Source organism: Rhodococcus sp. NPDC003382 (assembly GCF_053589135.1).
This window is the reverse complement of record NZ_JBSFRH010000008.1, coordinates 57,672-113,438: the sequence shown is the minus strand read 5'-3', so window position 1 is coordinate 113,438 and position 55,767 is coordinate 57,672. Positions and strand designations below refer to the sequence as shown.

Below are 55,767 nucleotides of genomic sequence, written 5' to 3'. Positions count from 1 at the left end.
CTGACGAGGTGCCGTCACCGGGTGTATCTGGACGCGGCGTTTCCCGAGGACTTGGCGGCGGCACCGGAGAACCCCGGAGCGAAACAGCGGCACGAGGCTGCCGCGGCGCATCGCGAATCGATCCGCAGGCAGCTGTTCGACGCCCAGCCCGGCTGGGTGCAGATCGCTGCCGACGGGCCCGCGTCCCGTCGGGCCGAGGACACGATCCGGGCGTGCCGAGCCGGCGTCGACCGGATCTGGGGTGCGGTGCTGCCCGCCGAGCCCGAAACAGGGCGGCGGGGCCGATCCGAGATCCTGCTGCGCGACACCGTGCGCGGCGGCTACATCCCGGTGATCGTCGTCAACCACAAGGTCACCGATCCGGGTCGGGGCGCGACCACGACCGGACTGTTCGCGTGGGAACCCGCGGTCGACGAGACCCGCAAGGTGCGCAGCCAGCTGCGCGACCAGATGCGGCTCGCGCAGCTGTACCGGATGCTCGAACGGCACGGGCTCGCCAGCCCGGCGCGGGTGGCGGGGGCGATCGGCTACGGCGGGGACTGCATCCTCGTGCACGACCTGTCCGAGGTGCTCGCCGACTACGACGAGCGGTTCGCGGACCGCATCGCGATCGCGCGTGGGGAGGTCGCGACCGAGCCGGCGCAGATCGGGGAGTGCCGGACCTGCCCGTGGTGGTCGCGGTGCCGGGAACAGCTGGTGCAGGCGCACGACGTGTCGCTGGTCGCGCCCGGCCAGCGCGCGACGGTGCTGCGGGAACTCGGTGTGCACACCGTCGACGAGTTGGCCCACTGGGACGGCGAGGAACCCGAGGTGTGGCCGCAGGGGTCGTTCGCGGACACCATCGTGACTGCAAAGGCGTGGCTGGTGGGTGCGCCCCTGGTGCGGCGATACGGGCACGTGCACGTGCACCGCGCCGACATCGAGGTCGACGTCGACATGGAGAGCTACCACGAGTTCGGTGCCTACCTGTGGGGGACGCTGCTGAACGTCGACGGTGAGTCGGCGTACCTGCCGTTCGCGACCTGGGATCCGGTGCCCACCGACGATGAGGCCCGCTCCTTCGGAGAGTTCTGGACGTGGCTCTCCGATCAACGCAAGGTCGCCGAGCGTCGTGGGAAAACGTTTGCCGCATACTGCTATTCGAGAACGGCCGAGGACAAGTGGCTGCTGGCGTCGGCGCGCCGGTTCTACGGGCGGCCCGGTGTGCCGAGTGAGGCGGAGGTCCGCGCGTTCATCGACTCGCCGCAGTGGGTCGACGTGTTCCAGGCCGTGACCGATCAGTTCGTGTGCCCGAACGGTAAGGGACTCAAGAAGATTGCGCCGCTGGCCGGACATCGGTGGCGCGACGAGGAAGCCGGTGGCGAGGCGTCGATGAGCTGGTATCGCGAGGCCGTCGGCTACGAGGGTCCGCCCGACCCGTCCCAGCGGCAGCGGCTGCTCGAGTACAACGAGGACGACGTCATCGCGACGAAGATCCTGCGTGAGTGGATGACCGACCGTGCAGTGCAAGAGATCCCGCACATCGACGACCTCTGAAGCCGCCGCGAGGCATGTGTCCGCCGAACGAATCAATTCCGCAGTGCGTGTGGTGGATTGTCGTCACATCGGGATAGATTGCTGTTCATGTGATTCGAGGTCGGTGCCGGGTGATCGACCGAAGTGGTTCCGGCGCTGAATTTTCTTATCCGACTGTGGATTCGGCCTGCAACAACGGAGGAAGAATATGCTGCGCACATCGTTGATCTCTGCCGCCCTTGTCGGCATCGCCGTCTTTGCGCCTGTTCATGTCGCGGTCGCGGCGCCGGTGACGCCTTCCCCGGTCGCGCCGGCGGCTGGTCCGTTGCCCTATCAGGCAACCACGATTTCCGGCCCGTGCTATCGCGACCCGGTAGCAATTCTGTGCCTGCTGTCCACGGGTTCGGCTTGGGTCGGCAGATAGGGCGTTGCGGCGCGCGCCGGACCAATCCTCCTGTCGCGGTGTTCCGGGCCTTCGGGCGGTTTCCTTCCCGCTGTACCCGGGTTCGTACCTGATGCCGTAGTAGTCTTCGGCAGACGCGCCGGGCCCGTCGTTCCTCTACGAAAGACTCGTCATGCTGCGTAAATCTCTACTTGTCGTCGCCCTCACCGCCGCTGTCGGTTTCGTGCCGACCGCCGCTGCGGCCGCGGCTCCCGCGCCCACGCCGGTCTCATCTGCCGTCGAATCGCTGCGTCATCCTGTGTATGCGTCGCCGGGGTGCGCGCCGGGTGCCGGTGGAACGGGATCGAGTAGCACGGCCGCATTCGCGCTATCGCTCCTGTGCGAGTTCGTTGTTCGGCTCGGAACGGGATCTGCCGATGCCCCCGGCGCATCGGTCGCGCCGACGGCGCAGGCCGCATACCGGCTCACCGCTGGTTACGGCGTCACCGATCCCGGTTCGCCGAGCCTGCTCGGTGTGCTGGCGACGGCGTCATCGATGCCGTTCACCGGCTCGACCAACATCACCGCACACCCGGGGCTTCCCAACGGCGGTGTCGGCGAATAGATGGTCCGGGTAACGGCGTCCGTCATCGGTGATGTGATCCTGCGTGAGTGGATGACCGACCGTGCAGTGCAAGAGATCCCGCACAGCGACGATCTCTGACCCTCACGACCGAGCGGCGGCTGCGAGGCGGATCATGGCGTCGACCACCGGCCGTCCGAACATGGGCGGGTCGTTGTGCCCGACCCCCGGCAGGACGACCTGTTCGACGAGGTGCGGCACCGCGTCGGCGACGCGCTCGCTCTGCGCGGGCGGGACGATCGTGTCCGCGGTGCCGTACACGACGGTGACGGGCACGCCGAGCCGGGCGACGGTCGCGGCGACCGGGAACCGGTCCCACAGCAGCATTGTCGGAAGAAGGGGGTAGTGGTGCCGCGCGACCGACGGCAGGTCGACGAACGGCGAGCGCAGCAGCAGACCCGCCGGTGGATACGCCGCGGCGAGTCCGGTCGCAACCCCGGTGCCGAGGCTTTCCCCGAGATACAGGAGCCGGTCGGGCGGAACGTTCTCGATCTCGACGAGATGGTTCCGTGCCGCCCGCGCGTCGAGTGCGAGGCCGTCCTCGGTGGGCCGGCCCGGATTGCCGCCGTAGCCGCGGTAGTCGACCAGCAGCGTCGCGAATCCCGCCAGGGACAGGGCTGCGGCGAGTGGCGCCCGGTCGAGTCGATTGCCGCCGTTCCCGGGAGCGAGCAGCACGGTGAAACCGGCGCCCGGGCCGGTGGGCTCGGCTGCCGGGACGAGCCAGGCGCCCAGTTCGAGACCGTCGTCCGTGGTGAGGCGGACGTCCCGGGCGCCCGGCAGCACCTCGGCTGCCGGGGGAGGCGTGGACGTGTCCGGCAGATAGATCAACCGCCGCTGACCGACCAACAGTGCGACGCCCGCCACTGCGATCACCGCGACGACGATCACGAGCACCCGCGCTGCTGTTCCGAGTGTCACGACTACGAGTGTGCCCCTTCCTCCGAACGAATCAACCTCGCCGTCGTGCGCCGTTTCGCCTGGCGAATGATCTTGCTCGGTGCATAGATTGGAGGCCGAACCGCATCGGGAAGGATGTCAGATGCTCCGCATAATTGTCACTGCCACTGTATTTTTCGCAGCCGCGACGGTGACCGTGGTTGGGGCAGCGGGTGTTTCGCGTGCCGGGTCACGCGTCGTGGACGCGTTGTCCTCCCGGTGGGATACCTACTCGCTGTACCCGGGCTCGTACCTCCTGCCCAGCTAGCTCCGGTGTGCCTTTGTGGCGGTTGGGGGCGCCACAAAGGCACACGGGCGGCGGAGCCGCCTAGCGCGGGGCCATGCGCAGCGCACCGTCCATGCGGATGGTCTCGCCGTTGAGGTAGTCGTGCTCGACGATCATCTGCACCAGCTGGGCGTACTCGGCGGGCTGGGCCAGGCGCGACGGGAACGGCACACCGGCCTCGAGGCCCTTGCGGTACTCCTCGGTGACACCGGCCAGCATCGGGGTGTCGACGATGCCGGGGGCGATCGTGTCGACGCGGATGCCGTACTGCGCGAGGTCGCGGGCGGCGGGGACGGTCATGCCGTGCACGCCACCCTTGGATGCGGAGTACGCGATCTGCCCGATCTGGCCCTCGAAGGCGGCGACGGACGCTGTGTTGACGATGACGCCGCGCTGCCCGGCGTCGTCGACCGGATCGGTCTTGGCGATGGCATCCGCGGTCAGGCGCATCACGTTGAACGTGCCCAGCAGGTTCACGGTGATGACCGTGCGGAACAGCTCGAGATCGTGCGGGCCGTTCTTCGACAGGATGCGGCCCGCCCAGCCGACACCCGCACAGTTGACGACGATGCGCAGCGGCACACCCGACTCGACGACCTTGTCGACCGCGGCCTGAACCTCATCGGCGCTGGTGACGTCCGTGGCGAGCATCGTGACGCCCTCGGGAGCCTTGCTGCCGACCCGCTCGATGGACTGGGCGAGATCGAGACCGAAGACGGTCGCGCCGGCGTCGGTGAGTCGCTTCGCGGTGGCTGCGCCGAGCCCGGACGCCGCACCGGTGACCAGTGCTGCGGTTCCCTGAATTTCCACTGCAGTACTCCTGTTCCGGCGGCCCCGTCGGCGCGCCTCGTCTGTGGTCGAACCCTAGCGCGGTGATCACCGACTCGAGGCGACCACAGACCCGAGAGTTCCTGCAGTTACGCGACGCCCTCGGCGACGGTGGTGTCGACCCGACCGAGCGCGCGACTGCGGCCACGCACCAGCAGCGCCGCACCGAGCCCGGCCGCGACGAGACACGCGACGGCGCCGAGCAGCAGTCCGGCGCGGCCGCCGAACTCTTCGCACACCCATCCGGCGAGCGGCCCGCCGATCGCGGTGGAACCGAGGAACGCCACGGACCACAGCGCCATGACCCGGCCACGCATCGTCGGGGCCGACGCGAGCTGCAACGAACTGTTCGTGGTCGCGGTGAACGATGCGCTCAGTGCACCGACCAGGACCATTGCGGCGATCATGAGCCCCAGGTTCGGTGCGGCCGCGGCGGCGGCCATGGCGACACCGAACGCGAGTGCGGTCACCACCAGGGGTTTGACGCCGGTGCGTCCCCACGTGGCGATCACGAGCCCGCCGACGACGGAACCGGCGCCCATCGCGGCGGTGAGGAAGCCGTAGCCACCGGCCCCGGCGGTGAGCACGTGTTCCGCGACGACGGGCAGCACGACCTGGAACTCGAACGCCAGGCAGCCGACGAGCGCCATCATGAGCAGCGGCACCGCGAGATCCGGGCTGCGCCGCACGTACGCCAGGCCCTCCCGTAGCTGACCGCGGGCGCGACCGGCCTGCGGGGACGGGTTGAGCTGCGAGACGTCGAGCCGCAGCAGCGACGCCACCACCGCGACGAAACTGGCCGCGTTGAGCAGGAAGCAGACACCGAGGCCGCCGGCGGCGATGACCAGGCCGGCCACGGCCGGTCCGATCATGCGCGAGCACGACGCCAGCACGGACTGCAGGCTCACGGCGTTGCGCAGGTCGTCGGGCCCGACCATCTCGAGCATGAACGACTGGCGGGCCGGGTTCTCGAAACACTGGTTGAGGCCGAGCAGCGTGGCGAGCACCCACACGTGCCACAGCCGGACGGTGCCGGTGACGGTGAGCAGGCCCAGGACCAGCGCCTGCAGCCCCATCATCGTCTGGAGCCCGATCATCAGCTTGCGCTTGTCCACCCGGTCTGCGACGACGCCGCCGTACGGGCCGAGCAGCAGCATCGGCACGGTCTGCAGCGCCAGGACGACGCCGATCGCGGTGCCGGAACCGGTCAGCTCCAGCACCAGCCAGGACTGGGCGACGGTCTGCATCCAGGTGCCCACGAGGGAGACGGCCTGGCCGGAGATGTAGCGGCGGAAATTCGCGCCGCGCATTGCTGCGAACGTCTGTCCGCGCAGGTCGGAGAGGGCTGTCACGGGCGGCACCCCGCGGAGACGGCCATGCTCTCGGCGAGGGCTTCGAGGGCAGGAAGCGCGCGGCGGATCGCGTCGGTGTGCTCGTCCGACAACCCGGCCAGGTTCTCGGCGAACAGAGCGGTCCGCACCTCGCGCAGGTGCAGGAAGCGCTCCCGCCCGGCCTCGGTGATGCCGGCCCTGATCACGCGTTTGTCGCCGGGGTCGGGGGAACGGGTGAGCAGGCCCGCGTCCTCGAGCTTGCCGAGCATCCGCGACAGCATGGTCGGGTTGATGCCCTCGATCTCGGCGAGTTCGCGAACCCCGATCTCACCGTGTCGCGCGACCGTGGACAGCAGCGAGAACTGGCTGCGGGTCAGGCCGTCCTCGCCGGACGACCGGCGGTCGACGCGGCGGGCGATCTTGCCGAACGTGAGGCGCAGCCGTGCGATCTCGTCGTCCTCGAAACGTGTGCTTGCGGAACTCACCGTCGCCTCCCGTATTAATTGCCTATCGGCAAGCATACTCCTGCGGGCAAGCCGGAACCGCCCGTTTCCAGCGGACGGTCCAGGGGAAGGGAGGGGTGCTACTACTCGACGGGCACGCGCGGCGCCTCCACCGCGCGACGGCGGACCGCGACGGCGCGGACGCCGGCGGCAACGACGGCGAGTGCGAGCGTCGCGCCACCGGCGACGAATCCGGCCGGGGTCTCGGGGGCCAGGCCCTCACCGAGCATCCAGGCGCCGAAGGCGAAGAACAACGCCGCGGCACCGAACTTGATTGCGTTCTCCGGCAGGTGCTTGCCGAGCAGCGCGCCGACGACCACGGCGAGTGCGTCGGCCGCGACCATGCCGATGGTCGATCCGATCCACACTCCGGCCCAGTTGTTGTCGGCGGCCAGCGTGATGGTGGCCAGCATGGTCTTGTCGCCGAGTTCGGCCAGGAAGAAGGCGGAGGTGACGGCCAGGAACGCGGACCGGGTCACGCGCGCGGCCTTGCTCTGCTCCTCCTCGTCGAGGGAATCGCCGCGCAGGGTCCACAGGCCGAAGAACACGAAGGCGACACCGCCGACGATCGCGAGGGCGGTGGACGGGATCGCGACCCCGAGATAGTGGCCGACGGCGACCGAGACGAGGTGCACGGCGGTGGTGGCGGCGAGGATGCCGGACAGGACGACCCACCAGCGATAGCGCAGCGCGAAGGTCATCGCCATGAGTTGGGACTTGTCGCCGAGTTCGGCGACGAAGATGACTGCGAAACTCAGGGCGATTGCGGTGATCATCGGGTTCGTTTCCTCCTGTCCGAATGGAGGAAACGGGCTTCCTCCGGACGCCGACGCGGGGTGCGTCGACGACCGAAGGTCTCGCCCACCGGAATCGAGGGATCCGGTTCACCCGGCCGGGCCGGAACCCCGAAGGGCCGTGCCAGTGTGTCGACCGAGCGATTGGGGGCTACTCCCCTTCGCTTCGGCAACGATAGCGTGTCGGCAACGAAATCGCAAAGGGCACACTAAGTTTGGCGACCCGAACTCGAGGATGTGGGCGACGGTCACGCCGCGAGCAGCATGGCCAGAATCGCGGTGTCGGGGTCGCTGTTGGGATCCACGCCGACCCTGCTGACCAGCGACGTCACCGTGCCGTCGGCCTCGGCCTCCACCCACGCGGCCCGGTGCTCGAGCCCCAAGTGCGGCAGACCCGGCAGCAGGACGCACCCCGACGCGACGCCCACGTTCTCGGGCAGCGACGGTGTCGTCTCCGACGGCGGGTGCAGCATGATCAGTGCCGGCGGTTGATGCTCCGCGAACCGTCCCGGTTCGACGGCCTCCTCGCCGAGCACCGGCCCCTCGGCGACCACCAGCCCGACCGTGCCCGGCGCCGGATCGTCCGGAAGTTCCTCGCGTACCCCGAAGACGGTGGATGTGGGCAGCAGGCCCGGGAGCGAGGCCACCCGTACCGTCATCGCCAGCAGCTGGGTCCACTCGCGGGTGGTCTCGGGCCAGCGTCCCGAGACGACGAAACCGCGCAGGGATCCGGCGGCCTGGAAGGCGGCGAGTTCGATTCTTTCGTGTCCGTTCATCCCGCAACCTCCCCATGTCGAAGTTGTGTCGGCGCGCAGCGCCACCGCTACACCTCGTTGGGTATATGAGAAGAATGACCGGATCCCGGCTGGCACACAAGGGGGACGGAGTGCCAGGGCCGCGGCCCGCGGACACGAAAGAGGGACGCCGGATCTCCGGCGTCCCTCTTTGCGCAGCGTGTGCGGGGTGACTAGACGATCAGACCGGCGGTCTGGGTGCGGGCGCGCTCGAAGCGGGCCTGCACGTCCGCCCAGTTGACGATGTTCCAGAAGGCCTTGACGTAGTCGGCCTTGACGTTCTGGTACTGCAGGTAGAAGGCGTGCTCCCACATGTCGAGCATGAGCAGCGGAACCAGGCCGATGGAGATGTTGCCCTGCTGATCGTAGAGCTGCACGATCTGCAGGCGCTGACCGATGGAATCCCAGGCCAGGATGGACCAGCCGGAGCCCTGGATGGAGTTCGCGTTGGCCGAGAAGTGATCGCGGAACTTGTCGAACGAACCGAAAGCGTCGTCGATGGCGGCGGCGAGCTCACCCTCCGGCTTGTCGCCACCCTCAGGCGAGAGGTTCTGCCAGAACACCGAGTGGTTGGTGTGGCCACCGAGGTGGAACGCGAGGTCCTTCTCGAGCTTGGTGGCCTGCGCGGCCATCGTGCCGTTGTCGCGGGCCTCGGCCAGCTTCTCCAGGGCCGTGTTGGCGCCGGCGACGTAGGTCGCGTGGTGCTTGCTGTGGTGCAGCTCCATGATCTTGGCGGAGATGTGCGGTTCGAGGGCCGCGTAGTCGTAGGGCAGTTCCGGAAGCGTGTACTCAGCCACGAAGGGTCCCTTCATCTGCGGGCCTGTTGGGCCCGTTCATGTTTTCGATACTTCTGGGTTTCCACCCAAACTCATAAGTACACCCTGCGCAACACTGGCCTGCACGCGGTTCCGGCATATCCGGCGCGCCGCCGTCGAGGGCTGTTGGGCGGCTCGGCACGGGACAAAGGTCTCTACCTGCGCAGATGGGGGCCGGATTCGGCACGACAGTAAACCGGACATTAACATTGCCGGATGTTTCGGCTACTCCCGAGCGACACGGCACGCGGCGGCGAAGCGCCTCGGGTCGAGTTCCCGGGCGTGAATCTGCTGAAGACACTCGCCGTACTCGCCGTCGTGTACTCGCACATCTCGTTCTATCTGATCGACGACCTCGGCACCGGCTGGTGGGGGATCGACCTCGTCTACGACGTGCTCGTCGACGGCGCGAAACTCAACCAGCACCTGTCGTTCCTCGGCGTCGCCGCCTTCATGATGCTGACCGGGATGCTCATCACCCGATCCGCGATCCGGCAGGACGCCCGCCCGTTCCTCATCGCCCGCGGCGCCCGGCTGCTGCCCGGATTCTGGGTCGCGATCCTCGCTGCGATCGTGCTCGTGCGTCTCGGCATCAACGGCATGTTCAGCGGGCAGACCGGCATCACCAACGGCGAGGCGGTGCTCAGCTTCTTCCTGGGCGGGTTCTTCCTGAAACCCGAGGTCGCGGTGCTCGGCGTGACCTGGACCCTCGCGGTGCAGGTGACGTTCTACCTCTACTGCGTGCTCGCGCGACCCCTGCTCCGAGCCGCGCCGATCGCGATGCCGACCCTCGGCGCCGCGGTGTGCATGCTGGTGATCTTCTACAACCTGTACGTCCCGCAGCCGTACGCGGTGCCGTTCCTGTCGAAGATCGCCGCGACCCTCCCGTGCGTCTTCCTCGGGCAGATCATCTACCTGGGGTGGGCGCGGCTGACGGGCGCCCGCGGACTCATCCTCGCGATGCTCGCGCAGGTGATGGTCGTCTGGATCGCCACCGACTACCAGGTGTACTGGGCCGGTTCCCGCTATCTGTGGACGATCGTCGTGGTCACCGCGACCGTCGTGTTGCTCGCCCGCTACGACGGCCGGATCGCCCGCTCCCGGATCGTGTACTGGACCGCGACCCGCAGCTTCGCGATCTACCTCCTGCACACGCTGGTGCTGTACCGCGTGTACGAGAACACCGTCGGGCACCTCGGCCGTACCGGGGCCGTCCTCGCGTTCGTGGTGGTCTGCGCGCTCGTGTCCGAGGCGCTCTACCGCTGCGTGGAGGTGCCGGCCGGGCGCTGGATCACCGATCGGTGGATCCGCCGCGTCCCGGCGGCCGACGGCGTGAGCGCGACCCCCGCCCACAGCGAATCCCGCGCGTAGCATCGGGACCATGTCCTGGTTCGACGAGATCCTCTCCCAAAAGGCCGCCAAATCCGTGATGGTCACCCGCGAGCAGGCACTGCCCGGACGACCCGACGCCATGTCCGTGCCCGACGCCCACTACGTCAACGGCCACCGCCTCACCCCGCCGTTCCCGGACGGTATGCAGACCGCCGTCGTCGGCATGGGGTGTTTCTGGGGAGCCGAGAAGGAATTCTGGGAACTCGACGGCGTGTACTCGACCGCCGCCGGCTATGCGGGCGGCTACACCCCCAACCCCACCTACGAGGAGGTCTGCTCGGGACGCACCGGGCACACCGAGGTGGTTCTCGTCGTGTTCGACCCGGAAGTGATCGGATACGCGCAGATCCTGCAACAGTTCTGGGAGAACCACGACCCGACGCAGGGCATGCGGCAGGGCAACGACCACGGCACCCAGTACCGGTCCGCGATCTACACGTTCGACGAATCGCAGATCGAGATCGCCGAGGCCACCGCGGAATCGTTCGGCAAGCGTCTGGCCGCTGCCGGATACGGCGCGATCACCACCGAGATCGCCCCGTTGACCCAGTTCTACTACGCCGAGGACTACCACCAGCAGTACCTGGCGAAGAACCCGAACGGCTACTGCCCGGTCCACGCGACCGGCGTCAGCTGCCCCGTCGGTCTCGGACTCTGACGATCCCCTTCCGACCTCGGGAGTCGGCCCTCGCACAGTCGCCTCGCGTGTGATATAAGGCCCATCCCCTTGCTCTTACCGGTCCGGCGGATCAATCTGGAATGAGCGAACTAGGGGGAAGGACCGGACTCGACATGGTGAACAGCACGGCGGCCTATCTACGAACGGCACGCCGATCCTCTCGACGCCGTAATCCTCTCGTGCGCCGCACCGATCGCATCGAGGCGCGGTTGACGGCCCTGCTCGCATTCCTCGTGGTCGCGATGATCCCGTTGGCGATATGGGCCGGGGCCGCAACCTGGGACACACAACTCGCGGTGTCGGCGCAGCAGACCGCGGAACGCACCCTGGTGACAGCAACGACCGCGGGTACTCCGACGACCGTCGCCGCCACCTACGGAGACTACGGAGTGTCCGACTCCGCGACGGTCCAGGCGTCGTGGCCGTGGGGCCGGGAGACACGGAACGGCACCATCCAGGTCGACTCCACCACCGCACCCGGCAGCCAGGTGCCGGTCTGGGTCGACGCCGACGGCAACCAGTCGCTGCCGCCGATGAGTGCCACGAGTGCCAAGGTATCCGCGGTGCTGGTGGGCGTGTCCGCGTGGGTCGGGACGGCGCTCGTCGCCGGTGGACTGTTCGCCGTCGCCCGCTGGCGCCTCGATCTCGCACGGACCCGCCAGTGGAGCCGGGACATCGAAATCTTCCTCGGCTCCACCAGCAGCCACTGACCTACCGGTGCCTCCCGTGAGCGGAGCTCCGGTGTTACCCGTGAGCGAAGCTCCGGTGCCTCCCGTGAGCGAAGCTCAGCGCACCGCCGGGAGCACTTCCTGCGCGACCAGCTCGAGGTGGTCGAGATCCGCGAGGTCGAGAACCTGCAGGTAGATCCGCTGCGTACCGATCTCGGCGTAGCGTCCGATCTTCTCGACGACCTCGGCCGGGGTGCCGGCCAGCCCGTTCTCACGCAGCTCGTCGACCTCACGCCCGATGCGTGCGGCGCGGCGCGCGATCTCGTTCTCGTCGCGACCGCAGCACAGCACCAGCGCGTTCGACCACACCATCTCCGCGGGGTCGCGGTGCACGGCGCGGCACGCGTTCCGCACCCCCTCGAACAGCCGCGCGGACTCCTCCGGCGACTCGAACGGGACGTTGAACTCGTCGGCGAAGCGGGCCGCGAGGGCAGGGGTGCGGCGCTTGCCCTTGCCGCCGATGATGATCGGCGGACCCGGACGCTGCGCGGGTTTCGCCAGAGCAGGCGATTCGAGGATCCGGTGGTGGGCGCCCTCGTACGAGAACGTCTTGCCGACCGGGGTCTCCCACAGGCCGGTGATCACGGAGAGGGATTCCTCGAGCTTGTCGAAACGCTCCTGCAGGGGCGGGAACGGGATGCCGTACGCGAGGTGCTCCTCCTCGTACCACCCGGCGCCGAGCCCGAAGTCGACGCGCCCGCCGCTCATGGCGTCGACCTGCGCGACGGTGATCGCGAGAGGTCCCGGATGCCGGAACGTCGCGGACGTGACGAGGGTGCCGAGCCGGATCGTCGAGGTTTCCCTGGCCAGCCCGGCCAGCGTGATCCACGCGTCGGTGGGGCCGGGCAGGCCCTTGCTGTTCATCGCGAGATAGTGGTCGGATCGGAAGAACGCGGCGTAGCCGAGCCGTTCGGCCGTCTGCGCGACGGCGAGGAGATCGGCGTAGGTGGCGCCCTGCTGGGGTTCGGTGAAGATCCGTAGTTCCATGGCCACGATCCTTTCAGTTCCGCGTGTACGTACGCGCGGCAGTTTCGAGTGCGCGCACCGCGCGGCGGGGCGCGCCCTCGTGGGTGATGGGAGGTGCCGGTGCGGCGCACGATGATTCGGACATGTCGAGGGACGGAGTGCGAAATGTGCTCGGCCCGAGCGAGGTAGGAGCTGTGAATTACTCCGAAAACTGGGGATGAACCTGTGGAAACTGTGGATAACTCCGTCGCCGTGGGGATTTCGTCATCGGTTCTGGTCGGGAATGTGGCCGGCCTGTAACAACTGTGTGACGCACCGGTGATGTAGCGCCGATCCGACGGCTGCGTCCCCGGAAGACGCGTGCCACTATTGACGATGTGAGCTTCTCCGATGTTCCCACCGTGTCGGTCGACGACGTCCCGGAGATCGGGGACGGCGTGGTGCTGTTGGATGTGCGCGAAGCCGACGAATGGGATCTCGGTCATGCCCCGGGCGCGCTCCACATCCCGGTCGCCGAGGTACCCGCCCGGATCGAGGACATCGACATCGACGCCGAGGTCTACGTCGTGTGCCGTCAGGGCGGCCGATCCGTGGGCGTCGTCGCGTACCTCAACAACATCGGGTTCGATGCGTTCCAGGTGAACGGCGGCATGGTGGCCTGGCAGCGCACCGGACGACCCCTGACCGCCGACGGCGACACTCCGGCGAAGATCTATTGATGCCCGCCTTCCAGATCTGTGTCCGTTGCGAACACCGCTGGCCGGTGGTGGGGCAGCCGCGCCAATGGTGCCCCGGCTGCCGCGGGCTGCTGCTCTCGCCCGTGGACCCGCAGCGTCCGGTGCCGCCGGCGCGCCGCAACTTCCGTTGGGTCGCCATCCCCTCCGCAGCCGGCACGCCGCCCGAGGCGCAGCCTCGCACGGGTGGGGCCGCGGCGCTCGGCGCCACGCCCCGCTACGACGACGTGCCGCGATGGGGTCTGCGTGACCGTCGCGCGGTCACCACCGTCGACGAACCGACCCGTGCCGAGAAGCTCGCCGAGATCGCCCCGACGCTCCTCGTCGCGACCGCGGTGCTGTTCGCGCTCGCGGCCCTCGCCGAAGCCGTCCGCTACGGGCTGCTGCTGTTCAACCGCACCCGCCTGGTCGATCCCGTCGCGCTGGCGCTGTCCGACGCCGCCGTCGGCTCCACCCAGGTGGTCGCGCCGCTGGTCGCGCTCGCGGCCGTCGTCGCAGCCGGGCTGCGGCTGGTCCGGGTGCGCGAGCGCGTGTACGCGGCACGCGGGTCGTCGGATCCGCGACCGCCCGCGCTGATCGTGCTGGGCTGCGTGATCCCGCTGGTCAACCTCGCGCTGCCGGGGGTGTACCTCACCGAGATCGCCGACGACGCCGGCCCGCGGCTGCGTCGCGCCGTCCGCACCTGGTGGATCCTGTGGGTCCTCGGCGGGGTGCTGGTCGTCGTGACCCTGCTGTGGCGGCAGCGCGACGCCCTGCAGGCCCGCGCCGACGGCGTCGTCCTGTCCGCGGTGACCGCCGCGGTCGCCGCGCTTGTCGCGGTCGCTGCACTGCACGTGCTGCGGTTGTTCGACGGCACCGACCTGCGCGGACGGCCGCTGAAGTACCGGCAGCTCACGGTCGCGACCGGTCCGGCGCACTCGCCGATCGCCCCGATCGAACCGGCCGGGCGGCGGTCCGATCCCGAGGAACCGGTTCTCGAGGAACCGGTCGAGGCCCCCGAGACCACCGAGCCCACGGAGTCGGCAGAGCAGCGGGAACACGCGAAGGTGGTGACGTCGTGAGCGAGAGCGAAAGGCCCCGCGTCGTCGCGCACCGGGGCGCGTCCGCAGCCAAACCCGAACACACCCTCGCCGCCTACGAGCTGGCGTTGCAGGAGGGCGCCGACGGACTCGAATGCGACGTGCGGCTCACCCGCGACGGACATCTGGTGTGCATCCACGACCGCACCATCGACCGCACGTCGTCGGGCACCGGCGTGGTCAGCGAGATGACGCTCGCCGAGCTGTCGGCCTTCGACTACGGCAAGCCCGGCGAACCGGCGTCGCTGCTGACCCTGCGGCAGCTCCTCGAACTTGTCCTGGACTGGACGAGCGTGCCGGTCAAGCTCTTCGTCGAGACGAAACACCCCGTGCGCTACGGCGGACTCGTCGAAGCGAAACTGCTGGCCGAGCTCGCGCGGTTCGGCCTCGCCACCCCGGCCTCCGCGGATTTCTCGCGGGTGGTGGTGATGTCGTTCGCGGCGAGCGCGGTGTGGCGGATCCGCCGGTCCGCGCCGCTGCTGCCCACCGTGCTGCTCGGCGACACCTCGCACTACCTGGGCGGCGGCGCCGCTACCACGGTCGGGGCGACCGCGATCGGACCGTCGATCGCGACGCTGCGCGAGCACCGGGACCTCGTGGACCGGGCTGCGGCGGCAGGTCGCGCGACCTACTGCTGGACGGTCGACGATCCGGCGGACGTGGAACTGTGCCGCGCGCTCGGCGTCGGCTGGGTCGCCACCAACCATCCGGGGCGCACCAAGCAGCTACTGGCGGTGCAGGACGGCGTGTAGGTTGGCGCGGTGGCCAAGAAGAGCAAGAGAAACAGTGGACCCAAGCCCGGCAGCAACCGCGCCGCCAAGCTCGAGCAGCGTCGCCTCGAACGTGAGGCGGCGTCGTCCTCGGTGACCCGTCCCTTCGAGGGTCTGGCCGCCGAATGCGACCTCGTCGCGCTGCGCGAGTTCGTGCCGTCGGCGCTCGTCGAACTGCCGCTGGTAACGCCCGTCGAGGGTCGCAGCCTCACCCTCGCGACGGTGCTGCCCGGCGCGGTCGCCGCGCTGGTCCGCAACGAGGGCGACGACGTCGCCGCCTACGTCGGTCTGCAGCTGGCCGCACCCGGACCGGACCCGGCCGCCGACCTCGGTGCCGCGATCGAGTGGGCACGGACCGCCGAGCCCGGCACCTCGCTGCAGGCCGCCGGGGCCGACGCCGACACCCCGCGCCTGCAGGATCTCGTCGTCACCGACGCGGTTCCGGCGATCACCGTCCACCAGGACTTCAACTGGTGGATCCCGGAGGGCGTCGAGGTCGCGGCGGACGTCGCGCACACCGTCTCGCACGCCAACGACGCGATCATGCCGTCGGCGCGGCTGTCCGGTGACGGCCTCGTCGCCGCCTGGTGGGTCGACGCCGGCGAGAAGGCGCACCTGCGGTGGGTGCGGCCCGAGGACGAGGACGCACTGATGGCGGCGCTGTCGCGGGTGCACGCCGCGGGCGGTCTGAACCTGGGTGAGGGATCGCGGTTCGCGGGATCGTTCCGCACGCACGGCCTGCTGGTTCCGGTGTTCGACCTGGATCCGGAGAAGCACCCCGACGAGTGGGTCGCGGCGACCGTCGAGTTGGGTGCCCGCCTCGACGAGGCGCTGGCCGTCGACGCACCGCTCACCGCGGCGGAGCGTCGTTCGCGGGACGGCCTGCGCGGCCGCCAGGTCACCCTGCGCTGATACTGCGGTCGGGCCGATACTGCTCCGAAACGACGCCGTCCGGCAGACCCGAATCGGTCTGCCGGACGGTGTCGTTTACAGGCGAACTCAGAGGTTGCCGCCGGCTGCAGCCGGAGCGTTCACCGGCGGGGCCGCGACCTTGCTGTTGATCTCGCGGGCCACGAACTCCTCGATGTGGAACAGGTTGTCCCGGGCGCGGTCGGCGACGGTGAGCAGCGTGTTCATGGTCGCGACCTCCTCGACCTGCTCCTTGAGGAACCACTGCATGAACTGCTCGCCGAGGTAGTCGCCGTCGTCGCGCGCGGTGCGGGCGAGCTCGACGATCTGCTCGGTGACCTTCTGCTCCTGCGACAGCGCGAGGGCGATGGCCTCGCGGGCGCTGTCGAACATCGACTGCACGGCGTCGACACCGGTCAGGTCGACCGCCATGTCCCGGTCCAGGAAGTACTGGACGATCATCATCGCGTGATTGCGCTCTTCGACGGACTGGGCGTAGAAGAGCTTGGCCAGCTGCGGCAGATCGGCATTGTCGAAGAAGACCGCGATCGCGATGTACTGATGCGAGGCGGTGAATTCGTTGCGGATCTGGTCATGAAGCAGCGAATGGAACTTGCTCTTGTTCATCGCACCCATGGTCGTCATGGCAACGACGTTAGTGCAGGTCAGAGGCTTGCGCATCCAATGGGAGCCTACGCTTATCAAGATCAGTATTGCCTTTGCTGGGTAATATGAGGCAAGCCTGAGTTTATTCCGAACCCATTTGTCAAGGGGTCGGCGAAAGCAATTCTGGAGGTATGGGCCGGTCTTCCGCAAGGGAATCGAAGAACGGGATTGCCCGCTCACGGTCCCACAACAGGACGTTGCCGGAACCGTCGACATCCTCGAAACCGCCGACCGGAACCGTCGCGGTCACCGTCTCCCCGCGCATCGCCCACGCCAGGCGCGCCAGGTTCCACAGGTGGGTGCCGTCGTCGACCTCGAGGGTCGCGGTCGCCCCCGAGGCGAGCGACCACAACCGGAACGGATTGAGCATCGTGCCGAGCCCGGTCGCCTTGCTCAGCAGGGCCGACATGAACAGGCGCTGATTGTTCATGCGATCCAGGTCGGCGAGGGGCGTCGCGCGGGTGCGGACGAACCCGAGCGCCTCGGGGCCGGACAGTTCCTGGCATCCGGGTTGCAGGTTGATCCCGGCCAGCGGGTCGTCGATCGGGTACGGCACGCAGATGTCGACGCCGCCGAGCGCGTCGACGATCGATGCGAACCCGCCGAACCCGATCTCGACGTAGTGGTCGATGTGCACACCGGTCGCGCCCTCGACGGTCTGCGTCAGCAGCGTCGGGCCGCCGACCGCGAACGACGCGTTCAGTTTGTCCTGCCCGTATCCGGGGATCGACACGTACGAGTCGCGGGGCAGGCTCACCATCGTCGTGGCGCCTCCGCCCTCCGGCACGTGCATGAGGATGATCGTGTCGGTGCGCTCGGGCCCGACGTCACCACCGGTGGCCAGTTCCTGTTCCTGCTCGGCGGTCAGCCCGGTGCGGCTGTCCGATCCGACGAGCAGCCAGTTCGTGCCGGGGGTGTCCGCGACCCGGTCCGGATAGGCCGCGAGCGCGTCGATGCGGGTGAGCTTGCCGTCGAGGTGGACCACCCCGGCGATCGTCAGGACGAGCAGCGCGACCACCGCGAGGGCGATGCGTCGCGTCCACCGGGGGAAGGCTCCTGGCCGGCGCCTGCGCGGGGCGGGTTCCGGAGCGGGCCGAGGCCGGCGCGGCGGGGCACCCGGGGGCGGTCCGGCCGGGGGAGCCGGTGCGCGGCGCTGCTGCCGCGGATCGGGTCGCTGCGTGTCGGTGAAGCGTTGCGGGGTCTGCGTCGGTGCCCAATCGCGGGACTGCTGACGCTCTTGCTGTTGCTGCGGGGGTCGCGGCGGTGGTGCCGTCGGGCGGCGGGCCGCGGGCTGCCGATAGGCCGGGTTCGGTGCCTGTGACCAGGCCTGTTGCGGTGCGGGACGACCGTCGCGGCGGATGATCTGCGGACCTTCGGGCGGCGGGCCGGGCTGCGCGTGCGGGGGTGGGGGTACGGGACGGCGAAGCGGCGGCCCCTGCGGCGGCCGCGGCCGATACCGGGGGTCGGGACGGTCGCCGTTCACGCGTCAACTGTACGTTCCGCGGTCGCCGGAACCCGAGGGCACGGGGATCCGCCGACGAGAAAGACAGCAGCGCGCGGCGGGCAGCGCGCTGCTGTCTGCGCGCCGCGCGGCTGCCTCACGGCAGCCAGGACACGTGCCCGCGCAGCGCCTGATACCCGACGAACGCGACCGAGTCGATCAGCGCGTGCGCGATCACCAGCGGCCACAGCCGCGACGTCTTCTGCCAGAACCGGCCGAAGATCAGACCCATGACGAAGTTCCCGACACCGCCGCCGAGCCCCTGATACAGGTGGTAGCTGCCGCGCAGCAGCGCCGACGCGACCAGGGACCGGTTCTCGGACCAGCCGAGCTGCCGCAGCCGGGTGATCAGATACGCGACGACCAGCACCTCCTCGGCCGCCGAGTTGGCGATCGCCCACAGCACCAGCGCCGGCAGCCGCCACCAGTAGTCCTCGAGGGTGCTCGGCGCGACCGTCAGATTCAGGCCCATCGCGCGCGCCGCGAGATACAGGCCCAGACCCGGGATGCCGATCAGCGCGGCCAGCCCGACACCGGGCAGCACGTCGCGGCGCACGTGCGGCCGCGCGAACCCGATGAGCTTCGGTCCGATTCCGCTGCGCCACAACAGGTAGACGCCCAGCGCCGCCCACGCCAGCAGCCGCACGATGCCGAGGAGCTGGCGGGCCAGATCGATGAGCTGCTGCGACGACCGCGGCACGTTCAGCGCGACCGTCTGCTCCGACAACGGCGCCGGGGCGAGCGCGGATTCGAGCAGCGACAGGATCGACGACACCCCGCTGAGCCCGAACGTGACCAGCAGGACGATCGTGATCTCGATCCACAGCGCCCGGCGCTCCGTAGCGCTCAGCGGTGTCTCCGGATTCCGGGGTGCGGGGGAGAGCCAGTCGCGGATCGTCGTCGTCACCGCAGCGATTGTGCCGCACGCGCGCCGGATGCGGTCACCAGAAGTCGAGCGCCTCGGCGATCGCGATGGACTGCGCGTGCGTCGGCCGCTGTGCGCCGTCGATCGCATAGATCGTGTTGCCGACGGTCGCGACGACGAGCCCGTGCCGTGCGGTGCCCATCGGGGCGAGTTCGGTCCACATGCCGGTCGCGATGTCGTACGCCTCGACCTCGGAGAGGACGCGGGTGGGTTCTTCGCCGCCGATGGCGACGATGCGGCCGTCGAGGTAGGCGGCGCCGAGGCCGCCGCGGGGGGTGGGCATGTCGGGCAGACGGGTCCAGGTGTCGGTCGCGGGATCGTAGCGTTCGACGGTGGCCGTGTTCTTGTCGGAGGAGAGGTTCCGGCCGCCGATGACGTAGGCGTAGGTGCCGTCGGTGGTGGCGGCGAGGTGTTCGCGCGGGGTCGGCAGGTCGGCGACGGTGGTCCAGGAGTTGCCGTCGAAGACGTCGGTGGCGGCGACGAGCTGGTTGTCGGCCTGTCCGCCGAAGACGTAGATCTTGTCGCCGATGGTCACGGCGGCGCCCGCAGCTCGAGCTTGCGGCATGGGCGGCAGGTCGACCCATTCCCCGTCGCGCAGGGCGAACACCCGATCCGACGGATGCGCGGTCAGATTGGGACCCTCCGGTTCCCACCCGCCGAGCACCACCAGCTCGCCGTTGTATTCCACGGCCATCGGATGGTTCAGCGGCGCCGGCAGATCCGGCCCCGCCTTCCACGTGTCGATCGCCGGGTCGTAACCCTCGACCTTCCCGGTGGAGCCGTTGTTGCCCAGCCCGCCGAGCACCCACACGGTGCCGTCGGCGACGGTCGTCGCGGTCTGCTGACGCGGGGTCGGGGCGTCGCGCAGCCGGCGCCACGCCGGACCGGGCTGGATCTGCCGCGGCGGGATCTGCAGAGCCTCGTTCACCGCGGTGGACTCGGCGTGCGTGGGTTCGGTCGCGCCGTCGATCGCGTAGAGCGTGTCCCCGACCGCTCCGAGTGCCAGGCCGTGCCGCGGGGTGGCCAGCTCGGGCAGTTCCGCCCACGTGCCCGTGCTCACGTCGTACGCCTCGACCTGGCCGAGGACTCGGGTGGGTTCTTCACCGCCCGCGGCGACGATGCGGCCGTCGAGATAGGTGGCGCCGAGGCCGCCGCGGGGGGTGGGCATGTCGGGCAGGCGGGTCCAGGTATCGGTGGCGGGGTCGTAACGTTCGAGCGCGGCGGTGTTCTTGTCGGAGGAGAGGTTCCGGCCGCCGATGGCGTAGGCGTAGGTGCCGTCGGTGGTGGCGGCGAGGTGTTCGCGGGGGGTCGGCAGGTCGGCGACGGTGGTCCAGGAGGTGCCGTCGAAGACGTCGGTGGGGGCGACGAGCTGGTTGTCGGCCTGTCCGCCGAAGACGTAGATCTTGTCGCCGATGGTGACGGCGGCTCCCGCGGCGCGCGGGTGGGGCATGGGTGGCATCTCGACCCACTGGCCGTTGCGGACCGCGAAGACCCGATCGGACGTCGTCGCGGTGAGGTTCGGCCCGTCGGGAATCCAGCCGCCGAGCACGACGGGCACGCCGTCCCAGGTCACCGCCATCGCGTGATTGAGCGGAACCGGCATGTCGGGGCCGGTCTTCCAGGTGTCGATCGCCGGGTCGTAGCCCTCGTGTGCGGCCGAGGCGCCCTCGTCGTCGAGTCCGCCGAACACCCACACGGTGCCGTCGGCGACGGTCGTCGCGGTCTGCTGACGCGGGGTCGGGGCATCGCGCAGCGCCCGCCACTGCGCGGTCGGCGGCAGTTCGAGGGTGTTCTCGCCGCCCGCCGCGGCCGTGTCGGAACCGTTCGGCGGACGCGTCACCAGGTAGAGACCGGTCCCGGCGACCGCGAGGAACAGCACGGCGAGCACGGCGATCACGGCGCGCAGCGACACCCGCCCCGACGATGCGTCCGCACCGGTCGGCGCAGGCGCGGCCGGGCCGCTCGGGTGCGGGGTGGCAGGACCACTCGGGCCACTCGGGCCACTCGGGCCGCTCGGACCACTCGGGCCGCTCGGGCCGCTCGGGTGCGGAGTGACCGGAGGTAGCGGCGGTGGTGTCGACGACCCGTTCCGGATGCGCACCGCGGTGGCGGTGTCGGCTGCCGGCGCACCCTTCAGGGTCGGCTGATCGTGCTGACGGTGATCGCCGGGCAGGGCCATCTCGTCGACGTGCCGTCCGTGCCGGGCCTGGATCTCCTGCAGTTCCCGGCCGAACTCGGCGGCGGTCGACGGGCGGGCCGCCGGATCGGCCGACATCGCGTGTTCGAGCGCGGCGCACACGTCGTCGGGGATGCCCTGCGGCCGCAGGTCGGGGATGGGCTGGCTGCTGATGCGCAGGAACTGCGCGACGATCTCCTCACCGGTGCGGCGTTCGAACGCGGCACGGCCGGTCAGCATCGCGAACATCGCCGCCCCGAGCCCGTACACGTCGGAATTGGGTGTCGGAGGCTTGCCCTCGAGCACTTCGGGGGCGGTGAACGCGAGCGATCCGGTGAACGCACCTGTCGCGGTCTCGAATCCGCCGGCGATCCGCGCGATGCCGAAGTCGGTGAGCTGCGGCTCGCCGTACTCGGTCATAAGGATGTTCCCGGGTTTCACGTCGCGGTGCAGCGTGCCCGAGTGATGGGCGGTTTCCAGGGCTCCGGCGAGTTTGACGCCGACGCGCACCACCTCCGGCCACGGCAACGGCCCGTCGCGCCGCACCTTCACCGCCAGCGAATCGTTGGGGTGATAGGGCATCACGATGTACGGCCGGCCGCTCGAGGTCACCCCGACCTGGAGGATGTTGACGATGTTGGGATGGCCGGACAGCCTGCCCATCGCGTAGCCCTCGCGCAGGAACCGCTCCCGGTTCTCGACGTCGAGGTCGGAGGAGAGCACCTTGATCGCGACCGTCCGTCCGAGCGAGCGTTGCTTGCATCGGTAGACGACACCGAAACCGCCGCGTCCCACGACCAGCGCGTCGTCGAATCCCGCGGCAGCCAGCTCCGCGGTGATTCCCTGACCCGCCGGGCGGGTCGCTTCCGGATCGAAATCGGCCATCGGCCCAGGCTTTCGACGTGTACAGCGTGGTTCGCGAGTGTACGACGAGGATACCGCTGCAAATGACCCGGAAACGAAGATCAGGGGCGGGCGCGGAGACCGTTGACGAACGGGCAGCCGACGAGGCGGCGCAGCGCGCGGCTCAGCCCGGTGGCGTCGTCGACCGGCTCGTGGAACGGAATGCGGACGTCGTGGTCGCCGGTGCCGGATTCGATGCGCAGCCGCAGGCCGTACCGGTCGAGACCGAGGGGGCGGATGCGGCCGGTCCGCGCGGCCGGCGGGATGCGGCGGGCGATGCGCAGGACGATGTCGGCGTGGTCCTGCTCGAGGTGCTGCAGCCACGCGGTCTCGAGCGCGGCGAACGGGTCGGGCAGTGCGGTCAGCACGTCGTCGACCTCGACGGATTCGGCTCCGGTGGTGTCCGCGGCGACCACGGACGTCAGTTCGAGACGCAGCAGTTCGGTGCCGTGGCCGACGTCGAGCAGTTCCGGATGGGGCAGGTCCTCGGCGACCTCGGCGGCGAGTTCGCGGGGGTTCTCGACGGGGTGTAGCGACCCGCTGAGCCAGATCAGCGACCGCACCGGGTTGCGCAGCGCGATCGGCGAGTGGTCGGTGAGTTCGAGGACTGCGGGCAGTCCCGCGGGGCCGGCCTGCCAGGCGAGTGCGACGGCCGGGCAGTCGACGGGAACGGTGACGACGATGTCGCCGTCGGTGTGGAGGTGGTGGACCGCAGTGGTCACCGGGTCGCAGCCGTCGACGGCGAGAACGGTCGAATCGGCACGCACGAGGGCAGTGCACACCCGCTCTGCGGTGCTGGGGGCAGGAACGTCGGTGAGAGTCTGCATGCCGTCCTCCTCGGTAAGTAGGTGAGGCAAACCTAAGTCATTGTGGTGGGCGTCGCAAGAGTCTCCCGGGGCTAATCTGAATCGGTGTCGATCCCGCTCTCCCTCGGAATGCCGCCCTCCCGTGAAGAACCTCGCGGGCTCCTCGACGCGCTGCTGACCCACCGCGCGCCCGCGCCGGCGGACGTCCCCGCCCGCTTCCTCGCGCCGAGAATCGTGACCGCCGCCGACGCGGAGGCCGCCGGCGACGTGGTCGTCGAACTCGACGCCGGCGCCGAGGCTCCCGCCCCGGGCAGCCGCCGCCCGCTGCGCTACCAGATCGACTGTGCCCCCGAGTATCTCGACGACATCCTCGCGTTCACCGCGCCGGCGCCGCTGTGCGTGTACGTCACGGGGGACACCCTCGCCGACACCGCCCGCCGGCTCACCGAGGCCGGTCACGTCCCCGGCCTGCCCGCCGGCCGCAGCGCCGACGAGATCGCCGATTTCCTCGCCGTCCTCGCCCACTCCGACACCGGCTACGTCGCGCAGGCCCGCGACGCCGCCGAGGTGCTCGCGCTGCTGTCCGCGACCGCCGCGGCACTGAGCGGATTCGACGTGCGGCAGGCGGTCGCCGAACCCGACGCGGCCCGCCTCGCCGCCCTCGTCCCCGAGGCCGCCGCCGCGGTCCGCGAGATTCTGCTCACCGTCGAGGTCGACGACCCCGCCGCGATCGTCGCGGGACTGGCCGGCCTCGGCCTCACCCGCTAGCGCGGATAACGGTTCCCGTCACCCCGAGCGCAACGGGGCCGGAGCGCGAGATGCGATGCGTAACCTCGTAGGCGTGCCACGCATCGCCTACTTCGGTCCGACCGGGACCTTCACCGAAATGGCCCTCGCACGCCTCGAGGACACCGGAATCTTCGACGCCTCGGTCGAACGGGTGGCGGCGGCCAGCCCGCCCGCCGCGCTGCAACTGTTGCGCGACGGCGACGTCGACGGTGCCGTGGTGCCGATCGAGAGTTCCGTCGAAGGATCCGTCCCGCCGACCATGGACGCCCTGTCCATCGGACCCCGGCTACAGATCGTCGCGGAAACCGAACTCGACGTGACGTTCACCGTCGTCGCGCGCCCCGGCACCACCGCCGAGCAGGTCCGCACCCTCGCTGCGTACCCGGTCGCGGCGGCACAGGTGCGGCAGTGGGTCGCCGACAACCTGCCGCAGGCCCGGATCGTCACCGCCTCGTCGAACGCCGGCGCGGCGGAGGACGTCGCCGCCGGCAAGGCCGACGCCGGAATCTCGACCGCCCTCGCCGGTGAGCGGCTGGGCCTCGACGCCCTCGCCGAGAACGTCGCGGACTTCACCGGCGCCCGCACCCGGTTCGTGCTGCTCACCCGGCCCACGAAGACCCCGCCCCGCACCGGACGCGACCGCACCTCGGTGATCCTGCAGCTGCCGAACGAACCCGGATCGCTCGTACGGGCGATGACCGAGTTCGCGACCCGCGGCATCGACCTCACCCGCATCGAGTCGCGCCCGACCCGCCAGGAATACGGCACCTACTTCTTCCACTTGGACTGCGTGGGACACATCGACGACGCGCTCGTCGCCGAGGCACTCAAGGCCCTGCACCGATTCGCGCAGGTCCGGTTCCTCGGGTCGTGGGCGGCGGTCGCCGATAACGGTGTGCCCCCGGTGTCGGACGAGGCGGACGCGCAGTGGCTCGACGCGCTGCGACGGGGAGAGGAAGACCGGTGAGCGGCAGATTGATCCTGGCCCGGCACGGGCAGACGGTGGCGAACGTGGCGCGGCGGCTGGACACCAAGCTGCCCGGCGCCGAACTGACGGAACTGGGTATCGCCCAGGCACACACGCTCGGCACCAACCTGGCCGACCGGCCCCCGGCGCTGCTCGTCGCCTCCCAGGCGATTCGCGCCCGGCAGACCGCCCACCAGATCGAACTCGCAGCGGGGGTCGCCGCGACCGTCCGCGAGGGACTGCACGAGGTCCAGGCCGGCGACCTCGAGGACCGCAGCGACGAGGAATCGCACAAGCTGTTCATGAAGGTCTACGAGGCCTGGCACAGCGGCGACCTGCGCTCCCGGGTGCCCGGCGGTGAATCCGGCCTCGACGTGATCGACCGCTACGTACCGGTCGTCGAAGACCTGCGCGAGCACTACCTCGGCGACGGATCGGGCGACGTCGTAGTGGTCAGTCACGGTGCCGCGATCCGGCTGATCGCCGCGTACCTCGGCAAGGTGCCGGGTAGCTTCGCGACCAGCAACCACCTCGCGAACACCCAGACCGTCGAACTGGTGCCGCGTCCCGGGGGCGGCTGGGAATGCGTGCGGTGGGGCACCTTCCAGGCGCCCTTCCACGAAACCGGAGGCGCGGGCGCCGACGACCCGATGGGCTGAGCTACCGGTCCGGCCGGTCGTGTCCGAGCCGGGCCACCAGGTCGCCGAGCGCCTGCCGCAGGAACCCGCCGGTGCCGGAACTCAGCGTCGTCCACGCGGTGCCGTCGGGAGCCACCGACGACGTGCCGACGACCCGCCCCGCGGTGGTCTCGAAGACCGTGACGGGCCCGCCGGCCGGGGCCGTGGACCCGTCGCCGTACCGGAACCCGACGATCTCGGCGAACGTGCTGCACCGCCCGAGCGCCGGCCCGAGGGCAGCGGCTTCCGCCGCCGGCACCCCGGCCTCCGCCAGCAGCCGGGTGGTGCGCGCACCGTCCCCGGCTCCCTCGTTCAGTGCCGCGGACAGTCGCGCGGTCGGCAGGCTGACCCCGGCGGTGCGCGCCGGTTCGGCCGGGCCGAGCATCTGCACGATCGGGGACACGGAACCGGCGTCGACGTCGTCGAGGACGAAACCGCCGGGCACGGCCCGCACGGTCACCGTCCGCGAGCCGGCGCCGGACACCCCGGCCTCGGCGCTGCCGTGCGCGAGGCACAACCGGTCGACGGCGCCGTCGTGGAGTCGCCGCACCGCGATCTCCCACGCCGGTCGACCCAGGGTGCGGAGCCGGTCGACGATCACCGGGTGTGCCACTCCGGCCCGGACCAGGCCGCGCGCGGCGAGTCCGTCGGCGGCCCGGGTGCGCGCGACCTGCCGCTCGGTGTCGCTGTCGTGGTGATGACGATGCATCAGCACGACCGGCACCTCCGGTACCGCCGCCATCCCGAGCAGGACGTGCAGTTCGTCGTCGCTGACCGGGACCGGTCCCGGCGACGCGGATCCGGCGAGGACGCCGAGCGTGTCGATGGCGATCACCGGCCCGGTTCCGGGTCGGCGCCGAGCACGGAGGGGACCACGGTGCGGCCGTCGGCGAAGTGCTCGACGGTGGGACGGAAGTCGGTGCGGGTCTGCTCGCCTCGGTCGTCGTCACTGCCGCCGTCCGCCGCTCGGGCGGCCGCCGATCCGATGCCGTGTGCGGGAGCGGCCGGGCCGCCGATCGGGTCGCCGGAGACCCGGAGGTCGCCGCGGACCGGGCCGGTCGCGGTGCCGGTCGCGGTTCCGCCGGCGGTGGCTCCGATCGAGGAGATCCCGGCCGCGGTTCCGCCCGCGGCGGCGAGCCCTCCTGCTGTCGGAATCGCGCCGAGCCCCGAAGGACCGGCGATCGTTCCGGATCCGGTGATCGTCGCGGAGTGCACCGCGGCCGGTGCGGACGCGGCGCCGAGACCGGTGCCCGGCGTGTACGTCGACGTCGCGACGGTGGATGCGTGCCCCTGCCCGAACAGCGATGCGACCTGCGGCGCCGCCGATCCGGCGACACCGCTCCCGCCGGACGCCGCGACCTCGGCCGCGACCCGTCCGGCCTCTCCGCCCACGCTGCGGAGCACATCCCCGTTGCCCAGGGCTTCACCGACGCGCGAGGCCACCGAGTGGGCACCGTCGACGACGGACTGCACCGGATCGGAGAACTGCACGTGCTCGGTGCGTCCCATACGGGAGGCGACCGCCGCGAGTTCCTGCACACCGATCGATGCGGGCGCGTCGGCGGTCAGCGACGGCGGGGCGGTGAACCGGTCCGGGACCGCGGCGAACACCGTCGCCGCCTCGTAGGCCTCCATCGCGGCGGCCGCCCGCAGATCGAGCGCCTTCTCCGCGGCCTCCGCGGCCGCAGCAGCACCGTTGACCGCGCCGCCCGCCGTGTAGGCGGTGGCCTTCGCGGCCTGGACCGCGGCGATCTCGGGCAGGCTCGGCATCGCGATCAGCGCGGTCGCGTACGCCGCCGACCCGACCGCGGCCTTCTGCGCCGCCGCGGTGGCCTCCCCGACGACCGATTGCGTCCACGCGATGAACGGGCCGAGAGAGGTGATCGCGGAACCGCCGGTCGTGCCCTCCCAGCCGAGACCCAGTTCCGCCGCGACCCGGGTGAGGGTGAGGTCCGCGTCCGCGAAGGCCGCGGCGACCGCGGCCCAGCCCGGTCCGGCCGCGCCGATCGGCAGCGGTCCCGTCCCCGTGGTCAGGCTCGTCGAGTTCACGGTGGCGCCCCGCGGCAGCCACACCACCCCGGTCATTCCGAGCGTCATCGGTTCTCTACCTTTCTGACTGCGCGTCCGGAGAAGTCGGTCACATCGTGGCGTGCAGGGCGACGACCCGGCGTGCCTCGAGATCGGTGTAGTGCGCGGCCTGGCTGCGGATGGTCAGCGCTGCGGTCCGCAGTTCCTCGATGCCCTGGACGGCCGCCGGCCTGAAGCTCGCAGTAAGCCCGCCGAAGTGCTGCGAGATCAGCCGCGACACCTCTTCCGAGCCGGGTGGGGGCACATCCAGAGCCGGATCCGCGGCCTGGACGGACGCTTCGAGACGCAGCGCGAGCGCCTCGAGTTCGGCGGCGGCGAGGAGCAGAGCGTCGGGATCGACGCGAATGTGGTCGGGCACGGGCCGTTCTCCTGACATCTCGGGTGCGTGTGTGGGCGCGGGCGGCGATCCCTGCGCCGTCGAAGGGTTGGACGCGCCGCGGTCCGGATCGGTTCCGTTCGATTTGTGCCGGTATCCTCGAGCCCGTCAGTGACAGAGCGATCGATAGGTTGGGATGCGGTAATGGGAACTTCCACCGGCGACACCGTCACCGACGGGGTGGCCGTGCCGGATTGGCGGAAGCTCGAGGAGACCGAGCTCACCCCGATCCTGTCCGCCGCGCTCGACGCGTTCTACGAGACCGGCTTCCACGGCACGTCGGTGCGCGAGATCGCGCGGCGCGTGGGCGTGACGGTTCCGGCCCTGTACTACCACCACGAGAACAAGGAAGGGCTCCTCATCGCGCTGCTGGAGCTGTCGACCAGCGATGTGCTCGCGCGGGCGCACGCCGCGGACGCCGACGGCGGCGACGATCCGGTGAAGCGGCTGTCCAACGTCATCGAGGCCATCGTGCTGCGGATGACGCTGCGCGCGCGCCTCGCGGCCCTCGAGGGCGAGTCGCGGTATCTGAGCCCGGAGAACCGGCAGCGTTATCGCGCCGTCCGCAAGGGTGTCGAGCAGTTGGTCCGCAGCATTGTCGAGGAAGGGGCCGCGGCCGGCGTGTTCGACGTCGACGACCCCGCGGAGACCACCCGCGCGCTCCTCGGTATGTGCCAGTCCATCCCGCGCTGGTACCACTCCCAGGGCACACTCACCCCGGAAGAGGTCGCGGCGAAGTACGTGGCGATCGCTTTGAAAACGGTCGGGGCGGCCTGACCGTCGCCGGCCCGGCCGCCCCGTGACCCGATCGCCGGGTCAGCGATTGCGGTAGACCGCCGGTCGCTTCTCCATGAACGCGGTCGCGCCCTCGCGGAAGTCCTCGGCGGCGAGCAGTTTCAGCTGGCCGGCACGTTCCCGGGCGAACGCGGCGTCGAGTTCGGTCAGCGTCGCGTCGTTGATCGCGGCCTTCGTGGAACCGAATGCATCGGACGGCCCGTCGGCGATCCGCTGGGCCAGCGCCTCGATCGCGTCGGCGTATCCCTCATCGGGGTAGGTGTCGGCGATCAGGCCGGCCGCGACGGCCTCGGGGGCGGGCAGGCGCTCGGCCAGCAGCGCCATCTTCAACGCGCGGGCCCGTCCGATCGACGCGGCCACCAGCGCCGACGCGCCGCCGTCCGGCATGAGCCCGACCTTGGTGAACGCGAGCAGGAAGTACGTCGACTCGGCGGCGACCGTCAGATCGCACGCCAGAGCCAGCGAGACGCCGACACCGGCCGCGGGTCCGTTGACGGCCCCGATCACGGGACGCGGGAACGCACGAATGGCCGCGACCGCGCGGTTCGCGGCGTCGATGATCGCAGGGCTCGGAGGACCTGTGAGGTCCCTGCCCGAGAGGTCCGCGCCGGTGCAGAATGCCCGGCCCGCGCCGGTGAGGACCGCGACGCGCACGGACGCGTCGTCGGCGTGCTTCTCGAACGCGTCGGCGACCGCCTCGACGGTTTCGGCGGTGACCGCGTTCATGCGGGCGGGGCGGTTGATCGTGACGCGCAGGACGCCGTCGTCGACGAGGCTGTCGACGCCGGGGATGTCGGTGCTCATGAGGGCTCCTGTCGGTTCAGGGTTGGAGGGAGAGCGCGACCTTGCCGGTCGCGGTCCGGTCGGCGAGGGACAGCAGTGCGTCGGCTGCGCTGGTCATCGGGTGGAGCGTAGGTTCGGGGACCTGCAGTGCGCCGGATCGCAGCAGCGGTTCGAGCTGCGCCCACTGGCGGGCCGGGTAGTCGGGGAACGTGCGGACGTATTCGCCCCAGCCGGCGCCGACCACCGACGTGTTGCGCAGCAGAAGACGATTGACCTTCACGGTCGGGATCTCCCCGCCGGTGAAACCGAGCACGACGGCCCGCCCGTTGGGGGCGAGGCTGCGCAGGCTGTCGGTGAAACGGTCGCCGCCGACGGGGTCGAGGATGATGTCGACGCCGCGGCCACCGGTCAACTCGAGGACACGGTCCTTGAAGCCGTCCGCCGGGACGACGTGGGTGGCGCGATTGGCCCGGGCCACTTCGGCTTTCGCTTCGGTGCTCACCACTGCGACGGTCTCGAGACCGAGCGCCGCCGCGACCTGGAGGGCGGCGACGCCGACGCCGCCCGCGGCGCCGTGCACGAGCACGGTTTCACCGGGGCGGTAGCGGGCGCGTTCGTCGAGCGCGAAGTGGACGGTCAGGTAGTTCATGAGGAATCCCGCGCCGGCGGTCAGCGACACCGAATCCGGTAGGGGAAAAACGGAATTCGCGTCCACGGCGACGGTCTGCTGCCAGGCGCCGCCGACGGCGAGGACGGCGACGCGCTGTCCGGCGGTCAGGCCGCTGTCCGCCGGTGCGGAGCGCACGATGCCGGCGCCCTCGACGCCGAGGACGAACGGCAGGGGGCGCACCACCTGGTAGGAGCCGCTGGTCTGCAGCAGGTCGGGGAACGAGACGCCCGCGGCGTGCAGATCCACGATCACCGAGCCGGCCCAGGCGTCGGGTTCGGGGATGTCGACCAGGCGCAGACCGTCGGGGCCGGTCGTCTCGGTCAGTTGAACTGCCTGCATCGGGGTCTCCTCGTCGATGGGTCGACCGTCGCGGACGTGCACCGTGGTCCGCGACACAAGGCTCATCCTTACCAGAGCTCACCGATCGTGCGCTAGGTAAGCGGAGCCGTTGACCGAGCGATCGATCCGTGGTAGTCCTTTTAGCGATCGATAAGTAGAGCCTGGGAAGGAAATCGATGGCCGACGAAGCGACCACCACCGAACCCGCCGCGCTGTACGAGCGCCGCGGCAACGTCGCCCTCATCACGCTCAACCGCCCCAAGGCGCTCAACGCCGTCAATGCGGCGCTGTCCACCGCCGTCGGCACCCTGCTCGAGCAGGCCGAGGCGGACGACGACGTGCGCGTCGTCGTGATCACCGGTGCGGGCCGCGCGTTCTGCGCCGGTGCGGACCTCAAGGCGCTCGCCGCGGGCGAGAACACCGCCGCCGACGGCCATCCCGAGTGGGGCTTCGCCGGCTACGTCCAGCACTGGATCAGCAAGCCGACCATCGCCGCCGTCAACGGATTCGCGCTGGGTGGCGGCACCGAGCTGGTGCTCGCGTCCGATCTCGCCGTCGTCGACGAGGAGGCCAAGCTCGGCCTGCCCGAGGTCAAGCGCGGCCTGTTCGCCGCCGCGGGCGGTGTCATCCGCCTGCAGCAGCAGATCCCGCGCAAGATCGCGCTCGAACTCGCCCTCACCGGCGAACCGATCACGGCCGCAGAGGGCAAGGAGCTGGGCCTGGTCAACCGGATCGCTCCGGCCGGCACCGCGCTCGAGGTCGCCCTCGAGCTCGCCGAGAAGATCGCCGCGAACGCGCCGCTGTCGGTGCGCGAGTCGAAGGCCATGATCCACCGGACCGCGCACGCCGACGACTGGGGTTCCGCCGCGTGGGACGCCAACATCGCCTCGATGAAGGTCGTCTTCACCAGCGAGGACGCGAAGGAGGGCCCGACCGCCTTCGCCGAGAAGCGTGAACCGGTCTGGAAGGGCCGCTGACCCCACGAACCCGGTCCGGCGTCACGTCCCCTGCCGAGGCGCCGGACCGTAACCAACTTCCCCCGAAAGGAATTCGCCATGACCACTGCTGTCATCGTCGACGTCGTCCGCACCGCGGTCGGCAAGGGTAAGCCCGGCGGCGCCCTGTCCGGCACCCACCCCGTCGAGCTCCTCGCGCACGTGCTGCGGGAGATCGTGCAGCGCAACGGCATCGACCCCGCGCAGGTCGACGACGTCATCGGCGGCTGCGTCCAGCAGGTCGGCGAGCAGGCGCTGAACATCTCGCGCTCCGCTCTGCTGTCCGCGGGCTTCCCCGAGTCGGTCCCGGCCACCACCATCGACCGCCAGTGCGGCTCGAGCCAGCAGGCCGCCCACTTCGCCGCGCAGGGCGTCATCGCCGGCGCCTACGACATCGCGATCGCGTGCGGTGTCGAGTCGATGAGCCGCGTCCCGATGGGCACGGCCTCGATCGGCAAGGACGCCAACGGCCCGGGTGTCGCCGCCCGCTACCCCGAAGGCCTGGTCAACCAGGGCATCTCCGCCGAGCTGATCTCCGCGAAGTGGAAGTTCGACCGCGACGCGCTCGACGCGTTCTCCGCGCAGTCGCACCAGCGCGCCGCCGCCGCGATCGCCGCCGGGCACTTCGACAAGGAGATCGTGCCGATCACGGTCACCAACGCCGCGGGTGAGCAGGTCGAGCACAAGGTCGACGAGACGGTGCGCGCCTCGACCACGGTCGAGGGCCTGGCGGGCCTGAAGCCGTCGTTCTACACCGACGAGTACGCGGCCCGGTTCCCCGAGGCGCAGTGGATCATCACCCCCGGTAACTCCTCGCCGTTCACCGACGGCGCGTCGGCCGCCCTCATCATGAGCGAGGAGATGGCGAACAAGCTGGGCCTGACCCCGCGTGCCCGCTTCGTGTCGTTCTCCGTCATCGGTGACGACCCGCTGTTCATGCTCACCGCGCCCATCCCGGCGACGAAGAAGGTGCTCGCCAAGGCCGGCCTGACCATCGACGACATCGACGCCTACGAGGTCAACGAGGCCTTCGCGCCCGTCCCGCTCGCCTGGGCGCACGAGCTGAATGCCGATCCCGCCAAGCTCAACCCGTGGGGTGGGGCCATCTCGCTCGGCCACGCCCTCGGCTCCTCGGGCACCCGCCTGCTCTCCACCCTGGTCAATCACCTCGAGGCCACGGGTGGCCGGTACGGTCTCCAGACGATGTGTGAGGGCGCGGGCATGGCCAACGCCACCATCATCGAACGACTCTGATCCGCAACACGATTCGAAAGGTGTGAACATGATCGTCAACGACAGCGTTGCCGTCGTCACCGGCGGTGCCTCGGGCCTCGGCCTGGCCACCGTCAAGGCTCTGGTCGCCGACGGCGCCCAGGTCGTCATCATCGACCTGCCGTCGTCCAACGGTGAGACCGTCGCCAAGGAGCTCGGCGACCGCGTGCGTTTCGCCGCCGCGGACGTCACCGACGAGGCTGCCGTCGCCGAGGCGCTCGACCTGGCGGAGTCGCTCGGCCCGCTGCGTGTCGCGGTGAACTGCGCCGGCATCGGCAACGCCATCAAGACCGTCAGCAAGAACGGCGCGTTCCCGTTCGACGACTTCAAGAAGGTCGTGAACGTCAACCTGTTCGGCACGTTCAACGTCATCCGCCTCGCCGCGGAGCGCATCGCCAAGACCGAGCCCATCGACGGCGAGCGCGGCGTCATCATCAACACCGCCTCCGTCGCGGCCTTCGACGGCCAGATCGGCCAGGCCGCGTACTCCGCGTCCAAGGGCGGCGTCGTCGGCATGACCCTGCCGATCGCCCGTGACCTCGCGTCGCTGCTGATCCGCGTCGTCACCATCGCGCCGGGCCTGTTCAAGACCCCGCTGCTCGGCTCGCTGCCCGAGGAGGCCCAGAAGTCCCTCGGCGCGCAGGTTCCGCACCCGGCCCGCCTCGGCGATCCCTCCGAGTACGGTGCCCTGGCCGCGCACATCGTCGCCAACCCGATGCTCAACGGCGAGACCATCCGTCTCGACGGTGCCATCCGCATGGCCCCGCGCTGAATCGACGATGTGAGAGGACGGGGCCGATGACTGCGCAACCCGAACCGGAGTTCTCCGCCGACTGGCGGGTGTTCGAACCGTTGCAGCTCGGCCCCATCCTCGAACACGCCCTGGAAGCCTTCGGCGAGAACGGCTTCCACGGCACCACCGTCCGCGACCTGGCCCGCCGGGTCGGCGTGACGGTACCCGCGCTGTACTACCACCACGAGAACAAGGAAGCCGTTCTCGTGACGCTGCTCGACGCCGCCGTTCTCGACCTCATCGACCGTGTCCGCGCCGCGGTCGAGGACGGCGGCGCCGACCCGGTCGCCCGCTTCGCCAACGCGGTCGAGGCGATCGTGCTCAACATGACCTACCGCGCCAAGCGCTCCGGCCTGGATTCCGAACTACGGCACGTGTCCCCGGAGAACCGGCGCACCTACGCGGCAACCCGGAAACGGCTCGAGCTCATCGTGTTCGACCTCGTCCGTGACGGCGTGGAGCAGAACGTGTTCGACGTCGACGACATCGAGGAAACCGTGCGCGCGCTGCTCGGCATGTGCCAGTCCATCGCCCGCTGGTACCAGATCGACGGGCCGCTGACGCCGGACGAGGTCGCCGACCGATACCGAAACATCGCGCTGCGCATCGTCGGATACCGCAGCCCCGCCTGATCCCAGGAGAACCACTGTGCTGTCCACCGCCTTCACCGAGACCTTCGGAGTCCGCCACCCCATCGTGCAGGGCGGCATGCAATGGGTCGGCCGCGCCGAACTCGTCGCCGCCGTCGCCAACGCGGGCGCGCTCGGCATGATCACCGCGCTGACCCAGCCCACACCCGAGGATCTCGCGAAGGAGATCGCCCGCACCCGCGAGCTCACCGACCAGCCGTTCGGCGTGAATCTGACGATCCTGCCGGCGATCACCCCGCCGCCCTACGACGAATACCGCCAGGTCATCATCGAATCCGGTGTCAAGATCGTCGAGACGGCCGGTTCCAATCCGGGCCCGCACCTGCCCGACTTCCATGCCGCCGGTGTCAAGGTGCTGCACAAGTGCACCAGCGTCCGGCACGCGGTCAAGGCGCAGGACATCGGTGTCGACGGCATCAGCATCGACGGTTTCGAATGCGCCGGTCACCCGGGTGAGGACGACGTGCCGGGCTTGGTGCTCATCGCCGCCGCGGCCGAGCAGATCACCATCCCCATGATCGCGTCGGGTGGATTCGGCGACGGCCGCGGTCTCGTCGCGGCGCTCGCGCTCGGTGCCGACGGCATCAACATGGGCACCCGGTTCATGTGCACCGAGGAATCGCCGATCCACCGGAACATCAAGGAAGCCATCGTCGCGGCGAACGAGACCGATACGGAACTGATCTTCCGGCCGCTGCGCAACACCGCGCGCGTCGCGAGCAACACCGTCAGCCGGGAGGTCGTCGAGATCCTCGACCGCGGAGGGAAGTTCGAGGACGTGCGCGAACTGGTCGCCGGTGCCCGCGGCCGCCTCGTGTACGAGAACGGTGATCCCGAGGCGGGCATCTGGACCGTCGGAACGGTCCAGGGCATCATCCACGACATCCCCACGGCCGGTGAGCTCGTCGAGCGCATCGTCGCCGAGGCCGAAGCACTGATCTCCGAGCGTCTCGCGGGCATGATGTCGCGCGTGAACGCCTGACCACAGAAATATTGGGGGACACCATGAAACGCACACTGTTCGAAGCTGACCACGAGGCGTACCGGGAGACCGTGCGCGAGTTCCTCGCCCGCGAGGTCGTGCCGAACTACGAACGCTGGGAAGAAGAGCGGCTCATCGACCGCAACGTCTACCTGGAAGCGGGCAAGTCCGGGATCCTGGGTCTCGGTGTGCCGGAGGAGTTCGGCGGCTCCGGCGTCACCGATTTCCGGTTCCGGCACGTCGTCCAGGAGGAGATCGCGCGCACCGGCACCACGTCCTTCGGCGCGACCCTCGCACTGCAGGACCACATCGTCATTCCCTACATCCTGCATCTCGGTACCGAGGAGCAGAAGGCCCGCTGGCTGCCGCGCATGGCGGCCGGCGAGGTGATCGGCGCGATCGCGATGACCGAACCGGGCGCCGGATCGGACCTGCAGGGCGTCAAGACCACCGCCGTGCGCGACGGTGACGAATGGGTCATCAACGGCCAGAAGACGTTCATCACCAACGGTATCCACTCCGATCTGGTGATCGTCGTGTGCCGGACGGATCCGGGTGCCGGCGCCAAGGGATTCTCGCTCATCGTGGTCGAGCGCGACACCCCCGGATTCAGCCGTGGACGCAAGCTGCACAAGGTGGGCCTCGCAGCCCAGGACACCGCCGAGCTCGTCTTCGAGGACGCGCGGGTGCCGGCGGAGAACCTCCTCGGTGGCGAGGGTCGCGGGTTCTTCCACCTCATGGAGAACCTGCCGCTCGAGCGTATCGGCATCGCCGTCTCCGCGATCACGTCGGCCCGCGCCGCGTACGAGTGGACCAAGCGGTATGCGTTCGAGCGCAAGGCATTCGGCAAGCCGATCGGCGACCTGCAGAACACCCGTTTCGTGCTCGCCGAGATGCTCACCGAGATCGAGGTCACCGAGTCGCACATCGACCGGTGCGTGCTCGCGCTCAACGCCGGCGAGCTCACGGCGGTGGATGCGTCGAAGGCCAAATGGTGGGCGACCGAACTGCAGAAGCGTGTCGTCGACCGCGGTGTGCAGTTGCACGGTGGTTACGGCTACATGATGGAGTACCCGATCGCGCGCGCCTACGTCGACGCCCGCATCCAGACGATCTACGGTGGCACCACCGAGATCATGAAGGAGATCATCGGCCGCGACATCGCGTCCAAATTCGCCTGATCCCGTTGGGTGATGGGGGCCCGGGACCGACTGGGTTCCCATCACCTCCACGTGAGGAGTGAGCATGTTCGACCTGACGGGTAAGCGTGCGCTGGTCACCGGCGGATCCGCCGGTATCGGTCTGGGGATGGCCCGCGGGCTCGCCCGTGCCGGGGCGGATGTGGCGCTGTGGGGCCGCAGTTCCGGCAAGCTCGAGGCCGCGGCGTCGGGGCTCGCGGAATTCGGTGGCCGGGTCGTCACCCGTTCGGTCGACGTCGCCGACGAGCAGGCGGTCGTCGACGCGACCGCCGCCACCGTCGAGGAACTCGGCGGGCTGGACGTGGTCGTCGTCAACGCCGGAATCAGTGTGCCGCTGGCGAAGTTCGTCGAATCGACCACCGAGAACTACCGGAAGGTGATGGACACCAACCTCGACGGCGCGTACTTCACGCTGCGCGAGACCACCAAGTACCTGGTCGCCCAGGGGGTCGGCGGATCAGTGATCGTCACGTCGAGCCTCGGTGCGCACGAGGGCGCGGGACGCAACCAGGCCTACGGTGCGTCCAAGGCCGGGGTCTTGGCCCTGGCCAACGGGTGCGCGGTCGAGTTGGCGCGCTACGGCATTCGCGTCAACAGCGTGCTGCCGGGCTGGGTCGCGACGGACATGACGGGTCCGCTGGTCGAGTCCGAGAACTTCAACTCCCACGTCATCTCCAGGGTGCCGTTGGGACGCTGGGCGACCCCCGAGGACTTCGAGGGCATCGCCGTGTACCTCGCGAGCGACGCGTCCGGATTCCAGACGGGCAGCTCGACATTGATCGACGGCGGATACAGCATTTTCTGACGAGGAGGATCGGGCGGGGATTCAGCCCTGCCCGATCCGTTCGAGAGCGCGGCGGAACAGGCTCAGCGTCGTCGCATGCAACCGCTGCCCGACCTCGGGGTCGGCCTTGCCCGCGAATGCCCGCGCGTAGGTGCCCTCGAGGATGATGCCGAGTTTGAAACACGCCAGCACCACATACCAGTCGAGAGCGGACAGATCCCGATCCGATTGCGCCGCATAACGTTCGACGAGCTCGTCGCGCGTCGCGAGACCGCCCGCGTCGCCGAGGGCACCGCCGATCGTGCTCTCGTCGTTGCCGTGCTCCGGCCAGGTCGCGAGGAGCCAGCCGAGGTCGAGCAGCGGGTCGCCGATCGTGCACATCTCCCAGTCGAGGATCGCCGCGACCTCCGGTGACGACGGCGAGAACATCACATTGCCGATGTGGTAGTCGCCGTGCAGAATTCCCGGTGTCCACCGCTGCGGCACCGACCGTGCCAGCCAGTCCGCGATCGCGTCGACACCCGGTAGCGGTTCACCCGGATACCCGTCGAGCGCGGTGTAGGACTCGAGTTCGCGCAGCCACCGGGGGACCTGCCGTTCGACGAAACCCTCCGGGTGCCCGAAATCGCCCAGGCCGATGGCGGTGTGGTCGACGGACGCGAGGGTCGCGAGGGCGTCGATCATCGACAGGCCCATTCGGTGCCGGATCTCCGGATCGGAGGCGTGCGGTTCGGGTAGCGCCACGAACGCGTTGAAGCCGTCGACCGGTTCGACGAGGTAGAACGCGGCACCGGGCCAGACGTCCTCCTCGGGGCACGCCGCGATCAGACGCGGATGCGGAACGTCGGTGCCGGACAGGGCGTCCAGTATCCGCATCTCCCGGCGCAGCACGTCGTTCGTGCGCGGTCGCAGGTGGCGCGGGCCGCGCCGCACCACGAACGAGCGGTCGCCGCGGGTGAACCGGACCATCAGGTTCTGGGTTCCGCCGGTCAGCTGCTCGAGGTCGGTGACCGGGCCGTGCCCGAAGCCGCGGGCGCTCATCCAGTCGTCGAGCGCGGTGATCTCGTCACCGGCCAGTGGCGAATCGGTCGTGGTGTCGCTCATCGCCGTGACCTTAGCGGCCGCGCGCCACGTGGTGGGAAAAAGCGGGCAGACCCATTGCGTGAGCAAAGGTCTTCGGTAATTGTTGGGTAAACCGGTGACACCGGACACACTCTCCCCGAAAAGGATGAACATGTCACTCACTGCCCTGCTGGAACTCGAGTTCAAGCCCGACGCCCTCGACGACGCGAAGAAGGTCATGGAGCGGGTGCTCGGCGAGACGCGTGAATTCGACGGCTGCCTCGGCATCGAGATCCTGGTCGACAAGGGCAACGAGGCCCGCTGGGTCATCGTCGAGAAGTGGCAGTCGGAGGAGCACGACACCGCCTACCGCAAGTTCCGCGCCGGCCCCGGAGCGATCACCGATCTCGGTCCGCTGCTGGCCGGTGCGCCGAAACTCACGCACTACAACGAACTCTGACAGTCACGCGGGCGTGGGACGTCACCGTCCCACGCCCGCGGTCTGTCTTCTTCCGGCGTTTACAGGGCCAGGCGCGCGCGAGCGTCGGCGTATTCGGCGCGGAAGCGGTCGACGACATCCGCGACGGACGTGACGGCCTCGATCGATCCGACGCCGTGCCCGGCGCCCCAGATGTCCCGCCACGCCTTCGGACCGCGCGCGCCGCCGTCCGTGGCGGTCTCGGCCCCCAGGTTCATCTTCGACGGATCCGAGGTCTCGAGATTGTCCGGGTCCATGCCCGCCGCGGCGATGCTGCCGCGCAGGTAGTTGGCGTGAACGCCGCTGAACAGGTTCGTGTAGACGATGTCGGACGCGGTCGAATCGACCAGCATCTGCTTGTAGGCGTCCGACGCGTTGGCCTCGGTGGTCGCGATGAACGCCGAGCCGACGTACGCGAGGTCGGCGCCGGCGGCCTGCGCGGCCAGGATCGAGTTGCCGTGCGCGATCGACCCGGACAGCAGCAGCGGACCGTCGAACCAGGTGCGGATCTCCTGGATCAGCGCGAACGGCGACTGGGTGCCGGCGTGACCGCCCGCCCCGGCGGCGACCGCGATCAGACCGTCCGCGCCCTTCTCGATCGCCTTCTTCGCGAACCGGTTGTCGATGACGTCGTGCAGCACGATGCCGCCGTAGGAGTGCACGGCGTCGTTGACGTCCTGCCGGGCGCCGAGCGAGGTGATGACGATCGGCACCTCGAACTCGACGACGGTCGCGAGGTCCTCGGCGAGCCGGTCGTTCGACTTGTGGACGATGAGATTCACCGCGAACGGGGCCGCCGGCGAATCGGGATTGTTGGCGTCGTGCTTGGCCAGTTCCTCGGTGATCCGCATCAGCCATTCGCGCAGCTGCGACTGTGGGCGCGCGTTGAGCGTCGGGAACGAACCGACGATCCCTGCCTTGCACTGCGCGATCACCAGGTCCGGGTTGGACACGATGAACATCGGCGAGGCGACGACGGGCAGGCGCAGGCGGTCGCGCAGGACGGGCGGCAGACTCATCGATTTTCTCCTGAGGGTAGGGGGGTCAGGCTTGGCCGAGTTGGGCGGCCATGCGGGGGATCAGTGCCTGCAGGCCCTTGATCGGGCGGACCATGACCGTGAATCGGGTGATGCGGTCGTGTTCGTCCCACTCGATCATGTCCACCCCGTTGACCTGGACCCCGTCGAGATCGGCGACGAACTCGAGCACCGCCGAGTTCGGGGCGTACCACTCGCCGACGAAGTGGAATCCGGTGCCGTCGCCGAACACGGTCACCGCCGCACGGAGGTAGGCGAGCGTCGCGGCCTTGCCTTCCTGCGGGGTGAAGACGACCGGAGACCGGAAGACGGCGTCGTCGGCGATCAGCGCGTCGAGCGCGGCGAGGTCCTTCGTCTCGGTCACGCGGTGCCAGCGGTCGACTACAACAGGGCGCTCGGTGTTCGTCACGGTGGTCGCCTCTCGGTCGCGGGATGCTGCCGAGCGTAGGGCCCTCACCATTAAACAGTCAATGGTGACCGTTCATCGGGGTTGCAGGCTGCGGGTCGATGGTCGGTCCTCGAAGGGCCGTTCGCGAGTGCAGCCCGAGAGGCCGCAGACCCGACAATGTAAGGTCCTACGGCATGGGTGACATTCTCGAAATCGTGGGCGTGGCTGTGGTGATCATCGTGGTGCTGCAGGTGATCTTGGGATCGCTGGCACTGCTGTGGATCTCGACGGTCAACCCGCACTTCATGCAGCGCAACAAGTGACGCGCTGAGCTCGTAGAACAACTGGGCTCGTAGAACAACAGAGCTCGTAGAACAACAGGCTTGTAGAACACGCGCTGGGGCGGCCGGTCCGGTCAGCCCCAGCCCAGTTCGTGGAGGCGGTCCTCCTCGATTCCGAAGTAGTGCGCTATCTCGTGGATCACGGTGACCGCCACTTCGTGCACCACATCGTCCTCGGACTCGCAGATGTCGAGGATCGCGTCCCGGTAGACGGTGATCGTGTCCGGCAGCGACCCGGCATAGTGCGAGTCGCGTTCCGTCAGCGCAATCCCGTGGTAGAGGCCCAGCAGGTCCGGCTCCTCGTCGTGCCGCGCATCGACGAGCACCACCACGTTGTCGATCGCCTCGGCGAGCTGCTGCGGAATCAGGTCCAATGCCTCGGAGACCAGTTCCTCGAAGCGTTCCTCGTCCATCCGGACACTCATCGCGTGCCGCCCGGGAGCGGAGCCGCACCCGGCAGCGGGGTCGGCAGCGACCGCCCCTCCGGCACCGGCGGCGGCGGGACCGGCGGCTGGCCGTCGATCAGGATGTCGCCCTTCGCCGAACCGGTGATCGACGCGAATCCACCCCCGTCGACCTGCTTGCCGACCGAGCAGTTCACCTTGCGGCTGCCCGCGAGCCAGCTGTCGAAGTCCAGGTTGTCCCAGAACAGCGTCAGCGTCTTGTTGCGCAGTGCCTCCGGATCGCCCAGGTAGGCGTTGGTGGTCTCGGTGCACGTCGCCTCGAGGTACTTGTCCTGGTCCTCCGTGCTCGGCACCCCGCCGGGGAACTGGGCGGACATGTCCACCACCGCGGCGACCTCGAACGCGTGCGGTTGCGCGCAGTCCACCGGATCGGCGGGCACCCCGTTGTTGATGCCGATGCAGGTGCCGACCTCCCACGCGCGGGACTGGTCCTGATCGGCGACGCGACCCTCGATCGGCAGCAGATTGCCGGTCGTCGACGAGAACTGCAGCCCGCATCGCAGGGTGCGTTCGCCGGCTTCCCAGCCAGCTTCACCCGGATTGATAAGGCCGACGCTGAACTTGCCGTGCGGGTCGAAACGACCCTGCAGGTAATCCATGGCGGCGGGCGCGCAATGTTCGTCGCGCAGTTCCGTGAACCGCAGGACCGACGGGAATCGCGAGCCCGGACCCCACTCCGCGCCCGGGAACACGCTCAGGTCGATGTCCTCGACCACCTCGAACAGGTGGGTCTGCTCGCAGTCGACCTTCTCCAGATCGCTGGCGTCGATCGCCGACCAGGTCAGGCAGTCCCCGGCGACCGCGGTACCGAACGCTTCACCGGCCACCGCCCCGGTCGTGCGCAGCGCGCTGCCCGTGGGGGTCTCGTCGTCGGAGTCACCGAACCCGGCGAACACGGCGGTCGCGACGGCGGCGAGAACCGCGCCCGCGGCGACCAGTATCAATGCGCGACGGGTCAGCTGCGCTGACGGTGCGCGACGGGTCAGCTTCGCGGACGGCGGGCGCCGCGTGGACTGCTGTTCTTTCTCCTCGGCCATCGTCATCCATCATGCCTGGCGCCGGTGTGGGGAGTAATTTCGGTGTTCGTGACGGACGATCCGATCGATCCCGAAGTCCAGGAAATCGCCCAGCGGATGTTCGACGCGGCGCGGGCCGGTGACGCGGACACGCTCGCCGCCTTTCTCGATGCGGGCGGCCCGGTGAATCTCACCAACGGCACCGGCGACACCCTGCTCATGCTCGCCGCCTATCACGCGCATCCCGGGGCCGTGAATCTCCTGATCGAGCGGGGTGCCGACGTCGACCGGCTCAACGATCGCGGGCAGTCGCCCCTCGCGGGCGCGGTGTTCAAGGGGGCGGAAGAGGTGGTGCGGGCGCTCGTGGCGGCCGGTGCGGACCCCTACGTCGGCTATCCCACCGCGGACGATGCCGCGCGGATGTTCGGGAGGGACGACTACCAGCAACTCTGGCACCGGTAGGCTTCCCTCTCGTGATCGACCTCAAGTTCCTCCGCGAGAATCCCGATGCCGTCCGTGCCTCGCAGCGCACCCGAGGTGAGGACCCCGGTCTCGTCGACGCCCTGCTCGAGGCCGACGAGACCCGCCGCGCCGCGGTGCTCGCCGGCGACAACATCCGCGCCGAGCAGAAGGCGCTGGGCAAGAAGGTCGGTCAGGCGTCCCCCGAGGAACGCCCCGCCCTGCTCGCCGGAGCGAAGGAACTCGCCGCGAAGGTCAAGGAACTCGAGGCCGAGCAGCACGCCGCGCAGGAAGCCCTCGACCGCGCGCACCTGGCGATCTCCAACGTCGTGCAGGAGGGTGCCCCGGCCGGCGGTGAGGACGACTTCGTCACCCTCGAGACGGTCGGGGAACTGCCCACCTTCGACTTCGAGCCGAAGGACCATCTGACGCTCGGCGAGTCGCTGGGCCTGATCGACATGGAACGCGGCGCGAAGGTGTCCGGTGCGCGCTTCTACTTCCTCACCGGCTACGGCGCGCTGCTGCAGCTCGGGATGCTGCAGCTCGCCGCGCAGAAGGCCACCGCCAACGGCTTCACGATGATGATCCCGCCGGTGCTCGTGCGTCCCGAGATCATGCAGGGAACCGGGTTCCTCGGTCAGCACGCCGACGAGGTGTACCACCTCGAAGAGGACGACCTGTACCTCGTCGGCACCTCCGAGGTGCCTCTCGCCGGCTACCACTCGGGCGAGATCCTCGACCTGTCCGCGGGCCCGAAGCGGTACGCCGGCTGGTCGTCGTGCTTCCGCCGCGAAGCGGGCAGCTACGGCAAGGACACCCGCGGCATCATCCGCGTCCACCAGTTCGACAAGGTGGAGATGTTCGTCTACTGCAAGCCCGAGGACGCCACCGACGAGCACCAGCGTCTGCTGGCGTGGGAACGCGAGATGCTCGCCGCGATCGACGTGCCCTACCGGGTCATCGACGTCGCCGGCGGCGATCTCGGTTCGTCCGCCGCCCGCAAGTTCGACTGCGAGGCGTGGGTGCCGACGCAGGAGCGCTACCGCGAACTGTCGTCGACGTCGAACTGCACGACCTTCCAGGCCCGCCGCCTCGGTGTCCGGTACCGGGACGAGAACGGCAAGCCGCAGATCGCCGCGACCCTCAACGGCACCCTGGCCACCACGCGCTGGCTCGTCGCGATCCTCGAGAACCACCAGCAGGCCGACGGCTCCGTGAAGGTGCCCGCCGCGCTCGTTCCGTTCGTCGGGCGTGAGGTGCTCGAGCCGATCGGCTGAGGTCGCGCCGCCTTCGGCGAGCGAATGTGCCGGCCGCCTTCGGCGAGCGAATGTATCCCTCGTCTCCTTCAATCGACTGGGTGTACCACTCGCTCGGTCGGAAGGGGGTGCCCCGCCGGGCGTCCCCTCACGCAGGTGCGGTCCGGCTCAGCCCAGGATCATGCAGGTGGTCGAACCGCTCGCCACGAGCCTGCCCTGCTCGTCGCGGGCCTCGCCGCGTGACGTCGCGGTCCGGCGTCCCGAATGCTCGCAGAAGCCCTGCACCCGGATGATGTGTCCGGGCTGCACCGCCCGCAGGTAGCGCACCTGCAGGTCGAGGGTGGTGTAGCCGACGCCCGGGGCGAGGGTGCTCGCCACGGAGAAGCCCATCGCGGTGTCGAACAGTGTCGCGACGACCCCACCGTGCACGCTGCCCACGGCGTTGCAGTGGAACTCCTGCACCTCCAGCGTCACCTCGGCGAATCCCTCCCGCGCATCCGTGACCGTGAAGCCGAGCGTGCGCGAGGTCGGGTGGTGCGGGATGCTGCCGTCGATGAGGCCGCGCAGGAAGTCGAGGCCGTGCATGTCACGGTTGGCAGCCGAGGTGGGGGCGGGGTCGTCCCACGTGTAGGTACGTTTGCGATCGGTCACAACGTCGACCGTAAATCACTGGATGAGGCGGCGCCGAGGTGGGACGATGCTGTGCATGTCCCGTCGATGTTGACTTGCACCGACCACATCGCTGACCGTCCGCGCCGTCGCGTACTCCGCGACGCGCGAACTGGTGCCGCTCTACGGCGTGTACGGCCTGCTGTTCGAGGACAACGGCCTGTCGACGGCACAGATCTCCTCGCTGTTCGCGGTGTGGTCGATCGCGGCGTTCGTGACCGAGGTGCCGTCCGGGGCGTGGGCCGACATCGTGCCGCGCCGGACCCTGCTGTTCGGTAGCGCCGTCCTTCTCACCGCGTCGTTCGCCCTGTGGATGCTGGTGCCGAGCTACTGGGGCTTCGCGGCCGGCTTCGCGTTGTGGGGGCTGGCCGAGTCCATGAAGTCCGGCACATTCGAGGCGTTGCTGTACGAGGAACTGGCGGCACTCGGCGCGCGCGACCGGTACGCGACCGTCCAGGGGTACGTGAACTCCGCCGAGGTGACGAGCGTGTTCGTCGCGACCGCGTCGGCCGGTCCGCTCTACGCCCTCGGCGGCTATGCCCTGGTCGGGTGGGTGTCGATCGCGATCACCGTCGTCGACGGACTGCTGGTGTTCACGCTCCCGGCGGCACCCCGGACGGTCCGGGTCGACAGCACCGAACCTGCACCCGACGACGGTGACACTTTCGTCGCTCGCGACGGTGACACTTTCGTCGCTCGCGACGGTGACACTTTCGTCGCTAGCGACGGTGGCACCTTCGTCGCGCGCTACGTGGGGGTGCTGCGCGCCGGGACGCACGAGATCCGCACCGACGTGGTCGTCCGGCGGGCGGTGCTGCTCACGGCAGTGCTGATGTCGTTCCTGGCGCTCGAGGAGTACTTCGGCCTGCTCGCCCGTGACGGCGGTGCGTCGACCGCGCAGGCGCCGCTGCTGGTGTCGATCACGGTCGTCGGGCAGATCGTCGGTGCCGCGGTCGCCGGACGGACCGCCGTCATGACCGGGCGGACCATGGCCGTCGTGCTGTGCGCGGCCGCGGCGCTGCTCGCGGTCGGGGCGGTCGCCGGGGGAGTCGCGGGATTCGTCGCGATCGGCATCGGATACGGCACCCTGCACAACGCGGGGATCGTCGCCGAGGTGCGGATGCAGGACGCGATGTCCGGATCGGCCCGCGCGACCGTCACGTCGGTGGCCGGTCTGACCAGCGAGGTCGCGTCGCTCGCCCTGTTCGCGGGCTTCGCGGTGGGGTCCGCGTGGCTGTCGCTGTCGATCCTCGTCGCCGCGGTCGCGGTGCCGGTGCTGCTGACCGCGGTCGCGGCACCGCGCATGCTGCCCCGCCGCCCCCGCCCCACCGGGTGACGGGGCAGGGGCGGGACAGGATCAGAGCTTGGTGCAGCGCAGCTCGTGGCCCTTGGACGTCTTGCAGCGGCCCGTCTCGAGGTCCCACTGCCAGCCGTGCAGGTTGCAGGTCAGAGTGGTGCCGTCGACGACACCGAACTTCGACAGGTCGGCCTTCAGGTGCGGGCAGCGACGCTGGACCTCGTAGCCCCCGATCTCGATCGACGCCGAATCGTCGTGCGCCTCGGCGAACCAGCCGTCCGCGTACGCGATGCGCTCGTCGGTCAGGCACTTGAAGAACGTGTAGAGGAACTCGTTGTAGCCGCCCACGCGCCACGCCGTGAACCGGGTGGACAGGAAGATGGTGTTGACCCAGTCCGGCTCGTCGTCGCGCAGCACGGTGCGCACGAGTTCCGGCGCGATGCGGAAGCCGTAGCGGTACTTGCCCTCGCCCTCGATCGGTTCGCGGACGACCCGCTTCGGGAAGTCGAGCACGACGGTCTCGTCACCCATCACGAGCCCGACCGGGTACCCGATGCCGTCGCAGATCAGATCGGACTGCGCCATGATCGGCTCGAACTTCGCCTTGAGTGCCCCGAGCAGCGGCTCGCCCTCGGCCGGCGCCCACGTCGCCTTCTCGGCTTCGATGATCGGCGCGAACCGCTGCGCCATCTCCTCGATGTAGGCGGCCTTGTCGGTGAAGATCCGATCGACCTGCTCGTCCGGGATCGGATGCGTGAGGGTCATCCGATCGCTGCCGGTCAGATCCACGACCGAACCCGGAATCATCAGCAGGCCGCCGTCGCGGCCGTGGATCCGCAGCTGCTCGAGGAACACCTGCTGGTCCGGGAAGATGTTGCCGACGTCGCCGTGGTCGTCGTTGAGGTCGCGCAGCTCTGGATCGAGGAACACCGGCGGGCCCGCGGACGGCACGATCCACGTCGCCCCGACCTGCTCGATGTAGGAGCGGCAGCGGTCCATGCCGCGCTGGCGCTTCTGCTTGCCGAAGTTGCGCTTCGTGCCGGCCGGGATGTCGTAGACCATCGGGTACCAGATGGCACCGGAGTACTGCAGCAGGTGGATGTCGATGTGCCCGAACGCCTCGAGCATCGGATCCATGTCGATCGGCCGCGCGTCGTTCATGTTGAAGACGGTCGTCGTGCCGTCGGACACCACGAGACCGGAGTCGCCGATCGGGCCGTCGGCGGGCGCGCGCAGCGCGATGATCATGACGTCGAGCGAACCCTTGGGTCCCGTCACGGTGTGCTTGACGGAGTCGGTGGTCTCGAAGAACTTCGTGAAACCGAGGGCCTCGAGCTCACGCTTCAGGTCCGGGACCGGGTAGTCCGGCAGCAGCACGGTCGCGTCCTTGTTGACGTGCTTGCTCAGCGTTCCCGGGTCGAAGTGGTCCTTGTGCAGGTGCGAAACGTACAGGTAGTCGACGTCGCCGAGGGTGTCCCAGTCGAGCTGCGTGTTGTCCGGGAAGGGCACCCACGATGCGAAGTACGCGGGGTTGACCCACGGGTCGCACAGGATCGATCCCGCCTCGGTCTGGATGTGGAACCCGGCGTGTCCGACGCTGGTGATCTGCACTACGTTGCCCTCCTGAACTGGCGACCGGCGTGCCTACCAGGGTAGGCGGCGCCGTTCGGCTCACTTCGGCCAGGCAGTTCGGCACTGTCCCGAGCGGGGTCGATTCGGGTGTCGTGGTCGGTGCAGATCCGGCGGTTCCGGCTACTCTGGCCGTCGTGGAACCCTTCTACCGGACCATCATCGGCGTGGCGCGCACGCTCTTCGCTGCGCAGGGCCTGAAGTTCACCATCACCGGGGAGGAACACATCCCGGCGACCGGCGGCGCGGTCATCGCGATGAACCACACCGGATACATGGACTTCACCTACGCGGGCATCCCGGCGCGCGCCACCAAGCGGTATATCCGCTTCATGGCGAAGAAGGAGGTCTTCGACAACAAGATCTCCGGCCCGATGATGCGCGCGATGAAGCACATCCCCGTCGACCGCGGCGACGCCGGTGAGTCCTACCGCCGCGCGGTTGAGGCGCTCCGCTCCGGGGAACTCGTCGGCGTGTTCCCCGAGGAGACGATCAGCCGCAGCTTCGAGCTGAAGGACTTCCGGTCCGGTGCCGCGCGCATGGCACTCGAGGCGGGTGTGCCGATCGTGCCGATGATCATCTGGGGCTCGCAGCGCGTGTGGACGAAGGGGCATCCCAAGCGTCTGGGCCGCACCAACACGCCGATCGTCATCAAGGTCGGCGCCCCCGTCGTCCCGCACGAGCCGGCCTCGGAGACCACCGCGGAACTGCACGCGGTGATGGAGAAGATGCTGCACGAGGTGCAGCAGGGCTACGAGCACGAGCCGGGTGCCTACTGGGTGCCGCGCCGGCTCGGCGGATCGGCGCCCGGTCGCGAGGAGGCCGACGCCGAGGACGCCCGCGTCGCCGCGGAACGTCGCGCCCGCAAGGAACGCGAACGCGCCGAACGGGAAGGCCGCGCGGCCGGACCGGGCACCGACTCCGGGACTCCGGGACAGTGACTTGGTGAGTTCTCCCGTTCCGAGCCTCGTCGCCACCGATGTCGACGGCACCCTGATCGACGACGCGAACCGCGTGTCGGAGCGGACCCGTGCCGCCGTGCACGCGGTCGTGGAGTCGGGGACGCCGTTCGTGCTGGCCACGGGCCGGCCGCCGCGGTGGATTCCTCCGGTCGTCGAGGAACTCGGATACGCCCCGCTGTCGGTGTGCGCGAACGGCGCGGTGATCTACGACAGTGCGACCGACCGCGTTCTCCACACGACGCTGCTGTCCGCCGAGGAGCTGGCGTGGATCGCGGACGTCGCCCGCCTCGCGTTGCCGGGCGCCGGGCTGGCCGCCGAGCGGGTCGCGGCGAGCGCTCACGACGCGGCGAGCCCCCAGTTCGTCAGTGCCCCGGGTTACGAACATGCGTGGTTGAACCCGGACAACACCGAGCTCGCCGAGCACGAGGTGATCGCCGAACCCGCCATCAAGCTGCTCATCCGGATGGCGACGGCGACGAGCCGGGAGATGGCCGACGCGCTCGTGCCCGCGCTCGCGGGCCTGGTGGACGTGACCTATTCGACGGACAACGGCCTGATCGAGATCTCGGCGTCGGGCGTGACGAAGGCGTCGGGTCTCCGGGCGGCGGCCGAGCTGCTCGGGGTGCCCGAGGACGGCATCGTGGCGTTCGGGGACATGCCCAACGACATTCCGATGCTGACGATGGCCCGGTACGGGGTGGCGGTCGAGAACGCCCATCCCGACGCGAAGGCCGCCGCAGACGAAGTGACCGCCACCAACGCCGAGGACGGGGTTGCCCGTGTCCTCGAGCGCTGGTGGCGGCCGTGAACTTCTTCGCTCAGGGAGCGGGAGCCGGTGCCGGTTCGGGCGCCGGAGCCGCCTCCGGGGCGGGCGCCGGGGCCGCTTCCGGGGCGGGCGCCGCATTCGCGGACGCTGCCTCGACCGGGGGAGCGGTCCGCAGCGACTCCTCGTAGGCGTCGTTGTAGGCGCGCAGCACCTTCGTGACCGCGCCGGTGATCTCGTTGAAGATCAGCGACCCGTTCTCGAAGTCCGAGCGCCAGCCGTCCGGTACCCGGTATTCGTCGCTGATCGGCAGGCCGAGTTCGCCCTCGTCGAGCCCGTACTGCTTCCACGCGTTGTAGATCTCGCCGAGCACCGTCCACACCCCGCCGTTCGGTGAGGTGTAGATCGCACCGTTGACGAACTCCGCGTGCTCGAATCCGCCCTTCGCCAGCAGGACACCCGTGAGCGCGGCGCCCAGTCGGCCGAGTTCGCCGCCTTCGGCGATCCACTTCTGCGCGAGCGGGGAGTTGTCGGTCAGCCGCAGCAGCTCGGTGATCAGGCCCTGAGCGTTGTCCGCCGATCCGGTCGACGGGGCTCCGGCGGAGTTCGGCGGGATCGGGGTCGAGCTGTCACCTGCGAGCACGGCGGTGTCGGGCTCGGAAGTCGACGGCGACGACGGCTTCGACGGCACCGACAGTCCGGCTCCGGCCGCCGCGGCGGCGGCGATGTCGCGGATCTTGCTCATCTGGGCGTATCCGGCGTCGCCCGGGCAGCTGGTGCTGCCGACGTCGCGGTGCGCGAAGATGATCGGCAGATCGACCGCGGCTCCCTGCGGGTAGGGCGTGAACGACGTTCCCTCCGAGTACATGGTGGTGCGGCCCTTGGGATCCAGACCGGCCTTCTTCAGCCGCCACCCGAGGAACTTGCCCACCGCGTCCAGCGTCACCTGTGGAGGCGTCACGCTCGAGAAGTCGCCCATCATGGCGATACCCACGGTGTTCTCGTTGAACCCACCGGCGTGCGCGCCCTGGACCGGACGGTCGAGACCGCCGGCGCGGCCTTCGAAGATCTGCCCGTAGCGGTCGACGATCACGTTGTAGCCGACGTCGCACCAGCCGAGGGTCTGCGCGTGGTACGCGTAGATGGCCCGGACGATCTCGGCGGACTCGGCCTTCGAGTAGTCGTTGCTGCCGGCCGTGTGGTGGACGGTGGCACCGCCGAGAGAATCGTCGTAGGTGGGTTCGTCGCAGCGCAGCGACTCGTCGGCACCCCACTGGGCGCGGGTGATGACCTTCAGTCCGCTCCCCGCGATGGGCTCGGCGACGTCCGAGAGGTATGCATCGGCGGCGCCGCTGCCCGGGTTGATGAGCACCGCGGTGACATCGTCGGTGGGCGCGGCGGCAGGCTCCTGCGCGCGCAGCGGGCGCGACGACGACGCCGGGACGTACCCGAGCTCGGGGGCCGGATCCTGAGGTGCGGCCACGGGAACTTCGGCAGGCGCGGGAGCTTCGGCGGGTGCGGGGGCCTCGGCGCCCGCGAGCGTCGGTTCGGGTCCCGGACGCGGCGTGAGCAGCACCTGCACCGCGCGCGTGAGACCGACGTAGATCGGTTCGGTGCCGCCGCGGCTGTCGGCGACGTTGTCCCGCCGGGTCGACTCGATCGGCTCGGTGGCCGTCCACGGGCTCCAGCTGCCGTCCTCGTTCCGGGAGCGGATCAGGGCGTCGGTCGCTGCCACGTCGCGGGCGGCCAGCGCGACCATGCTGAACGGGCTGTCGCGGGTGATCTCCTTGACCGTGGCGCCGATGCGATCGACGAGCCCGGTCGCGTCGGGGTTCGGTGCGGGCGTGATGGCGGGCAGACCCTCGACGAGTTCCTTGATGCTCAGGTCCGGAAGGTTGAGTCCGGTCAGATCCTGGAGCGGAACGACGACGTCGGGCGCGTTCGCGAGGACGACCTCGGCGATCTGCGGTGCGATCGCGGCGATCGCATCCGTGGTCTCGTTCGCGGTGCGGACGTCGGACGTTCCGTTCGTCAGGCCGGACACGGCGAACGGCGTGGCCACCGCAAGGGCTGCGACGGCACCCAGGACGATCGACGGCTTCGGGCGGCGATGCGGCACTGTTGCTCTCCCCTTGTGTGTTCTGCGTTCGTGTTCGGCGTTCCTGTGTCGGTTGTTCCGGGCGGGTCTCAACGGACCGAATACTCCGTTACAAGCCCGACTCCCTGAGGCATTTCGGTCTCATTTTGTGCAACTTGTGATTCTCATGTGACTGGTGTGTCTGTTGTTGCCTTGTTCAGTCACTCTTGCAACACTAGTCGCATTAAACCTTAAGCCTCAACCTGAGCTTGAGGATTTGTTCGAGTCCGATCGTGCGAACTGTCCGTTCGCGCGGCACCCCGGAGTGAGACAACGAGGGAGCGCAGCGCATGTCACGACAGCCGAACCGCCGCAGGGGACGAACCCGCAGAAGTCGCATCATCGTCGGCCGGCCGCTGCGCAGCGGCTGGAAGCCCGCGGTCGCGCGTGCCGCCACGCTCGGTCTCGCGCCCGCACTCCTGATCGGCGCCACCATCGGCGGCATCGTGCACGTGCGGTCCGGCGCACCCACGGTCGAGCAGGCCGTCTCCGCCGACACCCCGTTCACGTTCACCGGTTACGGCCACGGCCACGGCCGCGGCATGGGCCAGTGGGGTGCCTACGGATACGCGCAGGACGGGTGGACCGCGGAACGGATCGTCGGGCACTACTACGGCGGCACCACGCTCGGCACCGTCGACGTCACGCCCATCGCCGTGCGACTCGTCGGCCAGGACGACGTTCCCCTCGCGGTGTTCTCCGACGCCGGGCTCGTCGTCGCAGGTCAGCAGGTCGGACCCGGTGATGCCGCGCACCTGACGCCGACCGCGGACGGCGGCGCCGACGTCGTCGTCACCGCCGGCTGCTCCGGTGAGGTGCGGTGGCAGGGCCGCGCCGATCTGCCCTGGGTCGACCCCGTCGACCTCGGTGAGGACCGGCCCGCGAACGAACACCTCAAGCTGTGCGCCGACGGCACTTCCTACCGCGGCGCCATCGGGGTGGTGCTCGACGGCAACGCCGCCCGCACCGTCAACCGCCTCTCCGTCGAGGACTACCTGCGCGCGGTCGTGCCCGTCGAGTCGCTGCCCGGCTGGGCCGACACCGGCGGCGCCGAGGCGCTGCGCGCCCAGGCCATCGCGGCCCGCTCCTACGCCCTCGCCGAGCAGCGCCACGAGAAGTGGCAGACCTGCGACACGCAGAGCTGCCAGGTCTACGGCGGATCGGCGAAGGAGGATCCGCGCACCGACGATGCCGTGCGCACCACCCGCGGCATGGTGCTGATGCGGGACGGCAAGGTCGTGCGCACCGAGTTCTCGGCGTCGACCGGCGGCTACAGCGCGGGTGGCGACTTCCCGTCCGTCGAGGACCTCGGCGACAAGGTGGCACCGAACCAGCAGTGGGCCAAGACCCTCACCGCCGGCGAGATCGGCAACGCGTTCGGCGTCGGGGAACTGCAGAACTTCGAGGTGCTGACCCGCAACAACCTCGGTGCCGACGGTGGTCGCGTCACCCGGGTCCGGGTCGTCGGCTCCGACCGCAGCATCGAGACCACGGGCGCCGAGGCCCGCGCCAAGCTGGGGCTGCGGTCCGACTGGTTCACCGTCAACGAGGGCGCGGAATCGACCGTCCCGCCGAGCACCCCGGCCCCCGAGACGGGCCCGGAGGTCGCCATCACGCCGTTCGGCACCGATCAGAGCCCGGCGATCCAGGAGAAGTACAACGAGCTGGGCGGGGTCTCGGGCGAACTCGGTTCTCCCGTCGGACCCGAGCTGATGCTGCCCGACGAGCGCGGCAAGTTCCAGGTCTTCACCAACGGGGTCATCCTGTGGACACCGGAGTTCGGGGCCCAGGTGTTCGACGCCTCCATCCTGCGGCAGTGGCTGCCGGGAACCGGTAGCGCCGAATAACACAGCCACCCATCACGGGGACGAGGCGGCCGCCGACGGGTTCCACCCGCCGGCGGCCGTTTTCGTCGTCCGGTTCTCGCTGTTGACATTGACGCAACGTCAAGATGCACGCTGGATGTCACGAGGAAGGGAACGCCGTGACACAGCGTGAACAGACGACACAGCGTGAATGGTCCATTCAGGAACTGGCCCGCGCGGCCGGGGTCACCAGCCGAACCCTGCGGCACTACGGCGACGTGGGCGTGCTCCCGCCGAGCCGGACCGGGGCGAACGGCATGCGGTTCTACGACCGCGACGCGCTGGTGCAGCTGCAACGCATCCTGCTGCTGCGGGAACTCGGCCTCGGCCTGCCCGCGATCCGCGAGGTGATCGCCGGGCAGGCCGACACCACCGAGGCGTTGCGCACCCACCTCGAGCTGCTCGAACTCGAGCAGCGCCAACTGGGGCGCCGCATCGAGGCGGTGCGCACGACCATCCGCAAGACGGAGGCAGGTGAGGAACTGATGGCAGAGGAAATGTTCGACGGTTTCGACCACACGCAGTACCGCGACGAAGTGATCGAACGGTGGGGCCGCCACGCCTACGACAGCAGCGACCGCTGGTGGCGGGAGATGACGGACGAGCAGCGTCGCGACTGGCAGGCGGTCGCGGCGAGGCTCGGCGCCGACTGGACGGCCGCCGCGCAGGCCGGTATCGACCCGGCCGGCGACCGCGGACGCGAGCTCGCGCGACGGCACGTCGAGTGGCTCGGATCGATTCCGGGGACGCCGGGCTACGGCAAGACCGAACCAGACCGCGACTACGTGCTGGGACTGGCCGACACGTACGTCGCCGACGACCGGTTCGCGGCGAACTACGGCGGCACCGCCGGAGCCGAATTCGTCCGTGCGGCGCTGCGTGCACTGCTCGCCTGACGTGCGTGTTTCCGGTAGCTGCGGCTACCGGAAACACGCACGAGGACAGCGGTCGCCTACCCTGGTCTTCCGTGACTGCTGCATCAGCGCCCCAGCCCTCCACCGGTGACCACGACCTGATCGTCGTCGGATCCGGATTTTTCGGACTGACGATCGCCGAGCGCGCCGCAACGCAGCTCGGGAAGCGAGTACTGGTCGTCGAGCGTCGCCACCACCTCGGTGGCAACGCCTATTCGGAGCCCGAACCCGAGACGGGTATCGAGGTCCACAAGTACGGCGCCCACCTGTTCCACACGTCGAACAAGCGGGTCTGGGACTACGTGAACCAGTTCACCGAGTTCACCAACTACCAGCACCGCGTCTTCGCGATGCACAAGGGCCAGGCCTACCAGTTCCCGATGGGCCTGGGTCTGGTCTCGCAGTTCTTCGGCCGCTACTTCACGCCCGACGAGGCCCGCGCCCTGATCAAGGAGCAGTCGGCCGAGATCGACTCGTCGCAGGCGAAGAATCTCGAGGAGAAGGCGATCTCCCTGATCGGCCGTCCCCTCTACGAGGCGTTCGTGCGGGACTACACCGCCAAGCAGTGGCAGACCGACCCGAAGGACCTGCCCGCCGGCAACATCACCCGCCTGCCGGTCCGGTACAACTTCGACAACCGCTACTTCAACGACACCTACGAGGGTCTGCCCGTCGAGGGCTACACCGCGTGGCTCGAGAACATGGCGAAGGACGAGCGGATCGAGGTCCGGCTGAACACCGACTGGTTCGAGGTGCGCGACGAGATCCGCGCCGCCAGCCCGGACGCCCCCGTCGTCTACACCGGTCCGCTGGACCGCTACTTCGACTACGCCGAGGGCAAACTCGGCTGGCGCACCCTCGATTTCGAGACCGAGGTGCTGCCCACCGGCGACTTCCAGGGCACGCCGGTCATGAACTACAACGACGCGGACGTCCCCTACACCCGCATCCACGAGTTCCGGCACTTCCACCCGGAGCGGGACACGTACCCGACCGACAAGACCGTGATCATGCGCGAGTACTCGCGGTTCGCCGGTGACGACGACGAACCGTACTACCCGATCAACACGCCGGAGGACCGCGCGAAGCTCACCGCCTACCGCGACCGCGCCAAGCAGGAGGCCGCGCAGAACAATGTGCTGTTCGGTGGCCGCCTGGGTACCTACCAGTACCTGGACATGCACATGGCGATCGCCAGCGCGCTGAGCATGTTCGACAACACCCTCGTCCCGTTCTTCGTATCCGGTGTGCCGGTCTCGGGGGACGCATCGTGAGCGTGGGGGAACTCGAGGAGAACGTGCAGGGGAACACCGTGAGCCCGGACAATTTGCTCGGCAAGTCGCTGCTGCAGCGCATCATCCTGCCGCGCCCCGGTGAGCCGCTCGACGTGCGCACCCTCTACCTGGAGGAATCGCCGACCAACGCGCGTCGCGCGCACGCCCGGAGCCGGACCACGCTGAACATCGGCGCGGAGTCCGAGGTCTCGCTGTGCACCTACTTCAACGCGTTTCCGGCGAGCTACTGGCGACGCTGGAGCACGCTCGGGTCCGTCGTGCTGCGCCTCGAACTGTCCGGGCACGGCCGGGTCGACGTCTACCGCAGCAAGGCCGACTCGAGCCGCATCCACGTGCAGGGCCGCGAGTTCACCGCTGCCGGTGACGCCGCGACGATCGTCGAACTCGAGACGGACCTCGGCCCGTTCGAGGACGGCGGCTGGATCTGGTTCGACATCACCACAGACACCGACGTCACGCTCGTCTCCGCCGGTTGGTACGCGCCGGTCGAGGCGCCCGGCAAGGCGTCGGTCGCC

At 69.6% G+C, this 55,767-nt stretch carries 57 protein-coding genes (2 of these 57 running past the window's edge); 31 read left to right on the top strand and 26 right to left on the bottom strand.

Annotated features, from left to right (window positions below):
* Window positions 1–1,536, top strand: partial view of a TM0106 family RecB-like putative nuclease gene (locus tag ACWDUD_RS08355; protein WP_450109069.1) — the 3' portion only. Its footprint begins 36 nt before the window's first position; only the last 1,536 of its 1,572 coding nucleotides appear in the window; its start codon lies off the left edge, out of view; it ends in the stop codon at window positions 1,534–1,536.
* A gap of 554 nt (window positions 1,537–2,090) precedes the next feature.
* The gene (locus ACWDUD_RS08350) at window positions 2,091–2,522 is read left to right on the top strand and encodes a hypothetical protein (RefSeq protein WP_450109021.1); all 432 of its coding nucleotides are present in this window, start codon (window positions 2,091–2,093) and stop codon (window positions 2,520–2,522) included.
* A gap of 102 nt (window positions 2,523–2,624) precedes the next feature.
* Here the strand turns inward: ACWDUD_RS08350 and ACWDUD_RS08345 are convergent, their stop codons facing one another.
* The 7 genes from ACWDUD_RS08345 to ACWDUD_RS08315 all read right to left on the bottom strand — a co-directional run bounded on the left by ACWDUD_RS08345 (window position 2,625) and on the right by ACWDUD_RS08315 (window position 8,809).
* The gene (locus ACWDUD_RS08345) at window positions 2,625–3,458 is read right to left on the bottom strand and encodes an alpha/beta hydrolase (protein WP_450109020.1); all 834 of its coding nucleotides are present in this window, start codon (window positions 3,456–3,458) and stop codon (window positions 2,625–2,627) included.
* A 346-nt stretch (window positions 3,459–3,804) separates the two neighbouring features.
* Complete coding sequence (locus ACWDUD_RS08340) at window positions 3,805–4,572, bottom strand: SDR family NAD(P)-dependent oxidoreductase (protein WP_450109019.1); 768 nt, start codon at window positions 4,570–4,572, stop codon at window positions 3,805–3,807.
* Window positions 4,573–4,679: 107 nt separating this feature from the next.
* Window positions 4,680–5,942: an MFS transporter gene (locus ACWDUD_RS08335; RefSeq protein ID WP_450109018.1), complete on the bottom strand. Its 1,263-nt coding sequence runs from the start codon at window positions 5,940–5,942 to the stop codon at window positions 4,680–4,682.
* Window positions 5,939–6,406: a MarR family winged helix-turn-helix transcriptional regulator gene (locus tag ACWDUD_RS08330; protein WP_450109017.1), complete on the bottom strand. Its 468-nt coding sequence runs from the start codon at window positions 6,404–6,406 to the stop codon at window positions 5,939–5,941. Before ACWDUD_RS08330 ends, ACWDUD_RS08335 begins: the two co-directional genes overlap by 4 nt.
* 101 nt (window positions 6,407–6,507) lie before the next feature.
* The gene (locus tag ACWDUD_RS08325; protein WP_450109016.1) at window positions 6,508–7,200 is read right to left on the bottom strand and encodes a TMEM165/GDT1 family protein; all 693 of its coding nucleotides are present in this window, start codon (window positions 7,198–7,200) and stop codon (window positions 6,508–6,510) included.
* Window positions 7,201–7,466: 266 nt separating this feature from the next.
* On the bottom strand, window positions 7,467–7,994 hold the full coding sequence (locus ACWDUD_RS08320) for a peptidase (protein ID WP_197252966.1): 528 nt from the start codon (window positions 7,992–7,994) through the stop codon (window positions 7,467–7,469).
* A 191-nt stretch (window positions 7,995–8,185) separates the two neighbouring features.
* Window positions 8,186–8,809, bottom strand: coding sequence for a superoxide dismutase (locus ACWDUD_RS08315; RefSeq protein ID WP_068164327.1), 624 nt, complete (start codon window positions 8,807–8,809; stop codon window positions 8,186–8,188).
* Between the two features lie 234 nt (window positions 8,810–9,043).
* Here ACWDUD_RS08315 and ACWDUD_RS08310 point away from each other — a divergent pair, with 234 nt between their 5' ends.
* The 3 genes from ACWDUD_RS08310 (at window position 9,044) to ACWDUD_RS08300 (ending at window position 11,608) form a co-directional block, all read left to right on the top strand.
* Window positions 9,044–10,198, top strand: a complete 1,155-nt coding sequence (locus tag ACWDUD_RS08310) for an acyltransferase family protein (RefSeq protein ID WP_450109015.1) — start codon at window positions 9,044–9,046, stop codon at window positions 10,196–10,198.
* 10 nt (window positions 10,199–10,208) lie between these two features.
* Complete coding sequence (gene msrA / locus ACWDUD_RS08305) at window positions 10,209–10,877, top strand: peptide-methionine (S)-S-oxide reductase MsrA (protein ID WP_450109014.1); 669 nt, start codon at window positions 10,209–10,211, stop codon at window positions 10,875–10,877.
* A gap of 101 nt (window positions 10,878–10,978) precedes the next feature.
* On the top strand, window positions 10,979–11,608 hold the full coding sequence (locus ACWDUD_RS08300; RefSeq protein WP_450109013.1) for an Rv1733c family protein: 630 nt from the start codon (window positions 10,979–10,981) through the stop codon (window positions 11,606–11,608).
* Between the two features lie 75 nt (window positions 11,609–11,683).
* Here ACWDUD_RS08300 and ACWDUD_RS08295 read toward each other — a convergent pair whose 3' ends face one another.
* Window positions 11,684–12,613, bottom strand: a complete 930-nt coding sequence (locus tag ACWDUD_RS08295) for an LLM class F420-dependent oxidoreductase (RefSeq protein ID WP_450109012.1) — start codon at window positions 12,611–12,613, stop codon at window positions 11,684–11,686.
* Window positions 12,614–12,969: 356 nt separating this feature from the next.
* Here ACWDUD_RS08295 and ACWDUD_RS08290 point away from each other — a divergent pair, with 356 nt between their 5' ends.
* The 4 genes from ACWDUD_RS08290 to ACWDUD_RS08275 are packed head-to-tail and all read left to right on the top strand — an operon-like array spanning window position 12,970 to window position 16,087.
* On the top strand, window positions 12,970–13,311 hold the full coding sequence (locus tag ACWDUD_RS08290; protein WP_450109011.1) for a rhodanese-like domain-containing protein: 342 nt from the start codon (window positions 12,970–12,972) through the stop codon (window positions 13,309–13,311).
* On the top strand, window positions 13,311–14,387 hold the full coding sequence (locus ACWDUD_RS08285) for a DUF4328 domain-containing protein (protein ID WP_450109010.1): 1,077 nt from the start codon (window positions 13,311–13,313) through the stop codon (window positions 14,385–14,387). The genes ACWDUD_RS08290 and ACWDUD_RS08285 overlap by 1 nt, the downstream gene beginning before the upstream one ends.
* Entirely contained in the window at window positions 14,384–15,157 is a 774-nt protein-coding gene (locus tag ACWDUD_RS08280; RefSeq protein WP_450109009.1) for a glycerophosphodiester phosphodiesterase, read from the top strand. The genes ACWDUD_RS08285 and ACWDUD_RS08280 overlap by 4 nt, the downstream gene beginning before the upstream one ends.
* Before the next feature lie 9 nt (window positions 15,158–15,166).
* Window positions 15,167–16,087 (top strand): DUF5926 family protein, encoded by a 921-nt coding sequence (locus ACWDUD_RS08275; protein WP_450109008.1) that lies wholly within the window; start codon window positions 15,167–15,169, stop codon window positions 16,085–16,087.
* Window positions 16,088–16,174: 87 nt separating this feature from the next.
* On the opposite strand, the gene ACWDUD_RS08270 is transcribed toward ACWDUD_RS08275, so the two are convergent.
* The 5 genes from ACWDUD_RS08270 to ACWDUD_RS08250 all read right to left on the bottom strand — a co-directional run bounded on the left by ACWDUD_RS08270 (window position 16,175) and on the right by ACWDUD_RS08250 (window position 23,082).
* Window positions 16,175–16,729 (bottom strand): ferritin, encoded by a 555-nt coding sequence (locus ACWDUD_RS08270; RefSeq protein ID WP_450109007.1) that lies wholly within the window; start codon window positions 16,727–16,729, stop codon window positions 16,175–16,177.
* Between the two features lie 121 nt (window positions 16,730–16,850).
* Window positions 16,851–18,113, bottom strand: a complete 1,263-nt coding sequence (locus tag ACWDUD_RS08265) for an LCP family protein (RefSeq protein WP_450109068.1) — start codon at window positions 18,111–18,113, stop codon at window positions 16,851–16,853.
* 235 nt (window positions 18,114–18,348) lie between these two features.
* On the bottom strand, window positions 18,349–19,158 hold the full coding sequence (locus ACWDUD_RS08260; RefSeq protein ID WP_450109006.1) for a CPBP family intramembrane glutamic endopeptidase: 810 nt from the start codon (window positions 19,156–19,158) through the stop codon (window positions 18,349–18,351).
* 34 nt (window positions 19,159–19,192) lie between these two features.
* Window positions 19,193–22,237 (bottom strand): Kelch repeat-containing protein, encoded by a 3,045-nt coding sequence (locus tag ACWDUD_RS08255; RefSeq protein WP_450109005.1) that lies wholly within the window; start codon window positions 22,235–22,237, stop codon window positions 19,193–19,195.
* A gap of 80 nt (window positions 22,238–22,317) precedes the next feature.
* A complete protein-coding gene (locus tag ACWDUD_RS08250; protein WP_450109004.1) occupies window positions 22,318–23,082 on the bottom strand; it encodes a DUF2470 domain-containing protein in 765 nt (254 codons plus the stop codon).
* Between the two features lie 84 nt (window positions 23,083–23,166).
* On the opposite strand from ACWDUD_RS08250, the gene ACWDUD_RS08245 reads away from it, so the two are divergent.
* From ACWDUD_RS08245 to ACWDUD_RS08235, 3 genes are all read left to right on the top strand, one after another.
* Window positions 23,167–23,829: a hypothetical protein gene (locus ACWDUD_RS08245; protein WP_450109003.1), complete on the top strand. Its 663-nt coding sequence runs from the start codon at window positions 23,167–23,169 to the stop codon at window positions 23,827–23,829.
* A 73-nt stretch (window positions 23,830–23,902) separates the two neighbouring features.
* Window positions 23,903–24,817, top strand: coding sequence for a prephenate dehydratase (gene pheA / locus ACWDUD_RS08240; RefSeq protein ID WP_450109002.1), 915 nt, complete (start codon window positions 23,903–23,905; stop codon window positions 24,815–24,817).
* Window positions 24,814–25,476, top strand: coding sequence for a histidine phosphatase family protein (locus ACWDUD_RS08235; protein ID WP_450109001.1), 663 nt, complete (start codon window positions 24,814–24,816; stop codon window positions 25,474–25,476). The genes pheA and ACWDUD_RS08235 overlap by 4 nt, the downstream gene beginning before the upstream one ends.
* A 1-nt stretch (window position 25,477) precedes the next feature.
* On the opposite strand, the gene ACWDUD_RS08230 is transcribed toward ACWDUD_RS08235, so the two are convergent.
* The 3 genes from ACWDUD_RS08230 to ACWDUD_RS08220 are packed head-to-tail and all read right to left on the bottom strand — an operon-like array spanning window position 25,478 to window position 27,940.
* On the bottom strand, window positions 25,478–26,329 hold the full coding sequence (locus ACWDUD_RS08230; protein WP_450109000.1) for an ESX secretion-associated protein EspG: 852 nt from the start codon (window positions 26,327–26,329) through the stop codon (window positions 25,478–25,480).
* Window positions 26,326–27,591 carry a PPE domain-containing protein gene (locus ACWDUD_RS08225; RefSeq protein WP_450108999.1) on the bottom strand — a complete coding sequence of 422 codons (1,266 nt, stop codon included), beginning with the start codon at window positions 27,589–27,591 and terminating at the stop codon, window positions 26,326–26,328. Before ACWDUD_RS08225 ends, ACWDUD_RS08230 begins: the two co-directional genes overlap by 4 nt.
* A gap of 40 nt (window positions 27,592–27,631) precedes the next feature.
* Complete coding sequence (locus ACWDUD_RS08220) at window positions 27,632–27,940, bottom strand: PE family protein (protein ID WP_450108998.1); 309 nt, start codon at window positions 27,938–27,940, stop codon at window positions 27,632–27,634.
* 162 nt (window positions 27,941–28,102) lie between these two features.
* Here ACWDUD_RS08220 and ACWDUD_RS08215 point away from each other — a divergent pair, with 162 nt between their 5' ends.
* Complete coding sequence (locus ACWDUD_RS08215) at window positions 28,103–28,735, top strand: TetR/AcrR family transcriptional regulator (RefSeq protein ID WP_197250622.1); 633 nt, start codon at window positions 28,103–28,105, stop codon at window positions 28,733–28,735.
* A gap of 39 nt (window positions 28,736–28,774) precedes the next feature.
* Here the strand turns inward: ACWDUD_RS08215 and ACWDUD_RS08210 are convergent, their stop codons facing one another.
* Both ACWDUD_RS08210 and ACWDUD_RS08205 read right to left on the bottom strand, forming a co-directional pair.
* On the bottom strand, window positions 28,775–29,557 hold the full coding sequence (locus ACWDUD_RS08210) for an enoyl-CoA hydratase (RefSeq protein ID WP_450108997.1): 783 nt from the start codon (window positions 29,555–29,557) through the stop codon (window positions 28,775–28,777).
* Window positions 29,558–29,573: 16 nt separating this feature from the next.
* Window positions 29,574–30,545: an NADPH:quinone oxidoreductase family protein gene (locus ACWDUD_RS08205; protein ID WP_450108996.1), complete on the bottom strand. Its 972-nt coding sequence runs from the start codon at window positions 30,543–30,545 to the stop codon at window positions 29,574–29,576.
* 176 nt (window positions 30,546–30,721) lie between these two features.
* Here ACWDUD_RS08205 and ACWDUD_RS08200 point away from each other — a divergent pair, with 176 nt between their 5' ends.
* The 7 genes from ACWDUD_RS08200 to ACWDUD_RS08170 all read left to right on the top strand — a co-directional run bounded on the left by ACWDUD_RS08200 (window position 30,722) and on the right by ACWDUD_RS08170 (window position 37,241).
* Window positions 30,722–31,522: a crotonase/enoyl-CoA hydratase family protein gene (locus tag ACWDUD_RS08200; RefSeq protein ID WP_197250624.1), complete on the top strand. Its 801-nt coding sequence runs from the start codon at window positions 30,722–30,724 to the stop codon at window positions 31,520–31,522.
* A gap of 78 nt (window positions 31,523–31,600) precedes the next feature.
* Window positions 31,601–32,794 (top strand): thiolase family protein, encoded by a 1,194-nt coding sequence (locus ACWDUD_RS08195; protein ID WP_450108995.1) that lies wholly within the window; start codon window positions 31,601–31,603, stop codon window positions 32,792–32,794.
* 28 nt (window positions 32,795–32,822) lie between these two features.
* Window positions 32,823–33,584 carry a 3-hydroxyacyl-CoA dehydrogenase gene (locus tag ACWDUD_RS08190; RefSeq protein ID WP_450108994.1) on the top strand — a complete coding sequence of 254 codons (762 nt, stop codon included), beginning with the start codon at window positions 32,823–32,825 and terminating at the stop codon, window positions 33,582–33,584.
* Between the two features lie 26 nt (window positions 33,585–33,610).
* Window positions 33,611–34,237, top strand: a complete 627-nt coding sequence (locus tag ACWDUD_RS08185) for a TetR/AcrR family transcriptional regulator (RefSeq protein ID WP_450108993.1) — start codon at window positions 33,611–33,613, stop codon at window positions 34,235–34,237.
* A gap of 16 nt (window positions 34,238–34,253) precedes the next feature.
* On the top strand, window positions 34,254–35,237 hold the full coding sequence (locus ACWDUD_RS08180; RefSeq protein WP_450108992.1) for an NAD(P)H-dependent flavin oxidoreductase: 984 nt from the start codon (window positions 34,254–34,256) through the stop codon (window positions 35,235–35,237).
* A 23-nt stretch (window positions 35,238–35,260) separates the two neighbouring features.
* Window positions 35,261–36,418 (top strand): acyl-CoA dehydrogenase family protein, encoded by a 1,158-nt coding sequence (locus ACWDUD_RS08175; RefSeq protein ID WP_450108991.1) that lies wholly within the window; start codon window positions 35,261–35,263, stop codon window positions 36,416–36,418.
* A gap of 64 nt (window positions 36,419–36,482) precedes the next feature.
* Window positions 36,483–37,241 (top strand): SDR family NAD(P)-dependent oxidoreductase, encoded by a 759-nt coding sequence (locus ACWDUD_RS08170; protein ID WP_450108990.1) that lies wholly within the window; start codon window positions 36,483–36,485, stop codon window positions 37,239–37,241.
* A gap of 21 nt (window positions 37,242–37,262) precedes the next feature.
* Here ACWDUD_RS08170 and ACWDUD_RS08165 read toward each other — a convergent pair whose 3' ends face one another.
* Window positions 37,263–38,324 carry a phosphotransferase family protein gene (locus ACWDUD_RS08165; RefSeq protein ID WP_450108989.1) on the bottom strand — a complete coding sequence of 354 codons (1,062 nt, stop codon included), beginning with the start codon at window positions 38,322–38,324 and terminating at the stop codon, window positions 37,263–37,265.
* A gap of 130 nt (window positions 38,325–38,454) precedes the next feature.
* Here ACWDUD_RS08165 and ACWDUD_RS08160 point away from each other — a divergent pair, with 130 nt between their 5' ends.
* The gene (locus ACWDUD_RS08160) at window positions 38,455–38,742 is read left to right on the top strand and encodes a putative quinol monooxygenase (protein ID WP_197250633.1); all 288 of its coding nucleotides are present in this window, start codon (window positions 38,455–38,457) and stop codon (window positions 38,740–38,742) included.
* 59 nt (window positions 38,743–38,801) lie between these two features.
* On the opposite strand, the gene ACWDUD_RS08155 is transcribed toward ACWDUD_RS08160, so the two are convergent.
* Complete coding sequence (locus ACWDUD_RS08155; protein WP_197250634.1) at window positions 38,802–39,779, bottom strand: NAD(P)H-dependent flavin oxidoreductase; 978 nt, start codon at window positions 39,777–39,779, stop codon at window positions 38,802–38,804.
* A 25-nt stretch (window positions 39,780–39,804) separates the two neighbouring features.
* Window positions 39,805–40,206 (bottom strand): nuclear transport factor 2 family protein, encoded by a 402-nt coding sequence (locus tag ACWDUD_RS08150; RefSeq protein WP_450108988.1) that lies wholly within the window; start codon window positions 40,204–40,206, stop codon window positions 39,805–39,807.
* Between the two features lie 173 nt (window positions 40,207–40,379).
* Between ACWDUD_RS08150 and ACWDUD_RS08145 the strand changes: the two genes are divergently transcribed.
* Window positions 40,380–40,508, top strand: coding sequence for a hypothetical protein (locus ACWDUD_RS08145; protein ID WP_269437518.1), 129 nt, complete (start codon window positions 40,380–40,382; stop codon window positions 40,506–40,508).
* Window positions 40,509–40,600: 92 nt separating this feature from the next.
* Here ACWDUD_RS08145 and ACWDUD_RS08140 read toward each other — a convergent pair whose 3' ends face one another.
* Together ACWDUD_RS08140 and ACWDUD_RS08135 are read right to left on the bottom strand one after the other, a co-directional pair.
* Window positions 40,601–40,939, bottom strand: a complete 339-nt coding sequence (locus ACWDUD_RS08140) for a metallopeptidase family protein (RefSeq protein WP_374068551.1) — start codon at window positions 40,937–40,939, stop codon at window positions 40,601–40,603.
* Between the two features lie 8 nt (window positions 40,940–40,947).
* Window positions 40,948–42,027, bottom strand: a complete 1,080-nt coding sequence (locus ACWDUD_RS08135) for a septum formation family protein (RefSeq protein WP_450108987.1) — start codon at window positions 42,025–42,027, stop codon at window positions 40,948–40,950.
* Window positions 42,028–42,123: 96 nt separating this feature from the next.
* Between ACWDUD_RS08135 and ACWDUD_RS08130 the strand changes: the two genes are divergently transcribed.
* A complete protein-coding gene (locus ACWDUD_RS08130) occupies window positions 42,124–42,468 on the top strand; it encodes an ankyrin repeat domain-containing protein (protein WP_197250643.1) in 345 nt (114 codons plus the stop codon).
* Window positions 42,469–42,479: 11 nt separating this feature from the next.
* Entirely contained in the window at window positions 42,480–43,742 is a 1,263-nt protein-coding gene (serS, locus tag ACWDUD_RS08125) for a serine--tRNA ligase (RefSeq protein ID WP_450108986.1), read from the top strand.
* A 147-nt stretch (window positions 43,743–43,889) separates the two neighbouring features.
* On the opposite strand, the gene ACWDUD_RS08120 is transcribed toward serS, so the two are convergent.
* Complete coding sequence (locus tag ACWDUD_RS08120) at window positions 43,890–44,306, bottom strand: PaaI family thioesterase (RefSeq protein WP_450109067.1); 417 nt, start codon at window positions 44,304–44,306, stop codon at window positions 43,890–43,892.
* A 199-nt stretch (window positions 44,307–44,505) separates the two neighbouring features.
* Here ACWDUD_RS08120 and ACWDUD_RS08115 point away from each other — a divergent pair, with 199 nt between their 5' ends.
* Entirely contained in the window at window positions 44,506–45,726 is a 1,221-nt protein-coding gene (locus ACWDUD_RS08115; RefSeq protein ID WP_450108985.1) for an MFS transporter, read from the top strand.
* A gap of 21 nt (window positions 45,727–45,747) precedes the next feature.
* Here ACWDUD_RS08115 and ACWDUD_RS08110 read toward each other — a convergent pair whose 3' ends face one another.
* Window positions 45,748–47,298 (bottom strand): Rieske 2Fe-2S domain-containing protein, encoded by a 1,551-nt coding sequence (locus ACWDUD_RS08110; RefSeq protein ID WP_450108984.1) that lies wholly within the window; start codon window positions 47,296–47,298, stop codon window positions 45,748–45,750.
* Window positions 47,299–47,453: 155 nt separating this feature from the next.
* Here ACWDUD_RS08110 and ACWDUD_RS08105 point away from each other — a divergent pair, with 155 nt between their 5' ends.
* Window positions 47,454–48,257 carry a lysophospholipid acyltransferase family protein gene (locus ACWDUD_RS08105; RefSeq protein WP_197250642.1) on the top strand — a complete coding sequence of 268 codons (804 nt, stop codon included), beginning with the start codon at window positions 47,454–47,456 and terminating at the stop codon, window positions 48,255–48,257.
* A gap of 4 nt (window positions 48,258–48,261) precedes the next feature.
* Entirely contained in the window at window positions 48,262–49,086 is an 825-nt protein-coding gene (locus ACWDUD_RS08100) for an HAD family hydrolase (RefSeq protein WP_248673828.1), read from the top strand.
* 10 nt (window positions 49,087–49,096) lie between these two features.
* Here the strand turns inward: ACWDUD_RS08100 and ACWDUD_RS08095 are convergent, their stop codons facing one another.
* On the bottom strand, window positions 49,097–51,160 hold the full coding sequence (locus ACWDUD_RS08095; RefSeq protein WP_450108983.1) for an N-acetylmuramoyl-L-alanine amidase: 2,064 nt from the start codon (window positions 51,158–51,160) through the stop codon (window positions 49,097–49,099).
* A 308-nt stretch (window positions 51,161–51,468) separates the two neighbouring features.
* On the opposite strand from ACWDUD_RS08095, the gene ACWDUD_RS08090 reads away from it, so the two are divergent.
* From ACWDUD_RS08090 to ACWDUD_RS08075, 4 genes are all read left to right on the top strand, one after another.
* Entirely contained in the window at window positions 51,469–53,025 is a 1,557-nt protein-coding gene (locus ACWDUD_RS08090) for a SpoIID/LytB domain-containing protein (RefSeq protein WP_450108982.1), read from the top strand.
* 137 nt (window positions 53,026–53,162) lie between these two features.
* Window positions 53,163–53,939, top strand: a complete 777-nt coding sequence (locus ACWDUD_RS08085; protein WP_450108981.1) for a MerR family transcriptional regulator — start codon at window positions 53,163–53,165, stop codon at window positions 53,937–53,939.
* A gap of 71 nt (window positions 53,940–54,010) precedes the next feature.
* On the top strand, window positions 54,011–55,231 hold the full coding sequence (glf, locus tag ACWDUD_RS08080; RefSeq protein WP_450108980.1) for a UDP-galactopyranose mutase: 1,221 nt from the start codon (window positions 54,011–54,013) through the stop codon (window positions 55,229–55,231).
* Between the two features lie 2 nt (window positions 55,232–55,233).
* Window positions 55,234–55,767, top strand: the beginning of a protein-coding gene (locus tag ACWDUD_RS08075) for a glycosyltransferase (protein ID WP_450109066.1). Its footprint extends 1,395 nt past the window's final position; 534 of the gene's 1,929 nt are visible here — the first part of the coding sequence; its start codon is at window positions 55,234–55,236; its stop codon lies beyond the right edge, outside the window.

What these genes read in the sequence shown, in the direction of transcription:
- ACWDUD_RS08295 (WP_450109012.1), bottom strand. Translation starts at nt 12,613, where the DNA reads ATGGAACTACGGATCTTCACCGAACCCCAGCAGGGCGCCACCTACGCC.
- ACWDUD_RS08200 (WP_197250624.1), top strand. Translation starts at nt 30,722, where the DNA reads ATGGCCGACGAAGCGACCACCACCGAACCCGCCGCGCTGTACGAGCGC.
- ACWDUD_RS08160 (WP_197250633.1), top strand. Translation starts at nt 38,455, where the DNA reads ATGTCACTCACTGCCCTGCTGGAACTCGAGTTCAAGCCCGACGCCCTC.
- ACWDUD_RS08145 (WP_269437518.1), top strand. Translation starts at nt 40,380, where the DNA reads ATGGGTGACATTCTCGAAATCGTGGGCGTGGCTGTGGTGATCATCGTG.
- ACWDUD_RS08190 (WP_450108994.1), top strand. Translation starts at nt 32,823, where the DNA reads ATGATCGTCAACGACAGCGTTGCCGTCGTCACCGGCGGTGCCTCGGGC.
- ACWDUD_RS08215 (WP_197250622.1), top strand. Translation starts at nt 28,103, where the DNA reads ATGGGAACTTCCACCGGCGACACCGTCACCGACGGGGTGGCCGTGCCG.
- ACWDUD_RS08195 (WP_450108995.1), top strand. Translation starts at nt 31,601, where the DNA reads ATGACCACTGCTGTCATCGTCGACGTCGTCCGCACCGCGGTCGGCAAG.
- ACWDUD_RS08250 (WP_450109004.1), bottom strand. Translation starts at nt 23,082, where the DNA reads ATGCAGACTCTCACCGACGTTCCTGCCCCCAGCACCGCAGAGCGGGTG.
- ACWDUD_RS08165 (WP_450108989.1), bottom strand. Translation starts at nt 38,324, where the DNA reads ATGAGCGACACCACGACCGATTCGCCACTGGCCGGTGACGAGATCACC.
- ACWDUD_RS08120 (WP_450109067.1), bottom strand. Translation starts at nt 44,306, where the DNA reads ATGCACGGCCTCGACTTCCTGCGCGGCCTCATCGACGGCAGCATCCCG.
- ACWDUD_RS08185 (WP_450108993.1), top strand. Translation starts at nt 33,611, where the DNA reads ATGACTGCGCAACCCGAACCGGAGTTCTCCGCCGACTGGCGGGTGTTC.
- ACWDUD_RS08270 (WP_450109007.1), bottom strand. Translation starts at nt 16,729, where the DNA reads ATGACGACCATGGGTGCGATGAACAAGAGCAAGTTCCATTCGCTGCTT.
- ACWDUD_RS08130 (WP_197250643.1), top strand. Translation starts at nt 42,124, where the DNA reads ATGTTCGACGCGGCGCGGGCCGGTGACGCGGACACGCTCGCCGCCTTT.
- ACWDUD_RS08225 (WP_450108999.1), bottom strand. Translation starts at nt 27,591, where the DNA reads ATGACGCTCGGAATGACCGGGGTGGTGTGGCTGCCGCGGGGCGCCACC.
- ACWDUD_RS08325 (WP_450109016.1), bottom strand. Translation starts at nt 7,200, where the DNA reads ATGATCACCGCAATCGCCCTGAGTTTCGCAGTCATCTTCGTCGCCGAA.
- ACWDUD_RS08210 (WP_450108997.1), bottom strand. Translation starts at nt 29,557, where the DNA reads ATGAGCACCGACATCCCCGGCGTCGACAGCCTCGTCGACGACGGCGTC.
- ACWDUD_RS08320 (WP_197252966.1), bottom strand. Translation starts at nt 7,994, where the DNA reads ATGAACGGACACGAAAGAATCGAACTCGCCGCCTTCCAGGCCGCCGGA.
- ACWDUD_RS08350 (WP_450109021.1), top strand. Translation starts at nt 2,091, where the DNA reads ATGCTGCGTAAATCTCTACTTGTCGTCGCCCTCACCGCCGCTGTCGGT.
- ACWDUD_RS08135 (WP_450108987.1), bottom strand. Translation starts at nt 42,027, where the DNA reads ATGGCCGAGGAGAAAGAACAGCAGTCCACGCGGCGCCCGCCGTCCGCG.
- ACWDUD_RS08310 (WP_450109015.1), top strand. Translation starts at nt 9,044, where the DNA reads ATGTTTCGGCTACTCCCGAGCGACACGGCACGCGGCGGCGAAGCGCCT.
- ACWDUD_RS08170 (WP_450108990.1), top strand. Translation starts at nt 36,483, where the DNA reads ATGTTCGACCTGACGGGTAAGCGTGCGCTGGTCACCGGCGGATCCGCC.
- ACWDUD_RS08255 (WP_450109005.1), bottom strand. Translation starts at nt 22,237, where the DNA reads ATGGCCGATTTCGATCCGGAAGCGACCCGCCCGGCGGGTCAGGGAATC.
- ACWDUD_RS08205 (WP_450108996.1), bottom strand. Translation starts at nt 30,545, where the DNA reads ATGCAGGCAGTTCAACTGACCGAGACGACCGGCCCCGACGGTCTGCGC.
- ACWDUD_RS08175 (WP_450108991.1), top strand. Translation starts at nt 35,261, where the DNA reads ATGAAACGCACACTGTTCGAAGCTGACCACGAGGCGTACCGGGAGACC.
- msrA (WP_450109014.1), top strand. Translation starts at nt 10,209, where the DNA reads ATGTCCTGGTTCGACGAGATCCTCTCCCAAAAGGCCGCCAAATCCGTG.
- ACWDUD_RS08285 (WP_450109010.1), top strand. Translation starts at nt 13,311, where the DNA reads ATGCCCGCCTTCCAGATCTGTGTCCGTTGCGAACACCGCTGGCCGGTG.
- ACWDUD_RS08300 (WP_450109013.1), top strand. Translation starts at nt 10,979, where the DNA reads ATGAGCGAACTAGGGGGAAGGACCGGACTCGACATGGTGAACAGCACG.
- ACWDUD_RS08140 (WP_374068551.1), bottom strand. Translation starts at nt 40,939, where the DNA reads ATGGACGAGGAACGCTTCGAGGAACTGGTCTCCGAGGCATTGGACCTG.
- ACWDUD_RS08090 (WP_450108982.1), top strand. Translation starts at nt 51,469, where the DNA reads ATGTCACGACAGCCGAACCGCCGCAGGGGACGAACCCGCAGAAGTCGC.
- ACWDUD_RS08155 (WP_197250634.1), bottom strand. Translation starts at nt 39,779, where the DNA reads ATGAGTCTGCCGCCCGTCCTGCGCGACCGCCTGCGCCTGCCCGTCGTC.